Annotated in this window: 52 protein-coding genes, 1 tRNA gene and 2 pseudogenes; 27 read left to right on the top strand and 28 right to left on the bottom strand. The window is 71.6% G+C overall.

The window, feature by feature from the left end:
- Positions 1-20 precede the first annotated feature (20 nt).
- Positions 21-1,241, top strand: a complete 1,221-nt coding sequence (locus CRM73_RS02295; RefSeq protein ID WP_229586681.1) for an ROK family protein — start codon at positions 21-23, stop codon at positions 1,239-1,241.
- Between the two features lie 168 nt (positions 1,242-1,409).
- Entirely contained in the window at positions 1,410-2,186 is a 777-nt protein-coding gene (locus CRM73_RS02290) for a GAF and ANTAR domain-containing protein (protein WP_229586680.1), read from the top strand.
- 125 nt (positions 2,187-2,311) lie between these two features.
- Here CRM73_RS02290 and CRM73_RS02285 read toward each other — a convergent pair whose 3' ends face one another.
- Both CRM73_RS02285 and CRM73_RS02280 read right to left on the bottom strand, forming a co-directional pair.
- The gene (locus tag CRM73_RS02285; protein ID WP_370658512.1) at positions 2,312-2,635 is read right to left on the bottom strand and encodes a YciI family protein; all 324 of its coding nucleotides are present in this window, start codon (positions 2,633-2,635) and stop codon (positions 2,312-2,314) included.
- Positions 2,636-2,653: 18 nt separating this feature from the next.
- Entirely contained in the window at positions 2,654-3,148 is a 495-nt protein-coding gene (locus tag CRM73_RS02280; RefSeq protein ID WP_229586692.1) for a hypothetical protein, read from the bottom strand.
- Between the two features lie 212 nt (positions 3,149-3,360).
- Between CRM73_RS02280 and CRM73_RS02275 the strand changes: the two genes are divergently transcribed.
- The 4 genes from CRM73_RS02275 (at position 3,361) to CRM73_RS02260 (ending at position 4,767) form a co-directional block, all read left to right on the top strand.
- Positions 3,361-3,642 (top strand): hypothetical protein, encoded by a 282-nt coding sequence (locus tag CRM73_RS02275; protein ID WP_109268917.1) that lies wholly within the window; start codon positions 3,361-3,363, stop codon positions 3,640-3,642.
- A gap of 49 nt (positions 3,643-3,691) precedes the next feature.
- Complete coding sequence (locus CRM73_RS02270) at positions 3,692-3,898, top strand: hypothetical protein (RefSeq protein ID WP_035923991.1); 207 nt, start codon at positions 3,692-3,694, stop codon at positions 3,896-3,898.
- A 135-nt stretch (positions 3,899-4,033) separates the two neighbouring features.
- Complete coding sequence (locus CRM73_RS02265; protein WP_229586678.1) at positions 4,034-4,456, top strand: CBS domain-containing protein; 423 nt, start codon at positions 4,034-4,036, stop codon at positions 4,454-4,456.
- A 122-nt stretch (positions 4,457-4,578) separates the two neighbouring features.
- The gene (locus CRM73_RS02260; RefSeq protein ID WP_035923993.1) at positions 4,579-4,767 is read left to right on the top strand and encodes a CsbD family protein; all 189 of its coding nucleotides are present in this window, start codon (positions 4,579-4,581) and stop codon (positions 4,765-4,767) included.
- 86 nt (positions 4,768-4,853) lie between these two features.
- Here the strand turns inward: CRM73_RS02260 and CRM73_RS02255 are convergent, their stop codons facing one another.
- Complete coding sequence (locus CRM73_RS02255) at positions 4,854-5,693, bottom strand: SDR family oxidoreductase (protein ID WP_229586676.1); 840 nt, start codon at positions 5,691-5,693, stop codon at positions 4,854-4,856.
- Positions 5,694-5,969: 276 nt separating this feature from the next.
- On the opposite strand from CRM73_RS02255, the gene CRM73_RS02250 reads away from it, so the two are divergent.
- The 4 genes and pseudogenes from CRM73_RS02250 to CRM73_RS02235 all read left to right on the top strand — a co-directional run.
- The gene (locus tag CRM73_RS02250; RefSeq protein ID WP_052132724.1) at positions 5,970-6,335 is read left to right on the top strand and encodes a hypothetical protein; all 366 of its coding nucleotides are present in this window, start codon (positions 5,970-5,972) and stop codon (positions 6,333-6,335) included.
- A gap of 130 nt (positions 6,336-6,465) precedes the next feature.
- Positions 6,466-7,347, top strand: coding sequence for a manganese catalase family protein (locus CRM73_RS02245; RefSeq protein ID WP_229586674.1), 882 nt, complete (start codon positions 6,466-6,468; stop codon positions 7,345-7,347).
- A 49-nt stretch (positions 7,348-7,396) separates the two neighbouring features.
- Positions 7,397-7,870, top strand: coding sequence for a DUF4383 domain-containing protein (locus tag CRM73_RS02240; RefSeq protein ID WP_229586673.1), 474 nt, complete (start codon positions 7,397-7,399; stop codon positions 7,868-7,870).
- A 139-nt stretch (positions 7,871-8,009) separates the two neighbouring features.
- A pseudogene (locus CRM73_RS02235) lies at positions 8,010-8,162 on the top strand (CBS domain-containing protein); the annotation flags it as partial.
- Between the two features lie 44 nt (positions 8,163-8,206).
- On the opposite strand, the gene CRM73_RS02230 reads toward CRM73_RS02235, so the two are convergent.
- Entirely contained in the window at positions 8,207-8,806 is a 600-nt protein-coding gene (locus tag CRM73_RS02230; RefSeq protein WP_229586672.1) for a hypothetical protein, read from the bottom strand.
- 26 nt (positions 8,807-8,832) lie between these two features.
- Complete coding sequence (locus CRM73_RS02225) at positions 8,833-9,981, bottom strand: zinc-dependent alcohol dehydrogenase (protein ID WP_229586671.1); 1,149 nt, start codon at positions 9,979-9,981, stop codon at positions 8,833-8,835.
- 622 nt (positions 9,982-10,603) lie between these two features.
- On the opposite strand from CRM73_RS02225, the gene CRM73_RS02220 reads away from it, so the two are divergent.
- The 9 genes and pseudogenes from CRM73_RS02220 to CRM73_RS02180 form a co-directional block, all read left to right on the top strand.
- On the top strand, positions 10,604-10,792 hold the full coding sequence (locus tag CRM73_RS02220; RefSeq protein ID WP_229586670.1) for a hypothetical protein: 189 nt from the start codon (positions 10,604-10,606) through the stop codon (positions 10,790-10,792).
- Positions 10,782-12,188: a M20/M25/M40 family metallo-hydrolase gene (locus tag CRM73_RS02215; protein ID WP_229586669.1), complete on the top strand. Its 1,407-nt coding sequence runs from the start codon at positions 10,782-10,784 to the stop codon at positions 12,186-12,188. Before CRM73_RS02220 ends, CRM73_RS02215 begins: the two co-directional genes overlap by 11 nt.
- 692 nt (positions 12,189-12,880) lie before the next feature.
- A complete protein-coding gene (locus tag CRM73_RS02210; RefSeq protein WP_229586668.1) occupies positions 12,881-13,618 on the top strand; it encodes a GAF and ANTAR domain-containing protein in 738 nt (245 codons plus the stop codon).
- Complete coding sequence (locus CRM73_RS02205; RefSeq protein WP_229586667.1) at positions 13,618-14,007, top strand: hypothetical protein; 390 nt, start codon at positions 13,618-13,620, stop codon at positions 14,005-14,007. Before CRM73_RS02210 ends, CRM73_RS02205 begins: the two co-directional genes overlap by 1 nt.
- A gap of 59 nt (positions 14,008-14,066) precedes the next feature.
- A complete protein-coding gene (locus tag CRM73_RS02200; protein WP_229586666.1) occupies positions 14,067-14,801 on the top strand; it encodes a GAF and ANTAR domain-containing protein in 735 nt (244 codons plus the stop codon).
- Positions 14,802-14,981: 180 nt separating this feature from the next.
- Positions 14,982-15,533 (top strand): hypothetical protein, encoded by a 552-nt coding sequence (locus CRM73_RS02195; protein WP_229586664.1) that lies wholly within the window; start codon positions 14,982-14,984, stop codon positions 15,531-15,533.
- The gene (locus CRM73_RS02190; RefSeq protein ID WP_229586662.1) at positions 15,520-16,299 is read left to right on the top strand and encodes an ANTAR domain-containing protein; all 780 of its coding nucleotides are present in this window, start codon (positions 15,520-15,522) and stop codon (positions 16,297-16,299) included. Before CRM73_RS02195 ends, CRM73_RS02190 begins: the two co-directional genes overlap by 14 nt.
- A 258-nt stretch (positions 16,300-16,557) precedes the next feature.
- Positions 16,558-17,526 (top strand): NAD(P)/FAD-dependent oxidoreductase, encoded by a 969-nt coding sequence (locus CRM73_RS02185; protein WP_229586660.1) that lies wholly within the window; start codon positions 16,558-16,560, stop codon positions 17,524-17,526.
- Between the two features lie 139 nt (positions 17,527-17,665).
- Positions 17,666-18,131, top strand: a pseudogene (locus tag CRM73_RS02180) (acetamidase/formamidase family protein); the annotation flags it as partial.
- Positions 18,132-18,342: 211 nt separating this feature from the next.
- Here the strand turns inward: CRM73_RS02180 and CRM73_RS02175 are convergent.
- A complete protein-coding gene (locus CRM73_RS02175) occupies positions 18,343-19,059 on the bottom strand; it encodes a hemerythrin domain-containing protein (RefSeq protein WP_229586659.1) in 717 nt (238 codons plus the stop codon).
- 257 nt (positions 19,060-19,316) lie between these two features.
- Between CRM73_RS02175 and CRM73_RS02170 the strand changes: the two genes are divergently transcribed.
- The 3 genes from CRM73_RS02170 to CRM73_RS19860 all read left to right on the top strand — a co-directional run bounded on the left by CRM73_RS02170 (position 19,317) and on the right by CRM73_RS19860 (position 20,687).
- The gene (locus CRM73_RS02170) at positions 19,317-19,583 is read left to right on the top strand and encodes a DUF2254 family protein (RefSeq protein ID WP_370658510.1); all 267 of its coding nucleotides are present in this window, start codon (positions 19,317-19,319) and stop codon (positions 19,581-19,583) included.
- Positions 19,580-19,918, top strand: a complete 339-nt coding sequence (locus tag CRM73_RS19865; RefSeq protein ID WP_370658511.1) for a DUF2254 family protein — start codon at positions 19,580-19,582, stop codon at positions 19,916-19,918. The genes CRM73_RS02170 and CRM73_RS19865 overlap by 4 nt, the downstream gene beginning before the upstream one ends.
- A gap of 61 nt (positions 19,919-19,979) precedes the next feature.
- On the top strand, positions 19,980-20,687 hold the full coding sequence (locus CRM73_RS19860; protein WP_370658509.1) for a DUF4383 domain-containing protein: 708 nt from the start codon (positions 19,980-19,982) through the stop codon (positions 20,685-20,687).
- Positions 20,688-20,747: 60 nt separating this feature from the next.
- On the opposite strand, the gene CRM73_RS02160 is transcribed toward CRM73_RS19860, so the two are convergent.
- The 5 genes from CRM73_RS02160 to CRM73_RS02140 form a co-directional block, all read right to left on the bottom strand.
- On the bottom strand, positions 20,748-21,146 hold the full coding sequence (locus CRM73_RS02160) for a cupin domain-containing protein (RefSeq protein ID WP_229586657.1): 399 nt from the start codon (positions 21,144-21,146) through the stop codon (positions 20,748-20,750).
- A gap of 52 nt (positions 21,147-21,198) precedes the next feature.
- On the bottom strand, positions 21,199-22,113 hold the full coding sequence (locus CRM73_RS02155) for an FRG domain-containing protein (protein WP_229586656.1): 915 nt from the start codon (positions 22,111-22,113) through the stop codon (positions 21,199-21,201).
- Positions 22,110-23,222 (bottom strand): glycosyltransferase family 2 protein, encoded by a 1,113-nt coding sequence (locus CRM73_RS02150; protein WP_229586655.1) that lies wholly within the window; start codon positions 23,220-23,222, stop codon positions 22,110-22,112. Before CRM73_RS02150 ends, CRM73_RS02155 begins: the two co-directional genes overlap by 4 nt.
- 376 nt (positions 23,223-23,598) lie before the next feature.
- Positions 23,599-25,095 (bottom strand): sugar porter family MFS transporter, encoded by a 1,497-nt coding sequence (locus tag CRM73_RS02145; protein ID WP_229586654.1) that lies wholly within the window; start codon positions 25,093-25,095, stop codon positions 23,599-23,601.
- 224 nt (positions 25,096-25,319) lie between these two features.
- Entirely contained in the window at positions 25,320-25,619 is a 300-nt protein-coding gene (locus CRM73_RS02140) for a GntR family transcriptional regulator (protein ID WP_052132726.1), read from the bottom strand.
- A gap of 186 nt (positions 25,620-25,805) precedes the next feature.
- On the opposite strand from CRM73_RS02140, the gene CRM73_RS02135 reads away from it, so the two are divergent.
- From CRM73_RS02135 to CRM73_RS02125, 3 genes are read left to right on the top strand one after another with little or no spacing between them, the layout of a single operon-like run.
- A complete protein-coding gene (locus CRM73_RS02135; RefSeq protein ID WP_229586653.1) occupies positions 25,806-26,834 on the top strand; it encodes a Gfo/Idh/MocA family oxidoreductase in 1,029 nt (342 codons plus the stop codon).
- A complete protein-coding gene (locus tag CRM73_RS02130) occupies positions 26,831-27,619 on the top strand; it encodes a TIM barrel protein (protein ID WP_109268789.1) in 789 nt (262 codons plus the stop codon). The genes CRM73_RS02135 and CRM73_RS02130 overlap by 4 nt, the downstream gene beginning before the upstream one ends.
- A gap of 56 nt (positions 27,620-27,675) precedes the next feature.
- On the top strand, positions 27,676-28,674 hold the full coding sequence (locus CRM73_RS02125; RefSeq protein WP_229586651.1) for a LacI family DNA-binding transcriptional regulator: 999 nt from the start codon (positions 27,676-27,678) through the stop codon (positions 28,672-28,674).
- A 103-nt stretch (positions 28,675-28,777) separates the two neighbouring features.
- Here CRM73_RS02125 and CRM73_RS02120 read toward each other — a convergent pair whose 3' ends face one another.
- The 5 genes from CRM73_RS02120 to CRM73_RS02100 form a co-directional block, all read right to left on the bottom strand.
- Positions 28,778-29,947 carry a DUF4175 domain-containing protein gene (locus CRM73_RS02120; protein ID WP_141246805.1) on the bottom strand — a complete coding sequence of 390 codons (1,170 nt, stop codon included), beginning with the start codon at positions 29,945-29,947 and terminating at the stop codon, positions 28,778-28,780.
- A gap of 228 nt (positions 29,948-30,175) precedes the next feature.
- Positions 30,176-30,445, bottom strand: a complete 270-nt coding sequence (locus CRM73_RS02115; RefSeq protein ID WP_017832857.1) for a hypothetical protein — start codon at positions 30,443-30,445, stop codon at positions 30,176-30,178.
- Positions 30,446-30,566: 121 nt separating this feature from the next.
- Positions 30,567-32,324, bottom strand: a complete 1,758-nt coding sequence (locus CRM73_RS02110; protein WP_017832858.1) for a BCCT family transporter — start codon at positions 32,322-32,324, stop codon at positions 30,567-30,569.
- 137 nt (positions 32,325-32,461) lie between these two features.
- Positions 32,462-33,079: a dephospho-CoA kinase gene (gene coaE / locus CRM73_RS02105; protein ID WP_035924002.1), complete on the bottom strand. Its 618-nt coding sequence runs from the start codon at positions 33,077-33,079 to the stop codon at positions 32,462-32,464.
- 44 nt (positions 33,080-33,123) lie between these two features.
- A complete protein-coding gene (locus CRM73_RS02100; RefSeq protein WP_229586650.1) occupies positions 33,124-34,845 on the bottom strand; it encodes an alpha-amylase family protein in 1,722 nt (573 codons plus the stop codon).
- Positions 34,846-34,935: 90 nt separating this feature from the next.
- Here CRM73_RS02100 and CRM73_RS02095 point away from each other — a divergent pair, with 90 nt between their 5' ends.
- Positions 34,936-35,655 carry a YigZ family protein gene (locus tag CRM73_RS02095; RefSeq protein ID WP_017832861.1) on the top strand — a complete coding sequence of 240 codons (720 nt, stop codon included), beginning with the start codon at positions 34,936-34,938 and terminating at the stop codon, positions 35,653-35,655.
- 114 nt (positions 35,656-35,769) lie between these two features.
- Here the strand turns inward: CRM73_RS02095 and rpsA are convergent, their stop codons facing one another.
- The 4 genes from rpsA to CRM73_RS02075 form a co-directional block, all read right to left on the bottom strand.
- A complete protein-coding gene (rpsA, locus tag CRM73_RS02090) occupies positions 35,770-37,260 on the bottom strand; it encodes a 30S ribosomal protein S1 (protein ID WP_035924005.1) in 1,491 nt (496 codons plus the stop codon).
- A 172-nt stretch (positions 37,261-37,432) separates the two neighbouring features.
- Positions 37,433-38,845, bottom strand: coding sequence for a GNAT family N-acetyltransferase (locus CRM73_RS02085; protein ID WP_017832863.1), 1,413 nt, complete (start codon positions 38,843-38,845; stop codon positions 37,433-37,435).
- A 62-nt stretch (positions 38,846-38,907) separates the two neighbouring features.
- Positions 38,908-41,796, bottom strand: a complete 2,889-nt coding sequence (polA, locus tag CRM73_RS02080) for a DNA polymerase I (RefSeq protein ID WP_229586649.1) — start codon at positions 41,794-41,796, stop codon at positions 38,908-38,910.
- A gap of 84 nt (positions 41,797-41,880) precedes the next feature.
- Positions 41,881-42,483, bottom strand: a complete 603-nt coding sequence (locus tag CRM73_RS02075) for an ANTAR domain-containing response regulator (RefSeq protein ID WP_031282683.1) — start codon at positions 42,481-42,483, stop codon at positions 41,881-41,883.
- 227 nt (positions 42,484-42,710) lie between these two features.
- Between CRM73_RS02075 and CRM73_RS02070 the strand changes: the two genes are divergently transcribed.
- Positions 42,711-42,794, top strand: a tRNA-Leu gene (locus tag CRM73_RS02070).
- 49 nt (positions 42,795-42,843) lie between these two features.
- Here CRM73_RS02070 and CRM73_RS02065 read toward each other — a convergent pair.
- The 8 genes from CRM73_RS02065 to CRM73_RS02030 form a co-directional block, all read right to left on the bottom strand.
- Positions 42,844-43,302 (bottom strand): PaaI family thioesterase, encoded by a 459-nt coding sequence (locus CRM73_RS02065; protein ID WP_031282685.1) that lies wholly within the window; start codon positions 43,300-43,302, stop codon positions 42,844-42,846.
- 14 nt (positions 43,303-43,316) lie between these two features.
- On the bottom strand, positions 43,317-44,795 hold the full coding sequence (pyk, locus tag CRM73_RS02060; RefSeq protein ID WP_035924007.1) for a pyruvate kinase: 1,479 nt from the start codon (positions 44,793-44,795) through the stop codon (positions 43,317-43,319).
- A 271-nt stretch (positions 44,796-45,066) separates the two neighbouring features.
- Entirely contained in the window at positions 45,067-46,530 is a 1,464-nt protein-coding gene (locus tag CRM73_RS02055; protein WP_031283259.1) for a glutamate synthase subunit beta, read from the bottom strand.
- Positions 46,523-51,193 carry a glutamate synthase large subunit gene (gltB, locus tag CRM73_RS02050; protein ID WP_115162592.1) on the bottom strand — a complete coding sequence of 1,557 codons (4,671 nt, stop codon included), beginning with the start codon at positions 51,191-51,193 and terminating at the stop codon, positions 46,523-46,525. Before gltB ends, CRM73_RS02055 begins: the two co-directional genes overlap by 8 nt.
- A 303-nt stretch (positions 51,194-51,496) precedes the next feature.
- A complete protein-coding gene (lgt, locus tag CRM73_RS02045) occupies positions 51,497-52,387 on the bottom strand; it encodes a prolipoprotein diacylglyceryl transferase (protein ID WP_229586648.1) in 891 nt (296 codons plus the stop codon).
- Between the two features lie 77 nt (positions 52,388-52,464).
- Positions 52,465-53,268 (bottom strand): tryptophan synthase subunit alpha, encoded by an 804-nt coding sequence (gene trpA / locus CRM73_RS02040; protein WP_052132747.1) that lies wholly within the window; start codon positions 53,266-53,268, stop codon positions 52,465-52,467.
- 47 nt (positions 53,269-53,315) lie between these two features.
- Positions 53,316-55,442: a tryptophan synthase subunit beta gene (trpB, locus tag CRM73_RS02035; protein WP_095651005.1), complete on the bottom strand. Its 2,127-nt coding sequence runs from the start codon at positions 55,440-55,442 to the stop codon at positions 53,316-53,318.
- A gap of 149 nt (positions 55,443-55,591) precedes the next feature.
- On the bottom strand, positions 55,592-55,855 hold the full coding sequence (locus CRM73_RS02030; RefSeq protein WP_017833959.1) for an HGxxPAAW family protein: 264 nt from the start codon (positions 55,853-55,855) through the stop codon (positions 55,592-55,594).
- Positions 55,856-56,022: the final 167 nt, after the last annotated feature.

Genomic DNA, 56,022 nt, shown 5'->3' with positions numbered 1-56,022 from the left:
GGGCATGCTCTACTGAAAAAGTGCTGCAGACTCCTCCGTCGGCGCCGTCGCCGCGCTCCTCGGACTCGCCCGCCCCGGGGGCGAGCGAAGTCTTCCAGCTGCTGCGCGACGGCCGCCCGAGGACCCGGGCGGAGCTCGCCCAGCTGACCGGGCTGGCCCGCTCCACCGTGGCGTCCCGCGTGGACACCCTCATGACCCTGGGACTCGTCGCACCGTACGGCGGGGCCGCCTCCACCGGGGGGCGCCCACCCTCGCTCTTCGCCCTGAACCCGGGCGCCCGGGTGGTGGTCGGCGCGGACTTCGGGGCGACGCACGCCCGGGCCATCCTGGCGGACCTCTCCGGCCGAGAGCTCGCCGAGGAGCGCCAGGCGCTCGCGATCGGCGAGGGCCCCGAGGCGGTCCTGGGCTGGCTCGTGCGCACGGTCGCCGCGCTGCTCGAGCGCGCGGACCGCCCCGCCGCGGACCTCGCCGCCATCGGCATCGGGCTGCCCGGTCCCGTGGAGCACGAGACGGGCCGGCCGATAAACCCGCCCATCATGCCGGGGTGGGACCGCGTCGACGTCCCCGCCCTCGTGCAGGTCCACTACGACGTGCCCGTGCTGGTGGACAACGACGTCAATATCATGGCCCTGGGCGAGCGCAGCCTCTTCTGGCCCGGGACCACCGAGCTGATGTTCGTCAAGGTGGCCACGGGCATCGGCGCGGGGATCATCTCCGGCGGCGCGCTCCAGCGCGGCGCCCAGGGCACAGCGGGGGACCTCGGCCACGTCCGGGTGCCGCGCGGCGACGAGCTGCTCTGCCGCTGCGGCAACACCGGATGTCTCGAGGCGCTCGCCGGCGCTCCCACCCTCGTGCGGACGCTCAACGAGCAGACCGCCGGCACGCTGTCCACCAGCCAGGACGTGATCGACCTCGTCCGCTCCGGGGACCCGCTGGCCGTGCAGGTGATCCGCCAGGCGGGGCGGGACATCGGGGACGTCCTGGCCACCTGCGTGAATCTCATCAACCCGTCCGTGATCGTGATCGGCGGCAGCCTCGCCCAGGCCGGGGAGCACCTGCTGGCCGGCATCCGGGAGGTCGTCTACCGGCGGTCCCTGCCCCTGGCCACGGAGCACCTGAGTGTGGCGCCCTCGGTCGCCGGCGAGCGCGCCGGCGTCATGGGGGCGGCGGTGCTGGCCATCGACCACGTCCTGTCCCCGGAGTCCATCGAGGCCGCGTGCGCGGCCCTGAGCACGGGCTGAGCCCACCCGTCGCAGCAGCGGGCGCCCCCGCCGGGATCCTGTGCGGGCCGCAGCACGGACCGGTGCGGAGACGGCCGTCCGCCGCCCTCGACAGGGCGGGTCGTTCCCGTCCGCAACGAATTCCGCGATCCCGGGTCCTGACGGGCGATGGAGGTGGAGACTGGGGGAATGGGCACGGACACGGGACGAACGGCCAGGTCGAACCCCCGCCGGGACCGGACGGGGGCCGTGGACGCGGACCTGGCCCGGCGGCTGAGCGACCTGGCCCGCACCCTGCAGGGCGAGACCGACGTCCAGGGCACCCTCGAGGCCATGGTCCGCGCGGCGGTGGAGCTCATCCCCGGGGTGGTGGAGGCCTCGATCTCGGTCGCCCGGCGGCACCGCGGCATCGAGTCCCGGGCCGCCTCGGGCGCGCTCCCCCGCCGGGTGGACCGGCTGCAGCAGGACACCGGGGAGGGACCCTGCATGGACGCGGCCTACGAGGAGCGGATCGTCCACGTCCCCGACTTCCGCCACGAGGACAGGTGGCCCCGGTTCGCCCCGGCCGCCCTGGAGGCGGGAGCGACGTCGATGCTCGCGTTCCAGCTCTACACCGACGGCGACGTCCTCGGGGCACTCAACGTCTACGGCGCCGACTTCGCCGCGTTCACCGACGAGTCCGAGGAGATCGGTCTGCTGGTGGCGGCCCACGCCGCGGTGGCCTTCGCCGACGCCCAGCAGGTCGGCCACCTCCACGAGGCCCTGGCCACCCGGGACCTCATCGGTCAGGCGAAGGGCGTGCTCATGGAGCGGTTCAAGATCACGCCCCAGCAGGCCTTCCTCATCCTCACGACCGCCAGCTCCCAGACGAACACCAAGCTCCGGGACGTCGCAGAGCGGCTGACCACCACCGGCGTCCTCACCGGCGAGCGCCCCGAGGAGTCAACCGCTCCGGGGGGCCCCTGACCGGTGCGGCCCGGTCGCCCCACCGGGCAGCCCCGCGTTGAGCCGTGCGGCCTGCAGCACGAGGTGGTCGCGCTCGGGGAGGCTGGGCGCCGACCGGGCGGCCGCGGCGTAGAACCGCGCCGCGGTCACGGGGTCGCCGTCGCGCCCGTGGCGGTACGCCGCTGCGGCGGCGCGGTCAGGAACGGGCGGAGCTCGAGCCACTCGTGGATCGGCCTCCCGCCCGCCCCCGGGGCCGCGGACAGCTCGGCGGCCAGCTCGAGCGCTCGGTCGTAGGAATCGACGTCGATCACCATCCAGCCGGCGATCAGGTCCCTGGTCTCGGGGAACGGGCCGTCGGTGACGGGCAGCCGCCCCGCGCCGCCGTAGCGGACGAACGTGCCCTCCGGGGACAGCGCCTGCGCGTCGACGAACTCGCCGGTGCCCTCGAGCCGGGCGGCGAAGTCCGACATGTGCTGCAGGTGCACCTCTCAGCGGGTGAACTCACCGCAGGCGTGCAGCAGTGCCAGGGCTGAGGCGGTGGTGGTGTCCGTGATCCGCCCGGAGCACAGGTGCTGGAGCAGCTGCTGTTCATCGGCCCACTCCACCCCGGGGATGCCGGCCGGCTCCAGCGCCTCTCCGTACTCGGCATCGGTCCGGCGCGCCACTGCGAGCAGCACGTCGATCCGCTCCTCCTTGCGCTGATCGGCGTAGAGGATCCCCAGCGGAGCGATCACCGCCGCGGACATGCCCTGCCCGAACTCCTCCTCCAGCAGCACCGCCGCCCCGGCGCGCAGTTCGTCGGGGTCGACCACCGGGCCCTGCGGGAAGATCAGCATCTGCCCGCCCGGGTCCAGTTCGGCCTGCACCAGCCCGTAGTTGGTCCGGGCGCCGGAGCCGTCGTGCACCCTCGGAATCACGACGATCGAACGCTGGGCTGGTACGGGGTGCAGCATCGCCGGTCGGTCCGGAGCGACGTCAGTCATCAGGCAGTCCTCATGTCGGGGAACGCATCGGCGCCTGCGGCCTCGGAACACGCAGGCGATGCGCACGAACAGCCTACGGTCGACTGCTCAACGCAGCCCGGGAGGAGCACGTGCGGGACCTCCACAGGCCCCTTTCCCAGGTCCCAGGGTGGTTCCGCTCCGTGAGTCAGGTCACTAAGGTGGGAGGCACGGCTCAGCACAGGAGGTTCTCCATGACCACCCCGAACAACGACGACGCGCCGGACCTCGACGACGTCCTCGAGCCCGAGGGCGACGCCCTGCCCGACCCCATCTACCAGGGCCACGCCGGGATGCCCGAGCATCTCGACGACGAGGCACTGGCCGCAGCCACCGAACAGGAGCGGGTGGCCGCCGGGCTGACCGACTACGCGCCCGGGCAGGTCCCACCGGCCACCGACCCGCTGCCGGAAGACGCCTCCGAAGCAGCCGACCGCGCCCAGCGGGGTCTGCTCGAGGAGGACGGGAACGCCTGACGGGCCGTCCCACCGAAGTACGCCGTCCCATCCCTGCAAGGAGATCGACATGGCCGAGCGAGGCAACACCAAGCACAGCGCGGAACTGGACGACCAGATGAAGCACGAGGTCGCCGGCGAGGTGGCCGGCATCCAACCCGACCACGTGGAGGAGCACCGCCAGACCGAGCCCTGGGTCGACGACACCGACGACCCGGAGGTGCGCTCCGCGGTGGAGGAGCGGGAACGCGCCCCTCGCCCGGACACCCAGCAGTAGCGCCCCGGGGAACGGGGCGGGAGACCCGCAACGAACACCGACCCGTCACCGCCCGGGCACACGGGTCGTCACAGGCACACGCAACCTGAGCACACCGGTGCTCGAGTCACTTTCCACCTCGGAGGAGGATCAGCTATGACCACGGCACGCGAGATCATGACCGGCGGCGCCGAGTGCATCGGGGAGAACGAGACCCTGGAGGAAGCCGCCCGGAAGATGAAAGACCTCGGCGTCGGCGCGCTGCCGATCTGCGGGGAGCACAACCGGCTCATGGGCATGGTCACGGACCGCGACATCGTCATCAAGTGCCTGGCGATCGGCACCGACCCCAGGGCCGTGAAGGCCGGTCAGCTGGCCGAGGGCAAACCGGTCACGATCGGCGCCGACGACAGCGTGGAGGAGGCGATCAAGACGATGGGCGAGCACCAGGTGCGGCGGCTGCCGGTGATCGACGGCCACGACCTCGTCGGGATGCTCAGCCAGGCGGACATCGCCCGGTCCATGCCCGAGGACCGCGTCGGAGAACTCGTGGAACTCATCTCCTTCGACCAGTACTGAGGACCGGTTCCGGAAGATGCCCGACTGGGTCCGGACACTTGGACGGCCCCGAAGCGTCAGCGACGTCCGCCGACCAGGCGTCCGGGCCGAGGAGGCCCTCTGACCGGGAGAAGGGAGCACCTGTGGGACTCAGGGACAAGGCCGGTGCCGCCGCGGACAAGGCTGCCGGTGCCGCCAAGGACAAGATCGGCGCCGCCACCGACAAACCAGACCTGCAGGCCGAAGGCCAGGCACAGAACGCCGTGGGCCACGCCCGACAGAGCGGACACGACATCGAGGACACTGCCCGCGAGATCGTGGACGACGAGTGATCAGCCCCGCCCCCACCCCGGGCGGAAACCCTGTCCTTCCGCCGGGGTGAAGCGCCTCGCCGGTCTCGCGAGCGGAGGATCCGGGCTCAGAGGATGGGCTTGCCACCGGTGACGGCGACCCGCGAGCCGGAGATGTAGCTGCCGTCGTCCGAGGCCAGCAGCACGTAGACGGGCGCGAGCTCGGCGGGCTGGCCGGCGCGGCCCAGAGGGACGTCGTCGCCGAAGGCCCCCACCTTCTCCGCGGGCATGGTCGCCGGGATCAGCGGCGTCCAGATCGGGCCCGGGGCCACGCTGTTCACCCGGATGCCCTTCTCGCCCAGCATCTGCGCGAGCCCGGCGGAGAAGTTCGCGATCGCCGCCTTGGTGGCCGCGTAGGGCGCAAGCTGCGGGGACGGCTGGTCGGACTGCACCGAGGAGCTGCCGATGATCGCCGACCCCGGAGGCATGTGGGGCACGGCGGCCTTGGTGAGGTGGAACATGGCGCCGATGTTGAGCCGGAACGTGTAGTCCCACTCCTCGTCGCTGATCTCGTCGAGGCTGTCGCGGCTCATCTGGTAGGCGGCATTGGAGACCAGCACGTCGATCCGGCCGAACTCCTGCACGGCCCTCTCGACGACAGCCCGGCAGTGGGCCGGGTCCGAGAGGTCTCCGCGGACCAGGACGGCGCGACGCCCGGCCTCCTCGATCCAGCGGGCGGTGTCCTGGGCGTCGTCGTCCTCCTCGAGGTAGGCGATCAGGACGTCGGCGCCCTCGCGGGCGTAGGCGATCGCGGCGGCACGGCCGATGCCGCTGTCCCCGCCGGTGATGATGGCCGCCTTGCCCGCGAGCTTGCCGGAGCCGCGGTAGCTGTGCTCGCCGCAGTCCGGGACGGGGGTCATCGCGGCCTGGACGCCGGGGACCTCCTGCTGCTGCTCTGGCTGGCTCATGGCGTGGTCCTTTCGTGGTCGAGTGGTCCGGACGGTGCACGCGCTGCTCACCGAACTCCCCCGATGATCAGCACACTGTCCACTTTAGATGCTCGCGGCCGGGTTGTCGTGCCCCGGCCCGCGGGAGCGGACGGGGAACTGCTCCAGCACGAGGGGCGCACGAGCTGACGGTACGAATTCAGCAGATCCCTGGCCCACGTGCAACGAGGCGAGTACCGTGGGGAGTGGTCCAGAAGGTGGCCATGAGACAGATTGCATGCGACGAAGGATGCTCTCATGGACCACAAGCTCTCCGTCCTCGTCCAGATCGACCTGGACGGCGCCTATGTGCGACTGATCGTCACCGGGTGTTTGACCGAGGCCAACCAGCACGTCCTGTATCCGCTGGTGCGCCGTGCCCGGTCGCTGATCCCCCCGGTGACCGTCAGTGTTGATCTCGCCGCCGCCGGCCACGTGGAGCCGAACGCCCTGGACCTGTTGCGCTGGGCGATCGACCACGACGACACCCTGCAGGGGGTCAGCCCGGTCGAACTGCTGATCCCCAACGGCCTGCCCACCCACGGGCCCACACCGCTCCCACCCCGCACCGCCCGCAGACCCCGGGGCGGGACGTCCCCGAGCGCCCGGCCTCAGCTCATCTGATGCCCCGTTCATTCAGTAAGCAAGCTTCCCTTCTGGGGGCCGGATCACTAGCGTAGAGATCAGAGCCGGGAATCACGGGCGCGGAGTGCCCGGTCACCGCCGGCCACAGCAGTCGATGACGGAGGTCAGCATGTTCTTGCACCAGCAGAAGCTCCAGTACAAGTCCACCCCGGAGGCCCCGGACGCGGTGTACGCGCGCAAGCTCCAGGAGGTGATCGGCGGGCAGTACGGGGAGATCACCGTGGCCATGCAGTACAGCTTCCAGGCCTGGAACGCCCACATCCCGGGCAAGTACCGGGATCTGCTCTTCGGCACCGCCGCCGAGGAGTTCGGCCACATCGAGATGCTCGCCACGATGGTCGCCCAGCTGCTCGAGAAGGCCCCGCTGGGCATCACCGAGGACGCCGTGCAGTCCGACCCGGCGGTGGCTGCGGTGATCGGCGGCACCGACCTGCAGCACGCGATCGTCGCCGGGGCCGGAGCCCGTCCGGTGGACTCGATGGGCAACCCCTGGTCCGGGTCCTACGTGACTGCTTCCGGGAACCTCCTGGCGGACATGACCGCCAACGTCAACGCGGAGATGCAGGGCCGCACCCAGGTCGCCCGGCTCTACCACATGACCGACGACAAGGGGATCCGGGACATGCTGTCCTTCCTGCTGGCTAGGGACACCATGCACCAGAACCAGTGGATGGCCGCGGTGAAGGAGCTCCAGGCCGACGGGCTGGAGCAGATGCCGGTGCCCTCCAACTTCCCGCAGTCCAAGGAGGCCACCGAGTTCTCCTACGACTACTACAACTTCTCCGACGGTACTACCGCCGCGGAGGGCTCCTGGGCCTCGGGGCCGACCCCGGACGGGCACGGGCAGTTCGGGTACCAGGACACGCCGATGGCGGGGGTGCCGATGCCGCCGCCCACCCACCCGGACGCCCGGTTCTACGGCACCACCGAACAGCCCAACATCATGGAGAAGGCCGCCGGCAGCATCCAGGACAAGCTCAAGAAGGAATAGCCGGCGGCCCACCGCACGGCCCTGAACCAGCTCGAGGAGAGGAGCGATCATGACCACCCCCGCCGCCCGACCCGGCGACCGCACCACCCGCCGCTCACCCGTCCGCACGGCGGCCCTGCTCTACGGGGCCGTCTTCCTGCTCGTGGGCGCAGCCGGATTCATCCCCGGCATCACCACCAACTACGACCAGCTCATGGTCGCCGGCCACCAGTCCGAGGCCATGCTCATGGGCGTCTTCCAGGTCTCCATCCTGCACAACCTCGTCCACCTGCTCTACGGCATCGCCGGCATCGCCCTGGCCCGGACCGTGGCGGGGGCGCGGAACTACCTGCGCTGGGGCGGGGCCGTGTACCTGCTGCTGTGGCTCTACGGCCTGCTCATCGACAAGGACTCGGGGGCCAACTTCGTGCCGCTGAACACCGCCGACGACTGGCTGCACCTGCTCCTGGGCCTGACCATGGTCGGACTGTCCTTCCTGGACCGCAACACCCACGACCGGACCGCCGGCCGGACCCGCACCTGAGTCCCACCGACGGACACCGTTCGCACCCATGAACCAACGAGAAGCGGCTCCCCACCACGGGCGGGGAGCCGCTTCTCACCGGTCCGGCGGCCGAGCCGCACACCCCCTGGGTCCAGGCACGTTGTCAGGAGGAGATGCACTCGACGTCGGTGCCCTGCCGATCTGCGGGGAGGACAACCGGCTCAGTGGCGTGGTGACCGACCGCGACATCGTCCTCAAGTGCCTGGCCACCGGCGGAGACCGCCGCACCGTGACCGCCGGGGCGCTGGCCGAGGGCAAGCCGGTGACCATGCCCATGCTGCTGGTGCCGATCGGCGGACGACCGTCCCGGCTCCATCAGCTCCCTCGCCCGCGGTGGATCAGCGTCCTGATCACTGCGACGGCCGCTCCAGCGCCCAGCACCCAGGGGCCTCCCACGATGATCGGGTCCAGCCATTGGTGGGAGAGATCAGCGCGGCGGGTCCCGATCCGTGAAGACAAGCCGTGCCGGACGGGCTCGGCCAGCACCCCGGTCTCGGTGACCGGGTTGTCCGGACGCAAGGTTGCCCATGAGGTGAAGTGGCTCTGCCAGGCGTCGACGCGGTCGGCGGCGAGGAGGATGAGCCAGTGCGCCGCCCGTGCCTCGCTGTAGCGCTGGTAGGCGTGCCGGCGCAGTGCTCCCGGCAGGCCCTTCGACGGGCACGCGGTGCCGAAGACGGGGGTCAGGTGCGCGTGCTCGATCGACCGTTCGCGCGGCCGGTGCTCGGGCTGCGCCTCCGGGTACTCCCAATGCGCTCCTGTGCCCGCCGGGTCGTAGCGCAACTTCGGCACCGAAGGACGGTCGGCCGGGTCCAGGTCCGCGCCCCAACCGGGGATGCGCGCCCGCAGCGCCTCGCGCGAGACGGTGCGCCGGGCCTCACCAGCGATGTACGGGGTGTGCTCAGGTGTGCTCGCCATGGTCTCGGTTCCCCTCCTTGGCCGTCTCACCCGGTGCCGGGGACGACGAGTGTCTTGATGCAGCCGTCGAGCTTGGACGAGAACATGTGGTACCCCTCGGCGATGTGCTCCAGGGGGATCCGATGGGTGACGATGTCACTGGGTGTGAAGTAGCCGTTGCGGATGTGCTCGAACAGCCGCGGCCACTGCCGCTTCACCGGGCACTGGTTCATCCGCAGGGTCAGGCCCTTGTTGAGGGCGTCGCCGAACTTCACGGCGCTGAACATCGGCCCGTAGGCCCCCATCACCGAGATCGTCCCGCCCTTGCGCACGGAGTCGATGGCCCAGTTCAGCGCGATCGGCGACCCGCCCTGCAGCTTGAGCTTGGCCGCGCTCACGTGCTGGGTGAAGTTGCCGTCCGCCTCGGCGCCGACCGCCTCGATGACGACGTCCGCACCCAGGTAGTCGGTGGTTCTTTTCAGCTCCACCACGATGTCGTCGTGCTCGGCGAAGTCGAACGTCTCGGCGTGGGCGAACCGGCGGGCCTTCTCGAGCCGGTACTCCAGGTGGTCGACCACGATCACCCGTCCCGCACCCATCAGCCACGCTGACTTCGCGGCGTACAGCCCGACCGGACCCGCCCCCAGCACGACGACGGTGTCGCCTTCGACGATGTCCCCGAGCTGGGCGCCGAAGTAGCCGGTGGCCACGGCGTCGGTGAGCAGCACCGCATCCTCCTCGTCCATCCAGTCGGGGATGATCGAGGGTCCGACGTCGGCGAAGGGCACCCGCACGTACTCGGCCTGACCGCCGTCGTAGCCCCCGCAGGTGTGCGAGTAGCCGTAGATCCCGCCTACGGCGGTGGCGTTGGGGTTGACGTTGTGGCAGTTGGAGTACAGGCCCCGGGCGCAGAACCAGCAGGACCCGCAGTACACGTTGAACGGCACCATGACCCGGTCCCCGGGCTTCAGGTGCTCCACGGAGGGGCCGACCTCGTGGACCACCCCGACGAACTCGTGGCCGAAGGTCGTCCCGACCCGGGTGTCCGGCATCATCCCGTGGTAGAGGTGCAGGTCCGATCCGCAGATCGCCGCGAGCGTGACCCGCACGATCGCGTCGTTGGGGTGCTCGATCCGCGGGATGTCCTTCTCCTCCACCCGGATCTTGTACGGCCCCCGATAGACCATCGCTCGCATCCGCGCCACCTCGGCTCGTTGACCTGGTTCATCAGTGGACTTCCGATGCACGACAGCGTCCCACCGCGCCCCGTCGGGGTCAACCCCTGAATTCCGGCAGGACGGGGCCCCTCGCCGATATAGCAAGGGTGCTGAGGAAGATGTGACGGTTCAGCGGCGGTGGCCCAGCACCCGCCAGCCCCGTCCGCGCAGAAAGCTCCTGCTGCGATACCTGCGGCAGAAGTCTCAGGTGTTTGCGTCCTGCTGTTTTCCTGTTCGCGGTCTGCGGCTTCCGCCGTTTCGCTATGGGGCCCACGATGGTGGAAACACGGTCGACAAGGAGTGGATCCGGTGCGGACTTTCGGTGTGGAAGAGGAGCTGTTGCTCGTCGACGCGGTGACTCTGAGACCGTTGGCTGCCGGTTGCCGGCCTGGTCCTGGCGGGCCGCCCGCTCGGGGGTCGAGGGTCAGCTGGTGAGTCCGACCACGGGTGCTCCGGCCGCGGCCGGATCCCATCCGGCCATGATGCGCCGGTCCGGCATCACCTGACCCGGTCGGCCCTGGTCAGGCCAGGGGCGGACCCGTAGCCTGAGGGCAGGTTCAGCAGCGAGCCGGGACCATCTCGTGGCGAGGGAGCCATGCTCATGGAACTGCAGCTGTGCGTGACCGTGGAGGCCGCCCCGCAGGGCGCCCAGGTGCGCCCCATCGTCACCGGCGACCTCGCCGCATCCGACCACCAGGCCCTGTTCCTGTTGGCGAAACAGGTCCGGGGGTTGAGCACCCGCACCCTGTGGGTCGGGGCGAGCCGGAGAGGACCCGGCCATGTCCGCTGAAGAGGCCATCAAAGCCTATTTGGGGGCCCACACCGATCAGCTGCTGGCCGGGTTGGTGGAATGGGTGCGGATCCCCTCGGTGGCCGGGGTCCCGGAACGGGCTCACCACCTGGTGCGCTCGGCCCACTGGTTGGCCGGGGAGCTGCGCGACATCGGGTTCCCGACCACGGACATCTGGGACGGGGACCAGGGCCCGGCCGTCTACGGGTCCTGGTGCGAGTCCCCCGGGGCGCCGACCGTGCTGGTCTACAGCCACCACGACGTGCGCGCGGTCAAGGAGCAGAACTGGGACCAGACCTCCCCCTTCGACCCGGTGGCCCGTGACGGGCGGCTCTACGGCCGCGGGACCTCCGACGCCAAGGGCCAGGTCACCGCCCACCTGTGGGGAGTGCGGGCGCACCTCGCCACCACCGGGCGCGAGGTCCCGGCGGTGAACCTCAAGGTCCTCATCGAGGGCGAGGAGGAGGCCGGCTCCCCCGGCCTGGCCGCCCTGCTGGAGGACCACGCCCAGGAGCTGGCCGCGGACGTGGTGATCTTCTCCGACACCCTGCTGTGGCGCACCGACCACCCGGGATTGTGCACCGGGGTGCGCGGAATGCTCGGGGCGCACCTGGAGGTCTACGGCCCCTACACCGACATCCACAGCGGGGCCGTCTCCGGGGTCGCCCCCAACCCGGCCCTGGAGATCAGCAGGCTCTTGGCCCAGCTCTACGACGAGCACGGGAGGATCACGCTGCCCGGCTTCTACGACAACGTCGCCGAGATCGCCGCCGCCCGGCGGGCGGAGCTGGCCGCGCTGCCCTTCGACGAGGCCGACTGGCTGGCGCGTTCCCACACCCGCAGCATCGGCGGGGAAGTCGGCTACACCGTGCTGGAGAGGCTGTGGGAACGCCCCGCCCTGGAAGTCATCGCCCTGGTCGCCGGGGACCCGGTCGGAGTCTCACGGGCCACGATTCCCTCGATGGCGGCCATGGACCTGAGCATCCGCACCGTGGTCGGGCAGAAGGTGCACGAGGTGGCGGAGCAGTTGCGCCACTGGGTGGGTGAACGGGTCGGGGAGGGCTACGGGTACGACCTGTCGATCTCGGTCGAGACCGCCCAGGAGGCCTACCGCACCCCCGACACCCCGGTCATCGAAGCCCTGGACCGGGCCATGGCCGCCGGCTTCGGCGTGGGCGAGGTCGGGCGGATGGGCAACGCCGGTGGCGGGCCCGCCGAACTGCTGGCCACCACGTTGGAGGCGCCGGTGGTGTTCTTCGGCACCGGGCTGGTCGAGGACAACTGGCACGACAGTGACGAAAGCGTGCGCACCGACCTGCTGACCGCCGGGGCCGCCACCCTGGCCCACCTGTGGGAAGACCTGGGACGCCACGGCACCGGACACACCACCGGATAAGAACCAGCACAGGATCTCGAACCGACATCGTGGGAGGAGCAGATGGACGACACCACTGCCGGGTTCACCCAGGCCTGGCTGCTGATCGAGGCCATGGATCGTGAGCGGTTCACCCTGGACGCCCTGTGGTCGGGCTACCTCGGGCAGGGCGGGAACGTGGAACAGTTCGAGATCGAGGCCTACCTGCATCAGTGCCTGCACCTACCGGCCTTCCAGTGCGACATCCTCATCCACGCCGCCAACCACCTGCTCGAGGCCCACCACCAGCGCCCACTGCCCTACACCCGGGACCTGCTCCACGGCGCGGACACCACAACCCGACGAGTAGCACCCCGACCCAGGGACGCGTCGCCGACCCCCAGCCGAGTGGATTGCCGCCAGCCGTGCCCTGTGTACAGCGCATGTCCTCCAGCTGCCCCGTCATCCCGAGGGAGGGTAGTGGGGGACACTTCGTGCGGGACATCTGCAGGGAACCACTGCCGAAACGCTCCGGACGCGAACCGGAGGCAGCTGTCCCCTGGTCTTGCCACTGCCGCAGTTGCTCGGCGGGCCAGCCGGAGCGCCCGGGCCGCGCCATAGGCAGTATGCTGATGGACAAGAGAGGGTTGGCCGGCCTTGACGCTCTCTTCGCTGACGGAGTCGGCAGCGGCTACCGCGCCAGTCCGACCACCCCGCCGAACCGCGAGCACCCCATGTCTTCTGCCTCCTTCGAATCCTCTCCCGGTGAACTGATCGCCGTCTTCGCCGACCTGCACGGAATGCTCCTGTCCGAGGAAGATGCCACCACCGCGGTGCATCAGCTCGCCCGGGCCGCCCACCAGATGATCCCGGGTGCGGCCGGGGCCGGGGTGTCGTTGCTGGACGAGCACGGCACCCGGGTCTCTTCCGCCTCCACCGACAAGGTCGTGGAGACCGCTGATGCCCTGCAGTACGAGCTGGGGATGGGTCCGTGCCTGAGCGCGTGGGCCACGCAGATGCCCCAGCGCATCGCGGACACCACCAGCGAGACCCGGTGGGCGGCCTGGGAATCCGCGGCCGCGGAGGCCGGGATCCGTTCGGTGCTGAGCACCCCGCTGGTGTACCGAAGCCATGCTCTGGGGGCGTTGAAGGTCTACGCCACCGCCCCTGCCGCTTTCGGGGAGGCCGAGGAGCGGCTGCTGGGGCTGTTCGCCGATGCGGCGGCCACCCTGCTCGGTGCCGCCCAGACCACCGACGCCCCGGTGCGCCTGAGTGCGTCCCTCAAGGCAGCGCTGGCCACCCGGGAGACGGTCGGGCTGGCCGCCGGTGTCCTGATGGCCCGGGAGCACCTGGACCCTGAGGCCGCCCGATCGCTCCTCTTGGGGCAAGCCCACGCCCAGGGGCGGCTGGTGGCCGAGGTCGCCGCCGAGATCCTGGACCGTGGGCCGGAGGACGCCCAGGACCGAGGTTGATGAGGCCGGTGGGCGAGGACAACCAGGACGACGAGGCGGCGGTGGGCTATGAGCAGGCCCGGCGTCTGCGAGCCACGATGGTTGCCGCCGGCATCGATCGGCCCCGATTATGGTTGTACTACTTCGGCGTCGGCGGGGACGTCAGCGAGTTCGAACTCGACGCCTACCTGCACCACTCCATGCTGTTGCCGCGGTTGCAGCGGGATCTGCTGGCCCAGGCCGCCAACGAGATCCTGGCCGATCTGGCCCCACCGCAGGCCCCGTACGCTGCGGACCTGGCAGACGACCACACCTCATTGGGCAGGGACCGTGCTGCGACGGAGCACAGCTCCCCGGTCCAGGGCTGCGATGTGCCCGACCACGACGACCCCGGACCCCCCGGGCGCTAGACCTGCGCGCTGCCCACCGGGCACGGGGCGTTGCGCCGAACCGACACGAAGGAACGACCATGACAGATCCCCCGACGGGCGGTTCGCCCGTGGCCCAGTTGCAGGATCAGCTGCTGGCCACCGAGGACATCACCGATTTCCTCAACGATTTCACCGCCACCATGGCCCAGGCCCTGTCCACGGACGGGGACGAGGTGTGGTGCGCGGTGACCCTGTTGCGCCCGAAGCGCTCGACCACCGTGGCCGCCTCCAGCCCGCACGCCGAGGCGCTGGACGAGATCCAGTACCACTACGGCGACGGTCCCTGCCTGACCGCGGCCCGGGAGCACCGGCTGGTCTACGTCCGGGACACCCGCACCGACCCGAGGTGGCCGGCCTACGGGCAGGCCGCCGCCGAAGCCGGGATTCTCTCGGCCCTGGGGGTGCCCATGGAGCTGGGCGGAGAGGCTGCTGCGGGTCTGGACGTCTACGCCGACACCCCCAACGCCTACGACCAGGCGATCCTCGAGGTCATCCGGCGTCAGGTGGTCGAGGTCTCCACCATCCTGCGGCTGGCGGTGCGCCTGGCCCGCCACCGCGACACCGAGGCGGATCTGCAGGCGGCGATGGCCTCGCGGACCACCATCGATCTGGCCGTGGGCATCGTCATGGGCCAGAACCGATGCAGCCAGGAGAAGGCCTTCGAGATCCTGCGGGCCGCCTCCAGCCACCGCAACATCAAACTGCGGGATGTGGCCGCCGATCTGGTCGCCACCGTGGGCAAAGGCCCGGCCAGCACCCACTTCGACGCCTGAGGAGAACGGCGGAGCATCCCAGGGGCCCAGTGTTCCCGTTGCTCCGCCCGGCAAGGACAGGTCCGCGCGGCCACCAGCAGCCCGATCTCCTCCGATTGAGCGTCGAAAGCATAGGCCTGGGATCCGTAGAGGTTCAGCGCCCCGAGGTTGTCGGCCCCGATCCGCAGCTGGGAGCAGAGCATGGACATCGCCCTTGCCTCGGCCGCGGCCGGGGCGAAAGCCGGCCAGCGGGGTTGTCGCGGGCCGTCACGGCTTGCGCCTCGGTGGAGCAGCGGAAGGACGACTCGTCGCATAGTAAGCCTGCTGGTCACCTGTGCGCGGATCGACTATTCTGGAGCTCCGGTCCAGCAACAGGCCGCGACCCCCTTCGCGCCGAAAGCCACTGTTGTGACCCATAAGCTCTCCGTGACCGTCCAGATCGATCTGGACGGTCAATCCCTCCGGATTCTCGCCGCCGGGTGCCTGACGGCAGCCAGCCAGCGGGCCCTGCACCCGCTGATCCGCCGGGCCCGGACGCTGACTCCTGGCATCCAGGTCTCCGTGGACTGCACCGGGGCCCATCACGTCGAGCCCGCCGGGGTGGAGCTATTGCGCGCGGCCACCGACCACGACGAGGCCGCGGAGATGCTGCGCCCGGTCGAGTTCCTGTTCCCCGATCCTCTGCCGGATTCCTTCGGTGACCTGAGGTCGCCGAGGTACCTCCAGGTGGTGTCCGCTCATGCCGCATCCTGAGGTCACCAGCTCTGCAGGGCTGGCCGAGATCGCCGAGGTGCTGATCGGGCTGGGCCGGGGGATGCGCACCAGCACCGACGGGTCGGTGCTGGTGGCGGTGGCCCGGGCCGGCGCCGACCACGTCCGCGGCGCCCGGTGGGCCAGCGTGACCGTGACCCACCACGGGCACTTCCGCACCCTGGCCGCCACCGCCCCGGTGGCCCAGCACGCCGACGCTCTCCAGCACGAACTCGGTGCAGGACCGGGGGTGGACCCCGCGCCCGGGGAGGACGTCTACCGCTGCGGGGACCTGGCGGAGCGGTGCCGCTGGCCGGTGCTGGGCGCCCGGTTGCACCAGCGGCTGGGACTGGCGAGCCTGATGAGCTTCCGGCTGCACCTGGTCGGGGAGCCGGAGACGGTCGCGGCCCTGCACCTCTACTCCGACGCCCCGAAGGCCTTCGGCGACGACGCCCTGACCACCGGGGGCCTGCTGGCCGCCCACGGGGCCTTGGCCGTGTCGGCCCAGCTGCACCGCCAGCGAGCCAAGCACCTGGATCGCGCCCTCGCCCCCGCCCGAGAGATCGGCACCGCGGTGGGCGTGCTGATGGCCCGCTACGGGATCCCCCGCCCGGAGGCCCTGGAGATGTTGCGCGCCGCCGCACAGGACTCCCACCGGCCCGTGGCCGAGATCGCCGCCGAGGTCACCGACACCGAGATCCATCGACTCCCACCCATGCCCACCGCCACCCCGGGCCGCCCCCGGGCGGTCACGGGGGCGACCCCATGACCCCCGGCAGGACAAGCGGCGTCGGTGAGATCGGTGCCTGTCGAGACGCCGACAGCCCCCCAGGGGCAGGGTTGCCGTCCCGCTCCCGGCCCCAGCGGGTGCAAACCGTGCAAAGCCCTGGTCAGAGGCGGTTCTGCCTCTCCAGCCTGAGGGCGAGGTCCAGCAGCGTCAGGACTTCCTGGCCGCGCGGCACGGCCGCAACCGGCCAGAAGAAGACCAGCGCCCGACCGGCGCCCGGCTGCGTACTGAGGAGAAGCAATGAGCCATGATCTGCCGTCCGCTGTGGATGCCCTGGTCGTGGGTGGTGGTGTCGCCGGCCTGTCTGCGGCGACCTGGCTGGGCCGGTACCAGCGCTCCACCCTGGTGATCGATGCCGGGCAGCACCGCAGCCGCTTCACCGACCACACCCACGGCCTGCTGGGCCGGGACCCCATCAGCCCGCACACGCTGCTGGCCGAGGCCCGCGCCGGACTCGACCAGTACCCCCACGTGACCCTCCACGACGGAACGGTGGTCGCCCTGGAGCGCACCGAGGACGGCCAGTTCCTGGCCACCGTCGACAGCAAGGAGATCACTGCCCAGCGGGTTGTACTGGCCACCGGGGTGCGGGACCAGTTCCCGCGCATTGCCGGCTTCGAGGACCACTACGGCACGGATGTCTACCACTGCCCGGCCTGCGACGGATTCGACGTCCGGGGCGAGGCTGTGATCGCGCTGGGCACGGGTAGCCACATGCCCGCCTATGCCTCGGAGATGTTGGATTGGACCGACACCGTGCGGGTCGTCACCGACACCACCGACCGGGCCTTCGCCGAGGACCAGCGCGCGTCTCTGTGCGAGCACGGGATCGAGGTCGTGGACGGCGTGGCCGAAGCCCTGCTCGGGGCGCCGGGGGCGTTGGAGGGCCTCCGGCTGGCCGACGGGAGCCTGGTGGAGGGCACCACGGTGTTCTTCTCCTACGCCCACCACCCCACCAACAGCCTCGCCGCCCGTCTGGGGTGCGAACTCGACGACGAGGGCCACGTCGTCGTCAACGTTTGCCAGCACAGCAGTGTCGAAGGGGTCTATGCGGCCGGGGACATCACCCCGGGCCTGCAGCTCGTGCCCATTGCCATGGCCCAGGGCGTAGCCGCCGGAGTCGCCTGCGCCACCTCCCTGCGTGGTCACGGCACCACCGACCGGGCGCCCGATCCGGCCCCACCCACCCACCGGTTCACCACAGGATGATCACCGGCAGTCACCAGTGGAGCGACCCTCAGCGCTGAGGCCGGCCGCAGTCAGTCCCGAGGCAAGGAGTCCGGGACGATGGGGGTCAACTTCACCGCCTCGGTTCCGACTTGTCGTGTCCGGGTGGCTGCATGAGTCCCCCATCCTGGGAGGCGTCCCTCAGTCGGACCTCTCCCGCGTGGCGCTGGAGGCCGCCCAGACCGCCCCACCGAGGGAGAACGGCGGCAACCAGGACATCAAGGACCTCGCCCGGGGCAGCCGGGTGTTCTACCCGGTGTTCGTCGACGGAGCGATCCTCTCTGTCGGGGACCTGAACTTCTGTCAGGGCGACGGGGCCATCACCTTCTGCGGAGCGGTCGAGATGGGCGGTTGCCTGGAGCTGCCCCTCGACCGCATCCCCCGCTCCGAGGGTCGGATCTCGTTCTCCGGCATCTCGGTCACTCTCGACGAGCACCAACACCTCGACCCCGACCTGCCCTACCAGCAGGCGTGCCTGCACGCCGTCGACTGCCTCAGCGCCTTCGGCCACTCGCCCGAACAGGCGTATTTGCGGCTGAGGGCCGCACCCCTCGAGGGACATCTCTCCAGCGTCGTCGCCATCCCCACCGCGAGCGCGACCATAAGCTGCCGCGCCGGACCACCCGCCGGAGTCGACGAAACCGAAGCTCTGCCGCCCGGCAAGGATCCCCGCCACGAGCCATACGAGAGCCACAACCGTCCCCGCGGAGAAACGACCAGGCGCACCGAAGGGAAATCGGATCTCCTCCTCCACGTCGGTTGGGTGGCCTCGTTCCTCGTCCGCGGGTCGACGGGAAATCAGTCGCTGTGGGACTTCGTGGTGGGGTCCTCTCCCCGGCGCATCACCGGCAGGTGCTCGATCCGGTGGGCGAGGCCACCGAGGTGGGTGCTGACCGAGCGCAAGACCGGCGCCCCGCGCCCGGGGCCGCGCAGGACCGCGGCGTCCACCAGGTCCCGGACCCGGTCGAGCACCGACAGCGGCACAGCCGCCACGGCGTTGCCCGGTGGCCTGCGCGCCACCACCGGATGAGCCCTGGTGGGCGCGGTGCGCCGGACCACCTCCCACGCCAGGCCCAGTCCGCGCAGCCGGGTCCGGCCTAGCTTCTCCTGCAGCCGCGGGAGCAGCACGTCTTCCTCGTCGCGCACGTCTTCCCGCAGCACGTCGATCAACCGGGCCAGCACCGGCTTCCGCGCCGGATCGGCCTCCTCCAAGGTCTCCAGGGCGGTGACGAGCTCGTTGACCTCCTGGTGCTCGCGCTCCACTTCCAGGGTCAGCTCGTGCCCGTTCGGCAGGACCCGGCGCATCACCGGCCACAGCACGGCCTCCTCGGCGAAGGCGTGCGGGAAGACCAGCCGGTAGATCCGCAGCAGCACCTGCCCTTGGGCCGCCCCGGTGGTGTCCTCGAGGTCCTCCAGCAGGTTCTCCAGCTTCACGTGGTCCCGTCTCTGCCGGGCCAGCACGCTCAACCGCCCGCCGAGCTCGTCGACCTTCTGTTCGGCAATGGATCGCATCATGATGTCCTCTCGAAAAGTCACCGGCCCGGAGCCCGGTGAACGCACAGTGCGGTGCCGGCGCCCGGCGGACGACGCCGGGGCAGCACGACCTCCCCTGCCAGTTTCTTCCGTGTCATAGTAAGCCTGCTGAGTCAGAAATCACCGCCGGGCCGCCGGCGGCTGTCCGTGCAACGAGTGAGTGGAGAAGCGGGCAGTGAGCGCCAACAGAGGTGGCAGGGGTGAGGCGCTGAGAGCGAGCTTGTTGGTTCTGGCCGGCCGTGGCCGCGGCTGCGTCGCTGGTGGTCACGATGCTGCAGGTGGTGGCGACCTCGATCATGACTGCCACGACCTTGACCTTCTCCCTGACCGTGGTGGCCCTTCAGCCGGCTTCCCAGCAGTTCTCCCCGAGGCTACTGAGGGAGTTCGCCCGCGACACCAAGACCCAGGTGGTGCCGGCCACTCTGATCTCCACCTTCGTGATCTCGTTGACCGGGTTGCCTGGAATGCGGCCCTGGGGTTGCGCCGGCTCGCCGACATCGCGGTGAGAGCGATCTCCCCGGGGATCAACGACCCGATCACCGCCGCGCACGCGATCGGTTGCTGCACCGACCTCGTCGCCCGGCTGCAGCACCGCAACCTCGGTCCCCACCAGCACCTCGACGACGCTTTTCGCGACCGGGCCGGGGAGAACAGCACCGACTCCGGCGGGCCCGCTGTCTCCAGACCGGCCTCACCCAGCAGCCCGTCCTCAGCCTGCCCGGTGCGCCGGTCGCCGCCGCACGGCGGCGCAGTCACCGACACCAGTTGTCCCGCCGCGCGTCGAGGAACCAAGAGGAATCAGGCCGAGAAAACTCTGGTGCGCCCGAGGAAGCGCGCCTAGCCTGAGAGCACGGGTCCAGCAGCCGGCCGCGCTTCCCCTCTCGTGGCCCGGGAGTCCTGCCGTGGATCGCCAACTGTCCGTTCTCGTCCGGGTCGACCCGGACCGACGACGCGTGCACCTGATCACCGCCGGGTGGCTGACGGAAACGAATCAACAGGTCCTGTACCCGTTGATCCACCGCCTGCGGGCTCTCACCCCGGACACCGAGGTCCTCGTCGATCTCACCGCGGTCGAGCACCTCGAGGACGCCGCCCTGGACCTGCTGTGCTGGGAGGTCGAGCACGAGGACACGACCTGCTCCGCCCACCCGGTACGTTTCGCCCTGGCCGAACCACCACCGCCCGACAGGCCCTTCCTGTCCCCGGCCTGCCGGGTGCACCGCACCGGATCCACCACCTGGACACGACCGGCCGTCGCAACGACTTCCTCCACCTCGATCCACCGCCACAACCGACCCGGGCGACTCCTGCTCGTTGCCCGTTCAAAGCCAACCAGAGGCAAGACCATGACCACCCCCGCCGCCCGACCCGGCGACCGCACCACCCGCCGCTCACCCGTCCGCACGGCGGCCCTGCTCTACGGCGCCGTCTTCCTGCTCGTGTGCGCAGCCGGGTTCATCCCCGGCCTCACCACGAACTACGGCCTGATCATCGACAAGGACTCGGGGGCCAACTTCGTGCCGCTGAACACCGCCGACGACTGGCTGCACCTGCTCCTGGGCCTGACCATGGTCGGACTGTCCTTCCTGGACCGCAGGACCCGCACCTGAGGTCAGCCGCTGAGCAGCGGACGTGTCCGCGCTCCGTCCCCCGGCGTCACAGAGGTGTGCTCAGGAGAAGACGTACTCGACCTCGGTGAAGTCGTCGGCGGCGAGGACGTAGAACACGCGCAGCACCCCGGGACCGGTGTTCCTGGCGCCGTGCTCGCGGCCGCCCGGGATGAAGACGTTGGACCCGGGACGGATCGGGTGCTCGACGCCGTCGAGGGTGACCACGCCCTCCCCGGAGAGCACGTAGTAGGTCTCGGCCTGGTCGTGACGGTGCAGGGCGAGGAAACCGCCCTCGGGCATTTCGGCCACCCCGGTCACCAGGGTGTCGGTGGGCGTCGTGCCGGCGGAGAACAGGGTGCGCCACGTGAGGTGCCCCCGCTCGTCGTGCCAGCCGTCGACCGGGCGGTCGTCGTCCTGGAGCACCAGCGGGGGGTTCGCGGTGGTGGGGTCGGTAGCCATGGAGCCAGTACACACCCTGGCCCACCCTCACCACCACCCGAGAGGTCCGCCCTCAGCCGGCCGGGGCAGAGCCCGGGAGAGGACCCGGGTCTTCGCCCATCGCCGGTGATGTCGGATCCGCCCAGCGGCCCTGTTCCGGGCGCGGCCCGTAGTAGCGGGTCAGCCAGCGGGACAGTCCGTCGAGGCCGGGGAAGAGGACGCGCTCGGTCATGTTCGCCTGGTCGAGATGGTCGCGGATCCGCCACTTGAGACTCGCCGGGATGATGACCTTGCGGTAGAGCTCGGGGTGCTCGCCCAGCCAGTCGTGCAGGGAGCCCGTGGCCGCGGACATGGCGGAGAACACCGCGGCCTGGTTCACGATCCGCTCGTCCAGCGACGGAGGCTCGAAGAACAGCGGCACCGCCCGCCCGTGGGCGTCCCGGAACCGGTCGAAGTCGGCCATGGCGTACGCGACCCGCTCCAGCATGCCGGTGGTGAACAGACCCGCGGCGTGGGCGGTGATCTCGCGGCCCAACTCGTCGGGGAGGAGTTCGTGGACTGCCGCGTAGTCCACGCACCACACCGCTCCGGGCGCCTCGTAGCAGCGCGGGTCCGCGGTGGCGAAGTGCAGCGCCACATAGGGAGAGTTCGACCAGTCGAGCAGTCTTGTGGGCAGCCCGTGGTGCTGGGCGACGGACAGCCAGTTCCAGTCCGAGTCCCCCGGGGAGGTGTCCCGGGCGGCGTACTTGCGGAAGTTCCGCAGGATGTGGGGCTCGATCTGCCCGCTCGAGGTGCCCCGGAGCCGGAAGAGACTGGTGTCCAGGTCCCGGTCGGCCACCGCGTGGCCGCGGTAGACCACGTTGATCCGCAGGCTCCCGCCCGAGGGCTGCCAGTCGTTGTGGGTGAGGGTCGCGATCAGCCCGTACAGGTCGTCCTCGGCGATCTCGATGACCGGACCCGCACCCGCCGCCCCCGTCCCCACGCTCACCGCCGCCCCCTCATCCGTCCGGTGCCGGCGTCGACCCGCAGCGAGTCCTCGCCCGGGCGGCTCAGGCGCCGGTGCAGGGCGGCCCGGGAGTGCCCGGCGGTGCGCAGCCGGGACCCCGCGTAGGACACCCCGCCGCGCGCCCGGACGACCACGGCCGCCCACACGCACACCGACCGCTCCAGCACCCACAGCGGAACCCACAGCACCGTGCTCCGCGGGTAGACCGCAGCACCCCCGCCCCGGCGCCGGCCGAACTCGGCCACCGCACACACGGCCAGGGCTCCGCCCGCCCACCGCCCCGGTCGCCGCACCGCCCAGCTCAGCAGGGGCAGCAGCGACAGCTCGGCGAGCAGACGGGCGGGCTGGGCGAAGTCGTCGTAGGCCTGACGGACGCGCTGGCCGAGGAAGTGGGACACGGTGGGCGGCACCCGGCCCACCGGCACGTCCAGGGCCACGATCTCTCTCCCACCGGCCGCCCGCACGGTGCGCACGAGCTCGAGGTTCTCGAACAGGACGTCGCCGTCGTAGCCCCCCGCGTCCAGCAGGGCCGACCGGCGCACGCCCAGGGTACCGGGCCAGTCCCCGCCCAGAGCCCGGTTGAGCAGGGTCCGTGCGGTGTCCCAGCGGGCCTGCCAGGGCAGTTCCAGGTAGTAGTTCTGCGGGCGGACCACCTCGGCCTCCCCCAGCAGCCCCACGATCCTCTCCAGGGTGCACCGGGTGTGGCGCACGTCGTCGTCGGCCACCACGATCCGTTCCTCGGCCGTCCGGCGGACACCGGTCATCACCCCCGCCACCTTGCCGTTGGCCCCCTGCCACCGATCGGGGCGCACGTGCTCGACCGTCTCCGGCAGCGCCTCGCGGTGGGCTGCGAAGAGCTTCTCGGCGGAGCCGTCGACGACGGTGACGGGCATCCACGTCACGACCTCGGCCAGGTAGCGGGCGAGTTCGTCCAGACCGGTGTCGTCGGACCACTTCAGCGGCAGGACGTACCGGGCATCGGCCAAGAGGCCGGGAACAGGAGTGCTCCTGCGGAGGCGGCCCGGAGTCGCCTCAGCAGAGGCATCATCGCGGCGGGCGGCCTGGGCCGGCACGAGCAGGGTGTGGTCCACAGGAGCTTCCTCCATCGACAGCAGCGCACTGCGGGCCGGCTGCTCGACCACACCTCACCCTAACCACAAGCATCTCCGGCAGACCAGGCATCATGCGGAAAATGGCTCCCGATCCCCATGGCACCTCTCGAAGATGCCGCCCGACAGCGCCCCGTCCACGAGGTCGCGGGCCCGGTCGAGCACCGACGGTGGAACGGCCGCCCCCAGCGCGGGACCGCCGGACCGGTCATCGACGGTGCGGACCCCGCCTGGAGATCGCCGGCATGCACCGCACCGGCACCAGGACCCCGCTGGTGTTCCTGCACGGAGAGCAGAACGGCGACCTGTCCTGTCTCGAACACCTGCCCCCGGCTTGCGCGGGGTCACGACGCGGGAATCAGGACCGGTGGGCGTCGGCGGGCTTGGCGACCTGGTAGATGGCCCCGGTGGAGACGTCTTCCTCGAGGTCTTCGAGGGAGCGGTTCCGGGTCTCGGGGACCTGGGTGATGACGAAGACCAGGGCCAGCACGCCGATGCCGGCGAAGAGGAAGAACGTGCCCGAGATGCCGACCGTGCCCACCAGGGTCGGGAAGTACAGGGCCAGGAAACCGTTCATGGTCCAGCCGAAGAACACCGAGATGCCGATGCCCAGTCCGCGCATGTGCAGCGGGAAGATCTCTGCCAGCCACACCCAGACGGCGATGTTCAGGAACGTCTGCATCGAGAGCACGAAGGCGACCACGAGGACGAGGATCACGATCGGGCGGGCCGGGTTGCCTTCGGGAAGGAGGTTGCCGGCGATCCCGATCAGCAGGTGGCAGGTGGTGGTGAGGCTCAGGCCGATGATGAAGGTCTTGCGCCGGTCGAGCCGGTCCATGTTGTACAGGGCGATGAGTCCGCCGATCACGGCCACGGCGCCGAAGGCGATGTTGGCCAGCACGGCCTGCTGCGCTGTCATCCCCGACTCCTCCAGGATGCGGGTGCCGTAGTACATGACGGAGTTGATGCCGGTGAGCTGCTGGGTCATGGACACCCCGATGCCGATCAGGATGATCCGCAGCAGCCACTTGTTCGTCAGGACCGCTTTCAGCCCGACCTGGTGCGTCTTGGCCTCCAGGGCCGCGATCCGCTCGATCTCCTGCAGCTCGGCCTTGGCCCGGTCGGCGGGGCGGACCGTCTCCAGCACCGCCAGGGCCTCGTCGTACCGGCCCTTCTCGGTGAGCCAGCGCGGGGACTCGGGCATGCGCAGCATCCCGATGAACAATCCGAGTGCCGGCAGCGCGGAGACGGCGAACATGATCCGCCAGATGCCGTCCACGACGTCACCGAGCGTGACGGCGATGATGGCGTTCATGACGAAGGCGGCCAGCTGTCCGGTGACGATCGCCAGCTCGTTGCGGCCGGTGATCGATCCGCGGATCTCATAGGGGGCGAGCTCGGCCAGGTACACCGGCACCACCGTGGAGGCGCCGCCGACGGCGAGACCGATCATGATCCGGCCACAGACCAGGACCGTGAACCCGGTCAGGGAGAACGTTCCCTCCTCCGGAGGCGTCGGGGTGAAGACCACCAGCGCGGTGCCGAGGAAGAACAGCACGGCCAGCAGGATGATCGTCCGGCGCCTCCCCCAGGCATCCGAGACCCGGCCCCAGACCAGGGTGCCGACGGCGGCGGCGAAGATGAGCGAACTGATCACCACGCCCAGCTGGATCAGGCTCAGCCCCAGGTCCTGAGCCATCGGCCCCTCGGCGCCGTTCGTCACGCCGGTGTCGTAGCCGAACAGCAGCCCGCCCAGGCAGGCCACGACCGAGATCAGTCCGAGCCGCTTCCGGTGCGGCCCCTGGGTCAGCGGTGGAAGGGCGACCCGGCTGTCGCTCGGAGAATGGTGGGACATGGGAACTCCTTGGGTGATGACCTCGTGAAGCACGGTCGAACCGTGTGCGGCACCGGTCGGATGGTGGGTTGTTCGTGCGGGTGGATCGGGGATCGGCCGAGAAGGCAGGACGTGGCTCGGGGCCTGCGGGCGTGCCGGCGGAATGCGCTTCGCCGCCCGGACGGGCTCGCGGCTTCTCCGGTCGGTTGCCGCACCCGACATCCGGTGCGACGGTCGCGAAACGTCTACAGCGACTGCTGCGACGTGGAGTGCGCCGGAGGGCGCGCCCACCGGTGGGGCGGGGTGACGTGCGTGCCGGATCCGGGGGTGCGTACCACCAGGCCGGCCTCGACCAGATGCTGCAGAGCGCTGCGCACGGTGACCCGGGCAATGCGCAGTCGGGACGCGAGCTCGAGCTCGTTGTCCAGCTTGGTGCCCGGCGCCAGATCCCCGCTGTGGATTACCCCTTCCAGGAGGAGGGCGAGTTGGTGGTAGAGGGGCACCGGGGAGTTCCTGTCGATCGGCAGGAACAGCGTTGCGGTCATGTAAGGTCTCCTCTTCTGGCCGGGCCTCGGCCCTTCGACGCGCTGCCGGAAACTTGTTCGGCAGAGGTGTTGGCGATCGCACTAATACGTACTAGTGTTTCTGCCAAGGGTTTGTCAGGACATATTGAGGACACCGTTCCCGGGCATCCCCTTCCGCGCTCCAACCCTGACCTGAAGGAGAATCCCGTGTCCGAGCCCCGTACCCTGAACATCGGCCTGATCGGCGCCGGCCGGATCGGTTCCAGCCATGCCGAGCTGATCACCCGCACCGTGCCCAACGCCCGACTGGTCGCGATCGCCGATCCCGTCGAGGGCGCCGCGGCACGCCTGGCGGAGGCGTTGCACGTGCCTGCGGCCTACACCGACATCGCAGAGCTGCTGGCCGACCCGGAGGTGGAGGCGGTGGTGATCACCGCACCGGCCCGGTTCCACACCGAGCTGGTGGAGCAGGTCGCCGCGGCCGGCAAGGCGATCTTCTGCGAGAAGCCGGCCGGGATGACGCTGGAGGAGATCGACCGGGTCCACCAGGCCGTCGAAACCCACGGAATGCTGTTCCGGATCGGGTTCAACCGCCGCTTCGCCGACGGATTCCCGCAGGCCCGGGCGGCCATCGAGGCCGGGCGGATCGGCTCCCCGCAGCTGCTGCGCTCGACCACCCGCGACCCGGGACTGGCGAACCCCGGCGCGGTGGCCCCGTGGACGATCTTCCTGGAGACCCTGATCCACGACTTCGACACCCTGAACTTCCTCAACCCCGCCGCCCGGGCGGTACAGGTCCACGCGGTGGCCGACGCCCTCGTGGCCCCGGACTTCAAGGACGCCGGGCTGCTGGACACCGCCGTGGTCACCATCCGCTACGACAACGGGGCGATCGCCACCGCCGAGGCCAGCTTCTCGGCCGCCTACGGCTACGACACCCGGGCGGAGGCCTTCGGCTCCGCCGGCATGGTCACCGCCGGGGACCTGGCGGCCTCGAGCATGCGCTACTACGGCCCGGAGGGCATCGCCGCCGAGACCGTCCGCGCCGACACCCAGTCGATGCGCGGCGCCTACACCGCGGAGCTGCAGGCCTTCACCGACACCGCCCTCGGACACCTCTCGCCGGGTCCGGGCGTGGAGGCGGCCCGGGACGCGCTGCGGATCGCCCTGGGCTGCATCGAGTCCTGCCGCACCGGCGCCCCGGTGAGCCTGGACCCGGTGGGAGCCACCCGATGAGCGGCTTCACCCTGGCGGCGAGCGCGGAGATGGTCTTCGTCGACCTGCCGTTCGAGCAGCGGGTGCGCCGGCTGCACGAGGCCGGGTTCGAGGTGGAGATCTGGGACTGGACCACCAAGGACCTGCCCGCCCTGGCCGCCACCGGGGCCCGGTTCGGGTCGATGACCGGCTACGTGCGCGGGGCCCTCGTGGACCCGGACGGGGCGGCGGAACTGCTGCGCACCGCAGAGGACTCGCTGGCCGCCGCCGAGGTCCTCGACTGCCCCCGGCTCAACGTCCACGGCACCGGCCTGGACCCCCAGGGGCTCCCCGTGGTGCCACACGAGGTGGTCACCGGGGCGGACTGGCTGGCAGCGGCCCGCACGCTGGAGCGGCTGGCCGTCCTGGGCGAGCGCCACGGGCGGGTCTTCACCCTGGAGAACCTCAACCGCGCCGTCGACCACCCGGGGGTGCCCTTCGGGGCGGCCGAGGACACCCTGGCGCTGGTCGCGGCGGTGGACAGTCCGCACCTGCGGCTGAACCTGGACCTCTACCACGCCCAGATCGGGGAGGGGAACCTGGTAGAACTGTGCCGGAGGGCCCTCCCGTACGTGGGGGAGATCCAGGTGGCCGACGTCCCCGGGCGGTGCGAGCCGGGCACCGGGGAGATCCACTTCCCCCGGGTGGCCACCGCCCTGGCCGAGGCCGGATACGAAGGAGTGATTGCGATGGAGGCCTTTGCCGCCGCCGACCCCGAGCTGGCGCTGAGACGATTCCGGGACGCCTTCACCGTTCCCCGCCCGTGAGCCCGGACGCCCCGGGGCGGGAAGCCCCCGGCCACCCGTCCGGGCGCCGCGTCACCATGCGCGACGTCGCCCGGGCGGCCGGGGTCTCCCAGCCCCTGGTCTCCATCGTCTTCCGCGACGCCCCCGGCGCCAGCGAGGAGACCCGGGCCCACGTCCTGCGGGTCGCCGCCGAGCTGGGCTACCGCCGCGACGAACGTGCCCGGCTGCTGCGCCAGGGCCGCTCCCGGCTGCTGGGGGTGGCCTTCGAGCCCGTGCAGCCCTTCCACGGAGAGATCCTCGACGGTATCCACACCGCCGCCCAGCAGCGGGGCTACGACGTCGTGCTCTCGGCCGTCACACCGCACCGGGCGGAGGACGCCGCGGTGGAGGCCCTGCTGCGCGACCGGTGCGAGGCCCTGGTCCTGCTGGGCAGCGCCCTGCCACGGACCCGCCTCGAGCAGATCAGTGCGACCCTGCCGGTCGTCTCCGTCACCCGGGCTTTCGACGCGGCGGCCTTCGACAGCGTGGCCACCGACGACCACCGCGGCGCGGTGCTGGCCGTGGAGCACCTCCTCGACCTGGGGCACCGGCGGATCGCCTACATCGACGCCGACCGCGAGGCCGGCGGGGCGAGGCGCCGGGCCGGCTACCAGGACACCATGGCCGCCGCGGGCCTGGTCGACGAGATGCTGATCGTGCGCGGCGGCGCCTCGGAGGCCGGCGGCGCCACCGCCATCACCGGGCTCCTGGCCCAGGACCCCGCGCCGACCGCTGTCATCGCCTTCAACGACCGCTGCGCCGTCGGGGTGATCAGCCAGGCCCGCGTCCTGGGCCGGTGCGTGCCCGAGGACCTGTCGGTGGTCGGCTTCGACGACTCCGAGCAGGCGTCCCTGCCCTACCTCGACCTCACCACCCTGGCCCAGGACCCCTGCCTGCTCGCGCACACCGCCGTGGACCTGGCGCTGCGCCGCTTGGATGCGACGGCTGAGAACACCGCGGTGACCGGCGAGCACGTGGTGCTCCCCGTCCAGCTGGTCACCCGCACCAGCACCGCACCCGTCCCCGCTGCCCCCTGAGGCGGCTCCCTCGCCACTCCGGCCCAGGACCGGGCAGGCGGCACTTGCGGGACGGGGCCCTTCCGCACCGATCAGGAACCCCGCCTGTCCCCCGATGAACGGACTACACGGGGCCCCCGACGAGGTCGTGCCGGGGCACGCTGCGCTTCACGAGCAGGTACGGGGCCCACAGCAGGGCCGCGGAGAGGACGGTCAGCCCGAAGCCGATCATCGCTGTCCGCTCGGCAGCCGACCCCATCTCCACGCTGCCCACCAGCACCGAGAAGGAGATGACCACCAGCAGAAGCCAGCACACCAGCCCGTGGAACCAGCGCAGGCCACGGCGCAGCGGCAGGAAGAAGAGCGCGGCCGCCGGCAGGACCACGAGGAGCTCCAGCGGCCAGACGGCGGCGGGCAACCACCCGTGCTGGACGAGGTAGGGCAGCAGGAAGCCGGCGCTCAGGGCGTACATGCCGGCGAACCATGCACCGAGGATCCAGTGCCGGCCGGTGGGCCGCTGACGCGCCTCCTGCAGCGCGGGGTCCCGGCGCTCCGCCTGCTCCTGGGCCTGCGCGGCGTTCTGATGCCAGCGGTTCTCCAGCCGGATCGTGTTGTCCAGCCACCCGCCGGTGGCGGGGAAGGGGATGACCTCTTCGGTGGTCGCGAGGTGCTCGAGCTGGGCCTCGGGGCCGAGGTAGGCCTCGCCCTTCCACGAGAGCGGCCGGGCGGTGTAGCCCAGTTCCACGCCGTGCTTCCGCAGCGCTGCGATCCAGACGTCGACCGCGGGGTCCTTGTGCGAGGAGAAGGGGACGCTCGTGATCCGGCGGCTCCCGTCCTGGTCGAACAGGATGTGCAGGACGGGGGCCGTCTCGGTCAGTGTTCCGCCGCCGTTCTCGACGAGGATCGTGCGGCGCAGGATCCGGTAGGAGGCCACGACGGAGGCCACGGCCTCCCACGGGATGGCCCGGCGGACCGGTGCGTCGGCGCCGAAGGTGTTCCACTCGGTCGTCTCGATGCCGGTCTCGCGCAGGGTATAGGTCGAGCGGTGGCGGGCGTGCCAGGCTCCCCTGCGCACCAGGTCCACCGTCCTGACAAGGAGCAGGACCCCGGCCGCCACGAAGACCAGAGTGAACAGCAGCCACGGGTTCCAGAACGCGATCATCAGCCAGACGGGGACGCCGATGAAGAGCGCGACGATGGCCGCGACGAAGAACAGGCCGACCACCGCGGCGCCGCGCCAGAACAGGTCCTCCCGCTGCTCGCTCTGGACGTGGACGACCGGACTGTCAGTCACGGCGGTCCGGGAGACGGGGTGGGGATCCGGTGTCACGACAGGTGCTCGCTCTCGGTGCAGGGGCGGGTGCGTCCCGGGCAGGGGTGTTCCGGCGCTCTCGGAGCCTATCGGGGACCAGGGCTCGGGGCGCTGACCCGACACGGCGCCGTCCCGTCGCCTCCGCCCGTCCGGAGAGCGCACGCAGAAGGGCGGGGAGCCTCCGGAGGCTCCCCGCCCTTCGCGAGAGTTCTAGTTGCGCGAGCTGCCGGTGTTCGTGCCCTCGCCGGAGTCGTCCCGGTGGTAGAGGTACTCGTTGCCGTGCTCGTCCTTCTCCACGTAGAAGTGTTCCTGGACCTCCTGGTACCAGGTCTGGGCGGCCTCGCTCATCCTCTCGCCCTCCTGCGCCTGGGCCAGCCGGTCCCCCGGCCCGTAGACGCGCATCGCGATGGCGTTGAGCCGGTCGAGGATGCGGTGCTGCTGCTCGCCGTCCCGGTTGGTGTTCTGCCTGTTCCGCGCCATGACGTCCCCCGTTGCCGACTGTGATGGTGATCACCAGTCTAGCGCCTGGGTGCCGGCACGGACCGGGCCCACCGGCGGGTGTGACGCCGGTGGGGCCATACGGTCCCTGGTGTGCGGGCGGCTACTCGACGTCGCGGATCTGCTTGAGGGAGCCGGTGCTCGTGCGGTACTCCCGCACGTAGTCGGGCTGCTCCGGGTGCTCGATGGCCGGGGCGTTGGCCGGCTCCGAGCCGTGCACGTAGTCCGGGGCCACGACGATCTCCTCGTCCACCTCGGCGCCGGTGGAGGTGCGGCGGCGGAACTCCTCGGGCGGCAGCACCCGGCGCCACTGGCGGGTGGGCAGGACGCCCACCTCCCCGGCGTCCTCGCGCAGGGCCCGGAGCAGCGAGTAGATCATCACGTACCCGAGCACGAAGAACGGCAGGCCGATGAGGATCGCCACGTTCTGCAGGGCGGCGAGCCCGGTGGCGCCGGTGGCGGTCAGCAGGATCGCGGCGATGAGGCCGATGGCGACGACCCAGAACACGCGCTGGTGCACCGGGGACTCCTCCTCGTGGCCGCTGCCCATGGTGTCCATGACCAGGGCGGCCGAGTCGATCGAGGTGATGAAGAACAGCACCACGATGAGCACGCCCACGGCGGAGGTGACGGTGGAGAACGGGAAGTTCTCGAGGAAGACGAACATCGCGCCGGGGATGTCGCCCTCGTCGACGACGGCCTCCACGAGCCCGCCCCCGCCGTTGAGCTCGATGTCGAACACGCCCATGCCGAAGATCCCGAACCAGATGACGGAGAACAGCGTGGGGAAGGCGAGCACCCCGGAGACGAACTGGCGGATGGTACGGCCGCGGGAGATGCGGGCGATGAAGATGCCCACGAACGGGGACCACGTGATGGTCCACGCCCAGTAGAAGACGGTCCAGCCGCTCTGCCACCCGGTGTCCGCGAGCGAGTCGTTCCAGAAGGCGAGCGCCGGGAGCATCGACAGGTACGTGCCGGCGGACTCGACCATGCCCTTGAGCATCAGCACGGTGGGCCCGGAGACGAGGATGAAGACCAGCAGGGCGATCGCGATGAGGATGTTGGTGTTGGACAGCCGCTTGATGCCCCGGTCGAGGCCGAGGGCCACGGAGACCGAGGCGACGAGGCTGACGGCGGCGATGATGAGGATCTGCGACAGCGCCGACTCGGAGATGCCGAAGAGCCGTGCCAGGCCGCTGTTGATCTGCATGGTGCCGAGCCCGATCGAGACGGCCACGCCGAAGAGGGTGCCGACGATGGCCAGGATGTCGATGAGCCGCCCGACCGGCCCGTGGATGCGCTCCCCCAGCAGCGGCTGGAACATGGAGCTCACCCGCGGCGGGAGGTTGCGCTTGTACATGAAGTAGCCGAAGGCCAGTGCCGGGAGGGTGAAGATCGTCCAGGTGTGCAGCCCGAAGTGGTAGAGCGTGAAGCCCATCGCCTCGGTGGCGGCCTCCATGGAGGCCGGCTCGACGCCCTGCCGGGGCGGGTTCGCGAAGTGGTTCACCGGTTCGGCGACGGCCCAGAACATCAGAATCGTGCCGATGCCCGCGGCGAAGAGCATCGAGAACCAGGACAGGTTGGTGTGCTGGGGCCGTTCGTCGTCGGCCCCGAGCCGGACCTGACCGAAGCGGCTGACCATGAGGTAGATCAGGAACAGCAGGAAGACGGTCACACCCAGGATGTAGAACCAGCCGAGCTGTTCGATCACCCAGGTCGAGCCGTCCGCGAAGACAGCGTCCATGAACTCCGTGAACACCAGCGTCAGGACCACGAACGCGGCGATCACCAGCGCGGAGCCGAAGAAGATGGTGGGACTGGTCCGCAGTCGCAGGGAGTCGTGCAGTCTGTTCAACATCGCCGTGCTTCCCCGGCTGCCCTCGGCCTCGGACGAGCGGACGGCCGCCGTGTCTCGGTTGTGTGCGTCGGTCGTGTGGATCGGTGGTGCGTTCTGGTTGCTACGACCCTACCGCGTGGTCGTCCTGAGGCGGAGGCTCACTCCGGGGACGGCGTGGACGCCAGGCGCGGCTCCACGTGCCACTCCCACCACGCGTCCACGCGGTCGCGCAGGCGCTGCACGGTGCCGTCGTTGACCAGCACGGTGCTGGAGACGGCGGCCCGCTCCTCGTCGGTGGCCTGGGCGGCGATCCGGGCGCGGGCGTCGGCCTCCGTCATGCCGCGGTCCTCGACCATCCGCCGCACGCGCTCCTCCGCCGGGGCCTGGACCGTGAGGACGAGGTCGAAGCGCCCGTGCTGGCCGGTCTCCACGAGCAGCGGGATGTCCTCGACCAGGACGGCGTCCTCCCCGGCCGCGGCCGCGAGCCGCTCGGCCTCCGCCCGGACGAGGGGGTGGATGATCGCGTTGAGCCGGGCGCGCGCCTCCGGGTCCGCGAACACGCGGGCGCCGAGCGCGGCCCGGTCCAGGCGGCCGTCCGGGGTCAGCACGGAGGGTCCGAACTCCTCCACGATCCCCTCGAGGCCGGGCCGGCCCGGCTCCTGCAGGGCGCGGGCGATCGCGTCGGCGTCGACCACGGTGGCCCCGAGCTCCATGAGCCGCCGGGAGACCGTGGACTTGCCCGAGGCGATCCCGCCGGTGAGTCCGATGGTCAGCATGGGACCATGCTATCGGCCGGTCCCGGCCGCGCCCCGCCGGGCGCTCAGGCCTCCCCGGCCCCGGCCACGGTGGTCATGACGTCCGGCAGCGTGCCGGGCCCGTGCGCCCGCTGCACCCGCAGCCAGCGGTACCCGTAGCCCTCCAGGGCCAGCTCGGCCGAGGAGTCGGCGTCGAGGGTGCACGTCCCGCTGCCCAGCAGGTCCAGCAGCTCGGTGCCCTCCTCCTCGTCCGGCAGCCGCAGCGGCACCGTGGTGGGCTCGGCGGAGAAGTTGTGCAGCGCCACGATGCCGGAGCCCTCCCACGAGCACCGGTGGGCAAGGACCTCCCGCCGCGGCTGGTCCAGGACCTCGGCGGGCCCCCAGGCCAGCTCGGTGCACTCGCGGTAGCGGCGGGCCAGGGCGGTGACGAAGTTCAGCAGGGAGTCCGGGTCCCGCTTGGCGTCGGCCACGTTCACGGCCGCGGGGCCGAACTCCCCCTCGACGACGGGACCGGAGAGGTCCTCGGCGCCGGCGGAGGAGAACCCCCCGTTGCGCCCGGAGGTCCACTGCATGGGCGTGCGGACGGCCATGCGGCCCTCGGCGGCGAGATTCTCGCCCATGCCGATCTCCTCGCCGTAGTACAGCACCGGGGTGCCCGGCAGGGAGAAGAGCAGCGAGTAAACCATCCGGATGCGCTGCCGGTCCCCGTCCAGCATGGGCGGCAGCCGCCGGGTGAGGCCCCGGCCGTAGATCTGCATGCGCTCCTCGGGCCCGAAGGCGGCGAAGACCTCCTCCCGCTCGGACGCGGAGAGCTGATCGAGGGTGAGCTCGTCGTGGTTGCGCACGAAGTTGGCCCACTGGGCGTCCTGCGGGATGCGGGGCCGGTTCTTCAGGGCGGTCGCCAGCGGCCCGGCGTCCCGGCGGGCCAGCGAGAGGTAGAGGTTCTGCATGGCCACGAAGTCGAAGATCATGGTCAGCTCCCCCGCGTCCTCCGTGCCGAACAGCTCGAGCTGCTGCTGGTAGGGCAGGTTGACCTCGCCCAGCAGGGCGGCCCGGCCGTTGCGGCGGTTGGCGAACCTGCGCAGCGAGCGCAGGAACCCGTGCGGGTCCGTGAACCCGCCCTGGTTCTCGAAGTCGTCGCCCTGCGCCAGCGTGAGCAGCTGGGGGATCCCGTCCACGCGGAAGCCGTCGAGGCCCAGGTGCAGCCAGAACCCGACGATCTTCGCGATCTCGTCCCGCACCTTGGGGTGGGAGAGGTTGAGGTCCGGCTGGTGGCGGTAGAAGCGGTGCAGGTACCAGTGCCCGGTGATCTCGTCCCGGGTCCAGATGCCGCCCTCCTGGTCGGGGAACACGGCCTTCCCGGAGGTGTCCGGCGGCTCGTCGGCCCGCCACACGTAGTAGTCGCGGTACGGGTTGTCCGTGCTCGAGCGGGCGGCCTGGAACCACGGGTGCTGGTCGGAGGTGTGGTTGACCACGAGGTCGGCGATGACCCGCAGACCACGGTCCTGGGCGGTGCGGACGAGCTCCACGAGGTCGCCGAAGCTGCCCAGCCGCTGGTCGACGCCGTAGAAGTCGGTGATGTCGTAGCCGTCGTCCCGGTTGGGCGAAGGGTAGAACGGCATGAGCCACAGGCAGGTGACGCCGAGCTCCGCCAGGTAGTCCACCCTCTCGGCCAGCCCGGCGATGTCGCCGACGCCGTTGCCGTCCGTGTCCAGGAACCGCTCGACGTCCACGCAGTACACGACCGCCTGCTTCCACCAGAGGTCGGAGGTGTCGGCGATGCGCATGTCTGCTCCCTCGGTCGCGGCTGCTCCCCTGTCTAGCACCCCGTCCCGGTCCCGTCGAGGGCGCGCGGGGCCCGGCCTAGAGTGGGGAGCATGGACCCGGACCCCCTGCTCAGCCGCGCGACCCGGTACACGACGCTCGCCGCGGGCACGGAGGCGGTGGCCGAGCTGGAGATCAAGCGCTCCCGCTTCCTGGCGGTGCTGCGCCGGGCGCCCACGGAGGCCGAGGCCCGGGCCCTGGCCGAGGAGCTGCGGCGCGGATTCCACGACGCCCGCCACCACTGCTCGGCGTTCGTCCTGGGCCCGGACCGGGACGTGCAGCGCTCCTCCGACGACGGCGAGCCCGCCGGCACCGCGGGCCTGCCGATGCTCGAGGCCCTCGTGCTGCGGCGCACCGCCACGGACGCCGCCGGCCGGGACGTCACCGACCTCTCGGACGTGAGCGCCGTGGTGGTCCGCTGGTTCGGCGGCACCCTGCTCGGCGCCGGCGGGCTGGTCCGGGCCTACTCCGAGGCCGTGTCCCAGGCCCTCGACGGCGCGTCCCTGGTGGTCCGCCGGCGGCAGCGGCTCTACCGGCTCCCCGCCTCCCACGCGGACGCGGGCCGGATCGAGAACGAGCTGCGCGCGGCCGGGACCACGGTCCTGGACACCGCCTACGGAGCGGCCGGCGCGGAGCTGGGCCTCGCCCTGCCCGACGACGACGCGGCCGTCGCCGCGCTGCACTCCCGCGTGGCCTCGCTGACCGCCGGCGCCGGTGTCCTGCGGCCCGTCGGCACGGACTGGGTGGACACCCCCGCCGGCAGCCGGCCCTGAGCGGCGCCCGTCCGGTCCGGCGGCCCCGGGGACAGCACGACGGCCCCCGCCCTGCGAAGGGTGGGGGCCGTCGTGGTCAGCGCCGTGCGGAACGGCCTGGCGGTGCCTGTCGGATCAGGCTCCGGTCAGCTTCTCGCGCAGAGCGGCCAGGGCCTCGTCGGAGGCCAGGGTGCCGGAGTCGGCGGCCGGGGCCTCGGAGGAGTAGCTGGTCGGGGCCGGCGCGGACGAGGAGGAGGACGAGGAGGACGAGGACGAGGAGCTCGTCGTGCCGCCGGCGGCGGCCTCGGCGTCCTCGGCGATCGACTTCCGGACCTGCTCCTTGTGCGCCTCCCAGCGCGACTGGGCGTCGGCGTACTGCTGCTCCCAGGCGGCGCGCTGGGTCTCGTAGCCCTCGATCCACTCGTTGGTCTCGGGATCGAAGCCCTCGGGGTACTTGTAGTTGCCCTGGTCGTCGTACTCGGCGGCCATGCCGTACTGGGCCGGGTCGAACTCGGTGGAGTCCGGGTCCACGCCCTCGTTGGCCTGCTTGAGCGACAGCGAGATGCGGCGGCGGTCCAGGTCGATGTCGATGACCTTGACGAACAGCTCGTCGCCCACGGAGACGACCTGCTCGGCCATGTCCACGTGGCGCTGGGCCAGCTCGGAGATGTGCACCAGGCCCTCGATGCCGTCCTCGACGCGCACGAACGCGCCGAAGGGGACGAGCTTGGTGACCTTGCCCGGCACGACCTGCCCGAGGGCGTGGGTGCGGGCGAACAGCTGCCACGGGTCCTCCTGGGTCGCCTTCAGCGACAGGGAGACGCGCTCGCGGTCCATGTCGACGTCCAGGACCTCGACGGTGACCTCCTGGCCGACCTCGACGACCTCGGAGGGGTGGTCGATGTGCTTCCAGGACAGCTCGGAGACGTGCACGAGGCCGTCGACGCCGCCCAGGTCCACGAAGGCACCGAAGTTGACGATCGAGGAGACCGTGCCCGTGCGGACCTGGCCCTTCTCGAGCTTGTGCAGGAAGTTCGAGCGGACCTCGGACTGGGTCTGCTCGAGCCAGGCACGGCGGGACAGGACCACGTTGTTGCGGTTCTTGTCCAGCTCGATGATCTTCGCCTCGATCTGCTGGCCGATGTACGGCGCGAGGTCGCGCACGCGGCGCATCTCGACGAGGGAGGCGGGGAGGAAGCCGCGCAGGCCGATGTCGAGGATGAGGCCGCCCTTGACGACCTCGATGACGGTGCCGGTGACGACGCCGTCGTCCTCCTTGATCTTCTCGATGTCGCCCCAGGCGCGCTCGTACTGAGCCCGCTTCTTGGACAGGATCAAGCGGCCTTCCTTGTCCTCCTTGGTGAGGACCAGAGCCTCGACCTCATCACCCACGGTCACGACCTCGTCCGGGTCGACATCGTGCTTGATGGACAGCTCGCGGGACGGGATGACGCCCTCGGTCTTGTAGCCGATGTCGAGAAGGACCTCGTCGCGGTCGACCTTGACGACGGTGCCCTCGACGAGGTCGCCGTCGTTGAAGTACTTGATGGTCGCGTCGACAGCGGCGAGGAAGTCCTCGGCGGACCCGATGTCGTTGACGGCAACCTGCGGGGTGGTGGTGGTCATGTAGTAGGGGCTCCGATGGGGATAGTTTGTGATCAGTCGGAACGGAGATTGTCCGGCCGGACCGCGGCCGTTCCGAAGGATTGCTGGACAGGGCACGTGCAGAGCACGCACCGGGTCAGTCTACGGACGGAGGAAAAGGGGCGCAACACGCGACCCGCCGTGCCGCGCGGGCTCAGAACTGTGTGACGCCGTACGGGGCGGTCGGGGTCTCCATGAAGTCCTGCAGGTCCCGCAGCGCGTCCTCGTCCCGGGCCACGATCAGTCCCGCCTGCGCGAGGGTGCTCGCCTTCACCGCCCCGAGGTACAGGGACCCGAGCACGTCCACCCGCATCGCCACGTCGGCCCCGTCGGGCAGCTCCACCGCGGGGACCGACCGCCCGGCGTCGTCGTCGGCGGTGCGGGGCCGGTCGCCCAGCCGCTCGACCACGGGCGTGCCGCTGCTGGTGTCCAGTGCCCAGACGCCGTCGGCGTAGCCCATCGAGTCCACGAGGGAGATCACGATCCGCCCGCGGAAAGTGTACGGGCGGGCCTCCAGCGCGGCGGCGGGGTCCAGGACCCGCACCCACACCTTGTCGGACTCCGCGGTGACGCGGTACTTGGCCCGGTCCGCCATCGCCCACACCAGCGGGTCCTCCACGGGGGCGCGGCCGAAGCGGACCTGGTCCACGAGGTCCAGGGAGGTCACGAACTCCCACAGGGCGATCGACACGTCCGGGGAGGCGCCCACGAGGTCGAGCACCGTCAGGGTCAGCGGGTAGGAGGTGTTGGGCTCGAACCGGTAGGTCACGTAGCCGTCCGGGCGCATCGCGTCGTCGTAGTGCACGGCGCAGCGCACCTCGGGGTCCGCCTTCTGCGGGGTGATGGCGTACTCCCCCGTGTACTCGGGCCAGTGGTAGGCCACCCGGCTCACCGACCCGTGGGAGCTCTCGTGGAAGCGCTGGAAGAGCACGGGGGCGAGCTGGCGCACCGCCTCACCGTCGGCCATCTCCACGCTGCCCACGGTCGGGGCCTTGAGCTGCAGGCGGGTCGTGGCGTCCACGGTGACCTCGCGGTTGAACGTGGCCGCGCCGAACCCGAACCGGCCGTAGATGGTGGCCTCGGTCGCGGTCAGCAGCGCCACGGGGTAGCCGTCCCGCCGGGCGCGGTCGAGCTCTCCCGTCATGAGCCGGCGCAGCAGCCCGCGGCGGCTGTGCGTGGGCCGCACGGTGACCTCGGAGATGAGCCGGGCCCGCAGCAGCCGGCCGCGGCCCGCGTTGAGCGAGCCCTCCCAGGAGGTGAAGGTCGCCACGGGCCGCCGGGTGGGGAGTGCCGCCTCCGGCACGGCGTGCGGGTACGCCGCCCGCAGCCGCACCCGCTCGGCGTGCATCCAGGACAGGGTGCGCTCGAGGGTCTCGTCGGTCGGCTCCGCCTGGTGGAAGCCCTGCCGGATGGCCCGCACCCACTCCACGGCGGCCGGGTTGGCCGCGACGCCGCCGGGGCCCACGCCGAACTCCGCGAAGGTGTAGTCGTGCCCGCCGGCCGAGTAGGACTCGGTCACGGTGCCGGGGGTGGACGGTGTCGTCGGAGCGTCGTGCTGGGGGTCCATGGTGGGTTCCTCGTTCGCGGTGGGTTCGGGGAGCGGGCCGGCCGGGGCGCCGGTCCGGCCGGTCAGTGGGCCGCCTCGTGCCAGGAGCGGCCCGCGCCGACGTTGACCTCCAGCGGCACGGACAGCTCGGCGGCGCCGCCCATCTCCTCGCGCAGCACCCGCTCCACGGTCTCGCGCTCCCCGCGCACGACCTCCACCACGAGCTCGTCGTGGACCTGCAGGAGCATCCGGGAGCCGAGGCCCTCGTCGGTGAAGCGCCGGTCCACCCCGAGCATCGCCTTCTTGATGATGTCGGCGGCCGAGCCCTGGATGGGGGCGTTGAGGGCGGCGCGCTCGGCCATGGAGCGCAGCTGCCGGTTGTCGCTGGAGAGGTCCGGGAGGTACCGGCGGCGGCCGTCGATCGTGGCCGTGTAGCCGTCCTCGCGGGCCTGCTCCACGACGCCGCGCAGGTAGTCGCGCACCGCCCCGAACCGGGTGAAGTAGTCGCTCATCAGGGTGCGGGCCTCGTCGACGGGGATCCGCAGCTGCTTGGAGAGCCCGAAGGAGCTCAGCCCGTAGACCAGCCCGTAGCTCATGGCCTTGACCTTGGAGCGCATGGGCGCGGTGACCTCCTCCGGGGCCACGCCGAAGATCTTCGAGCCGACGAAGCGGTGCAGGTCCTCGCCGCTGCGGAACGCCTCGATCAGCGCCTCGTCCCCGGACAGGTGCGCCATGATGCGCATCTCGATCTGGGAGTAGTCGGCGGTGAGCAGCTGCTCGTAGGCCCGCCCGTCCTCCGGGCGCCCGACCACGAACAGCCCGCGGATGCGGCGGCCCTCCTCGGTGCGCACGGGGATGTTCTGCAGGTTGGGGTTGGTGGAGGACAGCCGGCCGGTGGCGGCGACGTTCTGCATGTAGGTGGTGTGCACGCGGCCGTCCTCGGCGATGGCCTTCTGCAGGCCCTCGACGGTCTGGCGGAGCTTGTTGGCGTCCCGGTAGGCCAGCAGGCCGGCGAGGAAGCGGTGCCCCTTGGAGTCCGGGTCGGTGCGGGTGAGCAGCTCCGCCACGGCGTCGGCATCGGTGGTGAAGCCGGACTTGATCTTCTTGGTCTTCGGCAGCCCCAGCTCCTCGAACATCACCTGCTGCAGCTGCTTGGTGGAGCCGAGGTTCACGGGCTCCGCGATCTGGGCGTGCGCCTCCTGCTGCGCCTGCTCGATCACCCGGGCGAAGTCGTCGAGCAGGACCTGCACGCCCTCGGGGTCCACGGCGATCCCGGCGAGCTCCATCCGGCCCAGCACCACGGCCAGGGGCAGCTCGAGGTCCGTGAGGAGGGCGGTCTGGTGGGTCTCGGCCAGCTTCTCCAACAGGTGCTCGGAGAGCTGGACGGTGACGACCGCCAGCTCCGCCTCCCGCCGGAGCACCGCCGGGGCGGGCCAGGGCTCGGCGTCCAGGGCGAGCTGCTGCTGCCCCTCGGCGGCGGGGCCGTCCGCGGCGGGGGCCACCGCCAGGCCCAGCCGGTCCTCGAGCAGCGCGGGGAGCTCGTAGCTGCGCCGCGCCGGCTGCAGCAGGTAGGCCGAGAGCTGGGGGTCGTCCACGACCCCGGCCAGCGGCAGGCCGCGCACCGCGAGGGACTTCCAGACGTCCTTGAGCCCGTCCACGATCTTGGGCCGGTCCGCGTCGGCCAGCCAGCGGGCCAGTGCGGACTCGAGGTCGGAGTCGGCGGCCGCGAGGTCCAGGAACAGCGCGGACGGCTGGTGGCCGCCGCGGGCGAGGACCACTCCGGAGAGCTCGCGGGCGCCCGGCAGCACGGGGTCGTCGTCGCGGTGCAGGGCGTGCAGCACCACGGGGCCCTCCCCGCCGGCCAGCCACTGCTCGAGGTCCTCGGCGGTGCCGGGGCGCTCCACCTCGCCCAGGCCGAGGTCGGCCGGCGGGGCCGCCTCCTCGGCGGGGCGCCCGAAGGCGTCGAAGAGCCGGTTGCGCAGGCCGTCGCCGAACTCGAGGTCGTCGAAGACCTCCCCCACCGCCTGGGCGTCGGGCTCGGGCAGGCCGGCGTCGGCGAGGTCGACGTCCAGCGCGAGATCGGTGATCAGGCGGTTGAGCCGGCGGTTGCGCTCGACGTCGGCGCGGTGCTCGCGCAGCGCCTCGCCCTTCTTGCCCTTGACGCGGTCCGCGTGCGCGAGGATCGCGTCGACGCCGCCGTAGGCGAGGATCCACTTGGCCGCGAACCCCGCGCCCACGCCGGGGATCCCGGGGAGGTTGTCGGCCTGCTCCCCGGTCAGGGCCGCGAGGTCCGGGTAGTGCTGGGGCGGCACCTTGTACTTCTCCACCACGGCGGCGGCGTCCATGTGCTTGAGGTCGGACGGGGTGCGCCCGGGGTAGACCACCGTGACGTGCTCGTCGATCATCTGGAAGGCGTCCCGGTCCCCGGAGAAGACCAGCACCTCGTAGTCCTGCTCGGCGCCGCGGCGGGCGAGGGTGGCGAGGACGTCGTCGGCCTCGTGGCCCTCGGCGGTGACCACGGGCACGCCCAGGGCGTCGAGGATCCGGCGGATCTGCGGGACCTGCCCGTGGAACTCCTCGGGCGTCTCGTCCCGTCCGCCCTTGTACTCCTCGTACTCCTGGGAGCGCAGGGTGGGGCCGTCGAGGTCGAAGGAGACCACCAGGTGGGTGGGCTTCTGCTCGCGGATCAGCTTCACGAGCGTGTTCACGAAGCCGTAGACGGCCTCGGTGTGCCGGCCGTCGGAGGTCACGAAGGCGGGCCCGCCGCCGTACTCCGCGGCGCGGGACAGCGCGAAGAACGCGCGGAAGGCCAGGGAGTGGCCGTCGACCAGCAGCAGCTTCCGCTCGGGCCGGGAGACCGGGTGGGGGATCTCGACGTCGACGGGGTGGTCGGTGTCGGTCCCGACGGTCACCGTGCGGACAGCGGTCTCGGGGCTCGGGTCGGTCTGCGTGTGCTGCGTCGTTTTCTCCACGGACCCATCCTAGGGCCGGGCGGGAGCCGGGGCAGGCGGTCCGCCGGGGCCCGGCGGGTCAGCCCGCGCGGCCGGACGGCGCGCTCAGGCGACCTGGTTGATGATGGCCTCGGCGACCTCCCGCATGGACAGCCGGCGATCCATGGAGGTCTTCTGGATCCAGCGGAACGCCTCGGGCTCGGTGAGGCCCATCTTGGTGGTCAGCAGCGACTTCGCGCGCTCCACGAGCTTGCGGGTGGCGAACTGCTCCTTCATGTCCGAGACCTCGCGCTCGAGCGCGGCGATCTCCTCGGCGCGGGAGATCGCGATCTCGATGGCGGGCACGAGGTCGTCCACCGTGAACGGCTTGACCACGTAGGCCATGGCCCCCGCCTCGCGGGCCCGCTCCACGAGCTCCCGCTGGCTGAAGGCCGTCAGCAGGACCACCGGGGCGATCCGGTCCGAGGCGATCTGCTCCGCCGCGGTGATCCCGTCGAGGACGGGCATCTTCACGTCCATGAGCACGAGGTCGGGGCGGTGCTCGCGGGCGAGCTCCACGGCGCGCTGGCCGTTGTCGGCCTCCGCGACCACCTCGTAGCCCGCATCCTGGAGCATCTCCACGATGTCCAGGCGGATCAGGGTCTCGTCCTCGGCGACCACCACCCGGCGGGCCGGGCGCAGGTCGTTCTCCGCCGCCTCGCCGGACAGGTCGTCGCGGGTCTCGGGCTCCTCCGCCGGGGAGGGGTTCGGCTGCTCCGTCACGCTGACTCCTTGGCTGCTGGTGCGTCGTTGCCCGCGCCGCGCGGGCGGCGGGGCCGGCGGCGCCAGACTGCCCGGCGCCGCGCATTCCGTCCGATCAGCCCCAGCCTATAACTGTTGTAGAGTGGTTGAGCGCAGGAGCCGCCCTCCCGAGGCGGCGCGGACTGCGACCGCAGGCCCAAGTGGCGGAATTGGCAGACGCGCCGCACTCAAAATGCGGTTCCCCTGGAGTGTGGGTTCGAGTCCCACCTTGGGCACCAGCACCCCGGACCTCTCGGTCCGGGGTCTTCTCGTCCCACCCCCGTGCCGTCAGCCCGCGGCGCCCCGCTCCCGCACCAGGTTGGTGACCCGGGCGGTGGACAGCCGCCGCCCCCGCTCGTCGGTCATCACGACCTCGTGGACGGTGAGCGTGGCGCCCAGGTGCAGCGCCGTGCACGTGCCGGTGACCGTCCCGGAGGCCACGCCGCGCTGGTGCGTCGCGTTGACGTCGACACCCACCGCGTACCGCCCCGGACCGGCGTGCACGCTCGCCGCGGTCGAGGCGAGCGTCTCGGCGAGGACGCAGTGCGCTCCCCCGTGCAGGATCCCGCCCGGCTGCGTGTTCGGCTCGACCGGCATCGTGGCGACCGCCCGCCCGGGCGTGAGCTCCGTGAACCGGATGCCCATCGCCCGGGCCAGACCGCCCATCCCGTGACCGGGGAAGGCGGCGTGCAGCTCCTCGGGGACCCCGTGCTCGCGCAGGTCCCGGGAGTGCTCCTCGGGGGTCATGGCCGGGAGGCTGCTCACCCTTCCCGCCACGGTCCCACGCGCTCGCGCCGCTGCCCGCTGCCCAGCAGCTCCCCGGCGTCGGCGACGTCGCCCACGCGGTGCACCTTGACGAGGTTCGTGGTGCCGGCGACCCCGGGGGGCGAGCCGGCGCAGATCACCACGAGGTCGTCCTTGCCTGCCAGACCCTGCTCCTGCAGGTGCAGGTCGACCTGCCGGGTCATCTCGTCCGTGTGGTCGACCTTCGCGACCTGGATGGGCTGCACCCCCCACAGCAGGGACATGAGCGCCGTGACGAGAGGCTCCGGGGTGAACGCCAGGATCGGGTGGGCCGGGCGCAGCCGGGACAGCCGGCGGGCGGAGTCCCCGGACTGGGTGAACGTGCAGAGGTAGCTGACGTCGAGCTGCCGGGCGATGGTCACCGCCGCCCGCGTCACCGCACCGCCGCGGGTGCGCGGCTCCGTGCCGAGCGCCGGGACCCGCTCCAGGGCCTGGGACTCGGTGGCCTCGATGATGCGGGCCATCGTCTCGATCGTCTCGATCGGGTACTTGCCGACCGAGGTCTCCCCGGAGAGCATGACCGCGTCGGCGCCGTCGAGCACGGCGTTGGCGCAGTCGGAGGCCTCGGCCCGGGTGGGGCGCGGGCTGTCGATCATCGACTCGAGCACCTGGGTGGCGACGATCACGGGCTTGGCCCAGCGCCGGGCGAGCTCGATGGCGCGCTTCTGCACGATCGGGACCTGCTCCAGCGGCAGCTCCACGCCCAGGTCACCGCGGGCCACCATGATGCCGTCGAACGCGTCGATGATCTCGTGCAGGGCGTCCACCGCCTGCGGCTTCTCGATCTTGGCGATCACCGGCAGCCGCCGGCCCTCCTCGTCCATGATCTCGTGCACCCGCACGATGTCCTTGGCGTCGCGCACGAAGGACAGCGCGATCAGGTCCACGCCGCGGCGCAGGGCCCAGCGCAGGTCGTCCTCGTCCTTGTCGGACAGGGCCGGGACGTTCACGGCCACGCCGGGAAGGTTGATGCCCTTGTTGTTGGACACCGCCCCGCCCACGACCACCTCGGTGGTGACGGTGGTGTCGGAGACGGCGGTGGCGCGCAGGGCGACCCGGCCGTCGTCGATGAGCAGCGGGTCGCCCACGTTGACGTCGCCCGGCAGGGCCTTGTGCGTGGTGGAGCACAGGCTCGCGGTGCCCTCGACGTCCTCGACGGTGATGGAGAACACATCGCCGGGGAGCAGCTCGTGCGGGCCGTCCGCGAAGCGGCCGAGCCGGATCTTCGGTCCCTGCAGGTCCGCGAGGATCGCGACCGTCTGCCCGGCGTCCGCCGAGGCGCGCCGCAGGTTCTCGTAGGACGCGTCGTGCACGGAGTGGTCGCCGTGGCTCATGTTGAGCCGGGCCACGTTCATGCCGGACCGGATCGCCTGGGAGAGGTTCTCGTACGAGGAGATGGCCGGGCCGATCGTGGCCACGATCTTTGCTCGTCGCATGTGTGCCGCCTTGGGTCGAGGGATGCCACCGGGGAGGACGCGCACAGCACTGCGGCCGGGGGCTCCGTCGCGCAGGACACGACGCAGCTCCCGGCCGCACTGCCTGGATGTCCGCCCTGGGGCGGGAGGTCGTTCCCAGCCTACCAACGCCGCCGCCGGTGTCGAGGCGCCCGGCCCGTCGGCCCGCCCCGGACGTGCGACGGCGCGGGCCGCCCCCTCCCTCTCGGAAGGGGGCGGCCCGCGCCGCGGGACCGTGGGGCCCGGTGCCGTCCTACAGGGTGAGGTCGATGGCCCGGTCGGTCGGGGCCACGGGCTCGGGCAGACGGGTCGAGCCCATGAGGAACCGTTCGACGGCGGCCGCGCAGGCGCGGCCCTCGGCGATCGCCCAGACGACGAGGGACTGGCCGCGGCCGGCGTCGCCGCACGCGAAGACGCCGTCCACGCTGGTCATGTACCGGTCGTCCCGGGCCAGGTTGGTCCGGCCGTCCAGCTCGGCGCCGATCTGCTCGGTGATGTCCTCGGACTCGTTGCCGGTGAAGCCCAGGGCCAGGAAGACGAGGTCCGCCGGGATCACCCGCTCGGTGCCGCCCTTGGGGGCGCGCCGGCCGTCGGGCAGGTACTCGGTCTCGGCGACCTTCAGGCCGGTGAGCCTGCCGCCCTCCCCCACGAACTCCACGGTGGAGGCCATGTAGGTGCGGTCGCCGCCCTCCTCGTGGGAGGTCGAGACCTCGAAGACCTTGGGCATCATCGGCCACGGGTCGGCGTCGGAGCGGTCCGCGGCGGGCTTGCGCCCGATCGCCAGGGACGTGATCGACGCCGCGCCCTGGCGGTTGGCGGTGCCGATGCAGTCCGAGCCGGTGTCGCCGCCGCCCAGGACGATGACGTGCTTGCCCGCCGCGGAGATCTGGTCCTCGACCTCGTCGCCGGCCACCACGCGGTTGCCCTGCACCAGGTAGTCCATCGCGAAGTGGACGCCGTCCAGGTCCCGGCCCGGGATCTCGAGGTCCCGCGGCCGGGTGGCGCCGGTGGCGACCACCACGGCGTCGTAGCGGCGCTTGAGCTGGTCCCAGGTGATGTCCTTGCCGATCTCCACCCCGGGGCGGAAGCGGGTGCCCTCGGCGCGCATCACGTCGAGGCGCCGGTCGAGGACCTCCTTCTCCATCTTGAAGTCGGGGATGCCGTAGCGCAGCAGCCCGCCGATGCGGTCGTCGCGCTCGTAGACCGCCACCGTGAACCCGGCCTGGGTCAGCTGCTGGGCGACCGCGAGGCCGCCGGGCCCGGAGCCCACGACCGCCACGGTCTTGCCGACCAGGCGCTGGGGCACGTACGGCTTGACGATGCCCTCGTCGAAGCCCATCTCCCCGATCGAGTACTCGATCTGCTTGATGGTCACCGCCGGCTGGTTGATGCCGAGCACGCACGAGGACTCGCACGGGGCCGGGCAGACCCGCCCGGTGAACTCCGGGAAGTTGTTGGTGGCGTGCATGCGCTCGACCGCCTCGGCGTCGAGGCCCCGCCACACGAGGTCGTTCCACTCGGGGATCAGGTTGCCGAGGGGGCAGCCCTCGTGGCAGAAGGGGATCCCGCAGTCCATGCACCGGCCGGCCTGCTTCTGCAGGACCCCCCGGTCCTGGGCCTCCTGGACCTCCTTCCAGTCCATGATCCGGACGGGCACCGGCCGCTTGGGGCGGTCGACGCGCTCGGTCACCTTCATGAAACCGCGCGGATCAGCCACGGGTCGTCACCTCCAGGATCTTGTGCCAGGCCTCGTCGCCGTCGGGGTCCTGCCCCTGGGTCCGGGCCTCTTCGCGGATGCCCTGCACGGCGGCGTACTCCCGCGGCAGGACCTTGGTGAAACGCCCGAGCGTGGCCACGGGGTCGGCCAGGAGCCGGTCCGCGAGCTCGGAGCCCGTCTCCTCGGCGTGCTTCGTGATGAGCGCCAGCACGACTTCGGCGTCCGCCTCGTCCAGGGGCAGCAGCTGCAGCTCGCCGCCGTCGCGCGCCTGCTTGTTGACCGAGGTCTCGGCGAGGTCGATGACGTAGGCCACGCCGCCGGACATGCCGGCGCCGAAGTTGCGCCCCGTGCGGCCGAGCACCAGGGCGGTGCCGCCGGTCATGTACTCGCAGCCGTGGTCGCCGATGCCCTCGACCACCGCCGTGGCGCCCGAGTTGCGCACCAGGAACCGCTCGCCCACGGTGCCGCGCAGGAAGATCTCCCCGCTCGTGGCGCCGTAGCCGATCACGTTGCCCGCGATGACGTTCTCGGAGGCCTCGAACACCGCGTCCCGCTCGGGGCGCACGATGATCCGCCCCCCGGACAGGCCCTTGCCGCTGTAGTCGTTGGCGTCGCCCTCGAGCCGCAGGGTGATGCCCTGCGGGAGGAACGCGCCGAGGGACTGGCCGGCCTGGCCCGTGAGCGTCACGTCGATGGTGTCGTGGGCGAGGACGTCCGTGCCGAACGTCCGCGTCACCACGTGGCCGAGCATCGTGCCGACCGCGCGGTCCGTGTTGATGATGTGCTGCTGGATCCGCACGGGCTCGCGCTTCTCCAGGGCGGCCCGGGAGAGCCGGATCAGCTCGTTGTCGAAGTGCTTCTCCAGCTCGTGGTCCTGGCCGCGCATGTTGCGCACCGCCGCGCCCCGGTGCTCGAGCACCGTGGAGTGCAGGATCGGCGAGAGGTCCAGCCCGTGCGCCTTCCAGTGGTCGATGGCGTCCTTGGTCTCGAGGACCTCGGCGTGCCCGACGGCCTCCTCGATCGAGCGGAACCCGAGCTGGGCCAGGTACTCCCGGACCTCCTCGGCGATGAACTCGAAGAAGTTCACCACGTGCTCGGCCCGCCCCGTGAACCGCTTGCGCAGCTCCGGGTTCTGGGTGGCCACGCCCACCGGGCAGGTGTCCAGGTGGCACTTGCGCATCATGATGCAGCCCTCGACGATCAGCGGCGCCGTGGCGAAGCCGAACTCCTCCGCGCCGAGCAGCGCGGCGACGATCACGTCCCGGCCGGTCTTCATCTGCCCGTCCGCCTGGACGACCACGCGGTCCCGCAGCCCGTTGAGCATCAGCGTCTGCTGGGTCTCGGCGAGGCCGAGTTCCCAGGGGGCGCCGGCGTGCTTGAGGGAGTTCAGCGGGGCCGCGCCCGTGCCGCCGTCGTGCCCGGAGACGAGCACCACGTCCGCCTTGGCCTTGGTGACGCCCGAGGCCACGGTGCCGATGCCGATCTCGGAGACCAGCTTGACGTGCACCCGGGCCTGCGGGTTGGAGCGCTTGAGGTCGTAGATCAGCTGCGCCAGGTCCTCGATCGAGTAGATGTCGTGGTGCGGCGGCGGCGAGATCAGGGACACGCCCGGGGTGGAGTGGCGCGTGCGGGCGATCCACGGGTACAGCTTCTGGGCCATGAGCTGGCCGCCCTCGCCGGGCTTCGCGCCCTGGGCCATCTTGATCTGGATGTCGTCGGCGTTGGTCAGGTACAGGCTCGTGACGCCGAACCGGCCGGAGGCCACCTGCTTGATCGCCGAGCGCCGCTGCGGGTCGAGCAGCCGGTCGACGTCCTCGCCGCCCTCACCGGTGTTGGACTTCGCGCCGAGCCGGTTCATCGCGATCGCCAGGGTCTCGTGCGCCTCCTGGGAGATGGAGCCGTAGCTCATCGCCCCGGTCTGGAAGCGCTTGACGATCGAGCTGACGGGCTCGACCTCCTCGAGCGGCACCGGCTTGCGGTCCGCGGTGAAGCCGAGCAGCCCGCGCAGGGTCAGCAGCTTCTTCGTCTGGTCGTCCACGAGCTTCGTGTAGGACTTGAAGATGTCGTAGCGGCCGGTGCGGGTGGCGTGCTGCAGCCGGAAGACGGTCTGGGGGTTGAACAGGTGCGGCGGGCCGTCCCGGCGCCAGTCGTACTCGCCGCCGGTCTCGAGGTCCCGGTGGGGCTCGGTCACGCCGTCCGCCGGGTACGCCCGGCGGTGGCGGGAGGCCGTCTCCTCCGCGATCACGTCGAGGCCGATGCCGCCGATCTGGGTGTGGGTGCCGGTGAAGTAGTCGTCCACGAGCTCGCGCGACAGGCCGAGGGCCTCGAAGACCTGGGCGCCGCAGTAGGAGGAGACCGTGGAGATGCCCATCTTGGACATGATCTTCTGCACGCCCTTGCCCAGGGCCTTGATCAGGTTGTGCACCGCGTGCTCGGTGGTGATCCCGGTGAGGTCGCCCGAGCGGACCAGCTCCTCCGCGGACTCCATCGCCAGGTAGGGGTTCACCGCGGACGCGCCGTAGCCGATGAGCAGCGCCACGTGGTGGACCTCGCGCACGTCACCCGCCTCCACGACCAGCGCCACCTTGGTGCGGGTCGCGGAGCGCAGGAGGTGGTGGTGCACGGCCGAGGTGAGCAGCAGCGACGGGATCGGGGCCCACGCGCCGTTGGAGTCGCGGTCGGAGACGATCACGTACTCGACGCCGCGGGCCACCGCCGCGGAGACCTTCTCGCAGATCTCCGCGATCCGGGCGCGCAGGGACTCCGCGCCGCCGTCGGGGCGGTACAGGCCCCGCACCTTGAGGGCCGCGGGCATCCCGTCCTCGCCCTCGAGGTGCAGGAACTGGTCGAGCTGGTCGTTGTCGATGACCGGGAAGTCCACCGCGACCTGGCGGGTGCGGACCCGCTCGGTGGTCAGCAGGTTGCCGGAGGGGCCCACGGAGCCGCGCAGGCTCGTGACGAGCTCCTCGCGGATGGCGTCCAGCGGGGGGTTGGTGACCTGGGCGAAGGACTGCACGAAGTAGTCGAACAGGGTGCGGGACTTCTCGGAGAGCACGGCGATCGGGGTGTCGGTGCCCATCGCGTAGATGGGCTCGGCGCCCTTGGCCGCCATGGGCCCGACGATCATCTTCAGCTCCTCCTGCGTGTACCCGAAGGTCTTCTGGCGCAGGGTGATGGAGGAGCGCGGGTGGATCATGTGCTCGCGCTCGGGGAGGTCCGTGATGTCGACGATGTTGCTGTCGGCCCACTCCTCCCACGGGGCGGCGGAGGCGATCTGGGCCTTGATCTCGGCGTCCTCGACGATCCGGCCCTGCGCGGTGTCCACGAGGAACATCGTGCCCGGGGACACGCGGCCCTTGCGCACGATCTTGCGGTCCCCGACGTCGACGACGCCGACCTCCGAGGCGAAGACGACCAGGCCGTCGTCCGTGACCCAGAACCGGCCGGGGCGCAGCCCGTTGCGGTCCAGCAGGGACCCGACCTGCACGCCGTCGGTGAAGGCCACCGCGGCGGGCCCGTCCCACGGCTCCATGAAGGAGGCGTGGTAGCGGTAGAACGCCTTGCGGGCGGGGTCCATGGTCTCGTGGTTCTCCCAGGCCTCCGGGATCATCATCATCATGGCCTGGGTGACCGGGCGGCCGGAGAGCACGAGCAGCTCGGCGACCTCGTCCAGGGACTGCGAGTCGGAGGCGCCCTCCGAGCAGATCGGGAACAGCTCCTCGGGGTTGCGGCCCAGCAGCGGGGACTTCAGCTGCGACTGGCGGGCGCGCATCCAGTTCCGGTTGCCCTTGACGGTGTTGATCTCGCCGTTGTGCGCGAGCGTGCGCATGGGCTGGGCCAGCGGCCACGAGGGGAAGGTGTTGGTGGAGAACCGGGAGTGCACGATCGCGAGCTCGGTGGTGAACCGCTCGTCGGACAGGTCCGGGTAGAAGGGCTCGAGCTGCTGGGTGGTCAGCATGCCCTTGTAGACGATCGTGCGCGAGGACAGCGAGGGGAAGTAGACGCCGGACCGGTTCTGGGCGCGCTTGCGCAGCCGGAACGCCTTCTGGTCCAGGCGCCGCCGGGCGGCCTCGTCCTCGGGGGCCGGCGTGGTCTCGGCCACGAAGAGCTGCACGAAGTAGGGCATGACCTCCCGCGCGGACCGGCCCACCACGGACTCGGCGATCGGGACGGGCCGCCAGCCGAGGACCTGCAAATCCTCGGAGCGCGCGAGATCCTCGAGGGCGCCCTGGATCCGCTCCGCGTTCTCCCCGCCGTGCGGGAGGAACGCGGTGCCCACGGCGTAGCCGCCCAGGGGCGGCAGCTCGAAGTCCAGCACGGCGCGGAAGAACGCGTCCGGCAGCTGGGTCAGCAGCCCGGCGCCGTCACCGGTGCCCTCGTCGCCGCCCACGGCGCCGCGGTGCTCCAGGTTGCGCAGTGCCGTCAGCGCCGCGTCGACGATCTCGTGGCTCGGGGCGCCGTTGAGGGTCGCGACCACGGCGAGGCCGCACGCGTCCTTCTCCTCGTCCGGGTGGTAGAGGCCCTGCTCCTCGGGCGCGTTGGAGAACTGCTCGAACGGGGACTCCGGCTGCTCCTGCGCGGTCTCGGCGGGATCGGCCGGACGCGGGTCCGTGCCGCCCTGGGCGGAAGTGTCACCGGGGGTGCCGGCCGGGGTAGAGGTCATGACTGACGTCTCCTCACCATGGGATGCGGTCAACAGGAGCGGCCCCCGCGGCAGAGCTCCGGTCGGGAGGTGCCGCCGGATCGTGAGCTGCCGCCGACGTCCTCGAGCAGTGGTCGAAGAGGTGCCGGGCGGCGGAAGGGCCCCGTTCCAGGAATGTCCGACGATGGACGATCGTGGCGTGCACCGGAGCGGTGGACGTGGTTCACCCGTCCGCCCGTCAGGCGCTGGAAAAATCTAGCACTCAGATGTTACAGCTCTGAAAACTCTCCGGCCAGGAGCCCCGGTGCGGCCCCCGGTGCGGTATCAGGCGCGCGAGGGCTCCACCGCGGCGCCGCGGGCCCTGCGGCGGCGGAGCACCGCCGCCGCGAAGAGGGCCAGCCCGAGCAGCACGAGCCCCAGGGCGGTCCACACGTGCACGCGCAGGCCCAGCACCATGAGGGACGGGTCGATCCGCAGGAACAGCTCGATGAGCATCCGGCCCAGGCCGTAGTGGACCAGGTAGAGCGCGAAGAGGCGGCCGCCGTCCAGGCGGAACCGCCGGTCCAGGGCCAGCAGGAGCACCACGCCGAGCAGGTTCCACAGGGACTCGTAGAGGAACGTGGGGTGGAAGAGCGTGTCGGCCGGCAGCCCGGCCGGGAAGTTCGGGCTGCCGGGGTCGATCTCGAGGCCCCACGGCAGGGTGGTGGGCCGGCCGAAGAGCTCCTGGTTGAACCAGTTGCCCCAGCGCCCGATCGCCTGCGCGAGGAGCAGGCCGGGTGCCGCGGCGTCGGCGAAGACGGCCAGGGAGACGTTGTTGCGGCGGCACACCCACCACGCGGCCGCCGCGCCGAAGGCCACGGCCCCCATGATCCCGAGGCCTCCCTCCCAGATCCGCAGCGCGTCGACGGGGTCGGCGCCCGGGCCGAAGTAGCCGGCCGGGTCGGTGATGAGCACGTGGTAGGCGCGGGCGCCCACGATCCCGGCGGGAACGGCCCACATCACGATGTCCCACACGATCTCCGGGTCCAGCCCCCGGGCCGTCCAGCGGCGCGTGGTCAGCCACAGCGCCGCCGCGATGCCCGCGAGGATGCACAGCGCGTAGGCGTGCACGGTCAGCGGGCCGAGCGAGAAGCCGGACCAGTCCGGGGAGGGGATGCCCTGCCGGAGCGGGGCGCTCATCAGGGCGGGCACGGGGGGAACGGCGCTCAGCAGCATGCGGTGGGGCCTCGGCTCGTGGGGTCGTCGGGACGGGCGGCCCCGCCCGGAGGAGGGCGGGGCGCCACGTCACGCTATCAGGCGCGCCCGGCCAGTTCCCGGGCCAGCGCGCCCACGGCCTCGGGGCCGCCGTCGGCCAGCGCCTGCACGAGGGCGGTGCCCACGATGACGCCGTCCGCGTAGGCCCCGATCTCCTCGACGTGCTCCCGGCGGGAGACGCCCAGGCCCACGCACACGTGCTGGGCCCCGGCGGCGCGGGTGTCCGCCACGAGCTTCTCGGCGACGTCGGAGACGGCGTCCCGGGCGCCGGTGACGCCCATCACGGAGACCGCGTAGACGAAGCCGCTCGCGGCCTTGACCACCAGGTCGAGCCGCTCCCGCGAGGAGGAGGGCGCCACCAGGAAGATCCGGTCCAGGCCGTGGGCCTGGGACGCGGCGAACCACTCCCGGGCCTCGTCGGGGATCAGGTCGGGGGTGATCATCCCCGCTCCCCCGGCCTCGGCGAGGCGGCGGGCGAACGTGTCGACGCCCATCTGCAGGACGGGGTTCCAGTAGGTCATCACCACGGGCACCGCGTCGGTGCGCTCGGCCACGGCACGGACCACGCGGAACACGTCGGCCACCCGGAAGCCGTTGGCGAGGGCCGTGGTGGTCGCGTGCTGGATCACCGGCCCGTCCATGACGGGGTCCGAGTACGGGATGCCGATCTCGATGACGTCGGCGCCGTTGGTGCCCAGGGCCACGGCCGCCTCGATGGACTCGTCGACGGTCGGGAAGCCGGCGGGGAGGTAGCCGACGAGGGCCGGCCGGCCCTGGTCCCGGCACTCGGCGATGCGCGCGGCGAGCCTCGAGCCGGGGTCGGCGCTCAGGCCCGGCGGCAGGAGGCGGGAGGCGAGGTCCGCCCCGGGGGTCTCGTGTCGGGTGGTGCTCACAGTCGCTCGCCCTTCTCACCGAGCTCGGCCTCGGCGCTGTCGTCCGGTAGCATCCCGAACCATTCCGCGGCGGTCGCCACGTCCTTGTCGCCGCGCCCGGAGAGGGAGACCACGATGATCTTCTCCGCGGCCGCCTCCGGCCCGAGCTCCTCCACCCAGCGCCGGCCGATCTTCAGCGCGCCGGCCAGGGCGTGGGAGGTCTCGATGGCGGGGATGATGCCCTCGGTGCGGCACAGGAGCCGGAAGGACTCCATCGCCTCCACGTCGGTGATCGCCTCGTAGCGCGCCCGCCCGATGTCGTGCAGGTAGGAGTGCTCGGGGCCCACGGCCGGGTAGTCCAGGCCCGCGGAGATCGAGTGGGACTCGAGCGTCTGCCCGTCCTCGTCCTGCATGAGGTAGGTCCGGGCGCCGTGCAGCACCCCGGGGCGGCCCAGCGAGATCGTGGCGGCGTGGCGTCCGGACTCCACGCCGTCCCCGCCGGCCTCGAGGCCGTAGAGCTCCACCGAGGGGTCGTCCAGGAAGCCGTGGAAGATGCCGATCGCGTTGGACCCGCCGCCCACGCAGGCCGCGACGGCGTCCGGGAGGCGCCCGGCCTGGGCCAGGATCTGCTCGCGGGTCTCCTCGCCGATCTGCTCGTGGAAGTAGCGGACCATCGCGGGGAACGGGTACGGCCCCGCCGCGGTGCCCAGCAGGTAGTGGGTGTGCTCGACGGAGGCGACCCAGTCCCGCAGGGCCTCGTTGATCGCGTCCTTCAGCGTGCGGGAGCCGTTGGTCACGGGCACCACGGTGGCTCCCAGCAGCTCCATGCGCGCGACGTTGAGGGCCTGGCGCCGGGTGTCCTCCTCGCCCATGTAGACCACGCACTCCATGCCGAACAGGGCGGCGGCGGTGGCCGAGGCCACGCCGTGCTGGCCGGCGCCGGTCTCGGCGATCAGCCGGGTCTTGCCCATCCGGCGCGCCAGCAGGGCCTGGCCGAGCACGTTGTTGATCTTGTGCGAGCCGGTGTGGTTGAGGTCCTCCCGCTTGAGGAAGATCCGGCACCCGGCCTCGGCGGCGAAGCGCTGGGCCTCGGTGAGCAGGGAGGGCCGGTTCGAGTAGTCGCGGGAGAGCCGCTGGAACTCCGCGGTGAACTCCGGGTCGGCCTTCGCCTTCTCGAACACGTCCGTGAGCTCGTCGAGCGCGGCGATGAGGGACTCGGGCATCCACCGGCCCCCGAAGTCCCCGAAGTACGGTCCGGGGGCCTCGCGCAGGGAGGCGGCCTCCGCGGCGACGGCCTCCGCCTCGGCCTCGGGGACGTGCCGCCGGGCGCGCGCGGCGGCACCGGCCGCGCGGAAGGCCGCGATGGTGGACGCGGGCTCGGCGCTGCGCACGAGGGCCTCGCCGACCAGGACGGCCTTGGCACCGTGCGAGGCGTAGAGGGCGATCTGCTCCTCGCCCTCGACGCCGGACTCGGCCACGATCACCGCGTCCTGGGGCAGGAGGCCGGCGAGCCGGCCGAAGGTCTCGACGTCGGTGTCGAGGGTCTTGAGGTTGCGGACGTTGACGCCCACGATGCGGGCGCCCACGGCGACCGCCCGCTCGATCTCCTCGGGCGTGTGCGTCTCCACCAGGGCGTGCATGCCCAGCTCGTGGGTCAGCGCGAGGAAGCGGCGCAGCTCGTCGTCGGAGAGGGCGGCGACGATCAGCAGGACGAGGTCGGCCCCGTGGGCGCGCGCCTCCCAGATCTGGTACTCGTCGACCGTGAAGTCCTTGCGCAGCACGGGCACCCCCACGGCCGCGCGCACGGCGTCGAGGTCCGCCAGGGAGCCGTTGAAGCGTCGCTGCTCCGTCAGCACGGAGATCACCGAGGCCCCGCCGTGCTCGTAGGCCGCGGCCAGGCGCGCCGGGTCCTCGATCGGGGCCAGCGCGCCCTTGGAGGGGCTCGAGCGCTTGACCTCGGCGATGACCTGCACGGCGTCCGTGCTGGGTCCCCGGAGCGCCGACTCGGCGTCCAGGGCCGGCGGCCGCTGCGCGGCGGCCCGGCGGAGCTCGTCGAGGCCGACGCGCTCACGGCGCTCCGCGAGATCCGCCCGGACGCCCTCGATGATGGCGTCCAGGACCGTCCCGGTGCTCTGTTGCGACATGGTTTCCTGTCCTCTCGGCGGCGCTGGCCGCGCTGGTGCGTTCGTGGGCCGCGCCCGGACCGGGCGGGGACGGCGACCGGTCCCTTCCGGGGACCGGTCGGCCCGTGCGCGTGCCGCGCTCCCGGGGCCGGCCCGTGCCGGCCCCGGTCTCAGCCCTGGTGCTGGCGCGCCTCGTGCTTGCGCTGCTCGGAGCCGCTGCCGTGGCCCATCCTGCTCAGCACGGCGCCGGCGACGAGCCCGACGACGACCAGCACGATGCCCGCGATCAGCAGGGCGGTGCTGCCCACCGTGAAGCCCACCACGCCGACGATGACGCCCACCGACATGATGCCGACGGTCACCCACGCGGCCAGCGTGTTGCCGTGCCCCACGAAGCCGGTGTGGTCGAGGACGATCTCGTTTCCGTTTGCCATGTTGTTGCACTCCCGATTTCCCTGCCGGAGCCGGCCGGCTCCGCGCGCACGGCCCCGGCGGGGCGCGGCGGTTGCTGACAGTCTGTCCCGTCCCATTGTGCCACCCCTCGGCCCGCGCCCGCGCACGCCCCACGGGGCCCCGGGGCGCCCGCTGCCCCGCCGCGGCG

This window comes from Kocuria sp. CCUG 69068 (assembly GCF_020833785.1).
Lineage (GTDB): Bacteria > Actinomycetota > Actinomycetes > Actinomycetales > Micrococcaceae > Kocuria > Kocuria rosea.
The sequence above is the reverse complement of the archived record's forward strand: the minus strand, read 5'-3'. Positions and strand labels throughout refer to the sequence as shown.

Coding starts and splice junctions, on each gene's coding strand:
- CRM73_RS02290 (WP_229586680.1), top strand. CDS start 1,410: ATGGGCACGGACACGGGACGAACGGCCAGGTCGAACCCCCGCCGGGAC.
- CRM73_RS02285 (WP_370658512.1), bottom strand. CDS start 2,635: ATGTCGGACTTCGCCGCCCGGCTCGAGGGCACCGGCGAGTTCGTCGAC.
- CRM73_RS02280 (WP_229586692.1), bottom strand. CDS start 3,148: ATGACTGACGTCGCTCCGGACCGACCGGCGATGCTGCACCCCGTACCA.
- CRM73_RS02275 (WP_109268917.1), top strand. CDS start 3,361: ATGACCACCCCGAACAACGACGACGCGCCGGACCTCGACGACGTCCTC.
- CRM73_RS02270 (WP_035923991.1), top strand. CDS start 3,692: ATGGCCGAGCGAGGCAACACCAAGCACAGCGCGGAACTGGACGACCAG.
- CRM73_RS02265 (WP_229586678.1), top strand. CDS start 4,034: ATGACCACGGCACGCGAGATCATGACCGGCGGCGCCGAGTGCATCGGG.
- CRM73_RS02255 (WP_229586676.1), bottom strand. CDS start 5,693: ATGAGCCAGCCAGAGCAGCAGCAGGAGGTCCCCGGCGTCCAGGCCGCG.
- CRM73_RS02250 (WP_052132724.1), top strand. CDS start 5,970: ATGGACCACAAGCTCTCCGTCCTCGTCCAGATCGACCTGGACGGCGCC.
- CRM73_RS02245 (WP_229586674.1), top strand. CDS start 6,466: ATGTTCTTGCACCAGCAGAAGCTCCAGTACAAGTCCACCCCGGAGGCC.
- CRM73_RS02240 (WP_229586673.1), top strand. CDS start 7,397: ATGACCACCCCCGCCGCCCGACCCGGCGACCGCACCACCCGCCGCTCA.
- CRM73_RS02230 (WP_229586672.1), bottom strand. CDS start 8,806: ATGGCGAGCACACCTGAGCACACCCCGTACATCGCTGGTGAGGCCCGG.
- CRM73_RS02225 (WP_229586671.1), bottom strand. CDS start 9,981: ATGCGAGCGATGGTCTATCGGGGGCCGTACAAGATCCGGGTGGAGGAG.
- CRM73_RS02220 (WP_229586670.1), top strand. CDS start 10,604: ATGGAACTGCAGCTGTGCGTGACCGTGGAGGCCGCCCCGCAGGGCGCC.
- CRM73_RS02215 (WP_229586669.1), top strand. CDS start 10,782: ATGTCCGCTGAAGAGGCCATCAAAGCCTATTTGGGGGCCCACACCGAT.
- CRM73_RS02210 (WP_229586668.1), top strand. CDS start 12,881: ATGTCTTCTGCCTCCTTCGAATCCTCTCCCGGTGAACTGATCGCCGTC.
- CRM73_RS02205 (WP_229586667.1), top strand. CDS start 13,618: ATGAGGCCGGTGGGCGAGGACAACCAGGACGACGAGGCGGCGGTGGGC.
- CRM73_RS02200 (WP_229586666.1), top strand. CDS start 14,067: ATGACAGATCCCCCGACGGGCGGTTCGCCCGTGGCCCAGTTGCAGGAT.
- CRM73_RS02195 (WP_229586664.1), top strand. CDS start 14,982: ATGGACATCGCCCTTGCCTCGGCCGCGGCCGGGGCGAAAGCCGGCCAG.
- CRM73_RS02190 (WP_229586662.1), top strand. CDS start 15,520: ATGCCGCATCCTGAGGTCACCAGCTCTGCAGGGCTGGCCGAGATCGCC.
- CRM73_RS02185 (WP_229586660.1), top strand. CDS start 16,558: ATGAGCCATGATCTGCCGTCCGCTGTGGATGCCCTGGTCGTGGGTGGT.
- CRM73_RS02175 (WP_229586659.1), bottom strand. CDS start 19,059: ATGATGCGATCCATTGCCGAACAGAAGGTCGACGAGCTCGGCGGGCGG.
- CRM73_RS02160 (WP_229586657.1), bottom strand. CDS start 21,146: ATGGCTACCGACCCCACCACCGCGAACCCCCCGCTGGTGCTCCAGGAC.
- CRM73_RS02145 (WP_229586654.1), bottom strand. CDS start 25,095: ATGTCCCACCATTCTCCGAGCGACAGCCGGGTCGCCCTTCCACCGCTG.
- CRM73_RS02140 (WP_052132726.1), bottom strand. CDS start 25,619: ATGACCGCAACGCTGTTCCTGCCGATCGACAGGAACTCCCCGGTGCCC.
- CRM73_RS02130 (WP_109268789.1), top strand. CDS start 26,831: ATGAGCGGCTTCACCCTGGCGGCGAGCGCGGAGATGGTCTTCGTCGAC.
- CRM73_RS02125 (WP_229586651.1), top strand. CDS start 27,676: ATGCGCGACGTCGCCCGGGCGGCCGGGGTCTCCCAGCCCCTGGTCTCC.
- CRM73_RS02115 (WP_017832857.1), bottom strand. CDS start 30,445: ATGGCGCGGAACAGGCAGAACACCAACCGGGACGGCGAGCAGCAGCAC.
- CRM73_RS02110 (WP_017832858.1), bottom strand. CDS start 32,324: ATGTTGAACAGACTGCACGACTCCCTGCGACTGCGGACCAGTCCCACC.
- coaE (WP_035924002.1), bottom strand. CDS start 33,079: ATGCTGACCATCGGACTCACCGGCGGGATCGCCTCGGGCAAGTCCACG.
- CRM73_RS02100 (WP_229586650.1), bottom strand. CDS start 34,845: ATGCGCATCGCCGACACCTCCGACCTCTGGTGGAAGCAGGCGGTCGTG.
- CRM73_RS02095 (WP_017832861.1), top strand. CDS start 34,936: ATGGACCCGGACCCCCTGCTCAGCCGCGCGACCCGGTACACGACGCTC.
- rpsA (WP_035924005.1), bottom strand. CDS start 37,260: ATGACCACCACCACCCCGCAGGTTGCCGTCAACGACATCGGGTCCGCC.
- CRM73_RS02085 (WP_017832863.1), bottom strand. CDS start 38,845: ATGGACCCCCAGCACGACGCTCCGACGACACCGTCCACCCCCGGCACC.
- CRM73_RS02065 (WP_031282685.1), bottom strand. CDS start 43,302: ATGACCCCCGAGGAGCACTCCCGGGACCTGCGCGAGCACGGGGTCCCC.
- pyk (WP_035924007.1), bottom strand. CDS start 44,795: ATGCGACGAGCAAAGATCGTGGCCACGATCGGCCCGGCCATCTCCTCG.
- gltB (WP_115162592.1), bottom strand. CDS start 51,193: ATGACCTCTACCCCGGCCGGCACCCCCGGTGACACTTCCGCCCAGGGC.
- lgt (WP_229586648.1), bottom strand. CDS start 52,387: ATGCTGCTGAGCGCCGTTCCCCCCGTGCCCGCCCTGATGAGCGCCCCG.
- trpB (WP_095651005.1), bottom strand. CDS start 55,442: ATGTCGCAACAGAGCACCGGGACGGTCCTGGACGCCATCATCGAGGGC.
- CRM73_RS02030 (WP_017833959.1), bottom strand. CDS start 55,855: ATGGCAAACGGAAACGAGATCGTCCTCGACCACACCGGCTTCGTGGGG.